45 protein-coding genes (1 of these 45 running past the window's edge) are annotated in these 57671 nt (G+C 65.7%); 15 read left to right on the top strand and 30 right to left on the bottom strand.

The features are described 5' to 3' along the window. Positions 1 to 11: 11 nt before the first annotated feature. From pelA to BCL79_RS18335, 5 genes are read right to left on the bottom strand one after another with little or no spacing between them, the layout of a single operon-like run. Positions 12 to 1169 (bottom strand): pectate lyase, encoded by a 1158-nt coding sequence (gene pelA / locus BCL79_RS18355; RefSeq protein WP_121043823.1) that lies wholly within the window; start codon positions 1167 to 1169, stop codon positions 12 to 14. Continuing rightward, a complete protein-coding gene (locus tag BCL79_RS18350) occupies positions 1142 to 2425 on the bottom strand; it encodes a TRAP transporter large permease (protein WP_121043820.1) in 1284 nt (427 codons plus the stop codon). Before BCL79_RS18350 ends, pelA begins: the two co-directional genes overlap by 28 nt. Before the next feature lie 3 nt (positions 2426 to 2428). Beyond that, on the bottom strand, positions 2429 to 2959 hold the full coding sequence (locus tag BCL79_RS18345) for a TRAP transporter small permease (protein WP_121043817.1): 531 nt from the start codon (positions 2957 to 2959) through the stop codon (positions 2429 to 2431). 12 nt (positions 2960 to 2971) lie between these two features. Further along, positions 2972 to 3976 (bottom strand): TRAP transporter substrate-binding protein, encoded by a 1005-nt coding sequence (locus tag BCL79_RS18340; RefSeq protein ID WP_121043814.1) that lies wholly within the window; start codon positions 3974 to 3976, stop codon positions 2972 to 2974. A gap of 37 nt (positions 3977 to 4013) precedes the next feature. Beyond that, positions 4014 to 4835, bottom strand: a complete 822-nt coding sequence (locus BCL79_RS18335) for a 2-keto-4-pentenoate hydratase (RefSeq protein WP_121043811.1) — start codon at positions 4833 to 4835, stop codon at positions 4014 to 4016. A gap of 150 nt (positions 4836 to 4985) precedes the next feature. On the opposite strand from BCL79_RS18335, the gene BCL79_RS18330 reads away from it, so the two are divergent. The 5 genes from BCL79_RS18330 to BCL79_RS18310 all read left to right on the top strand — a co-directional run bounded on the left by BCL79_RS18330 (position 4986) and on the right by BCL79_RS18310 (position 10084). Continuing rightward, complete coding sequence (locus tag BCL79_RS18330; protein WP_428999474.1) at positions 4986 to 5978, top strand: alpha/beta hydrolase; 993 nt, start codon at positions 4986 to 4988, stop codon at positions 5976 to 5978. Next, on the top strand, positions 5971 to 7593 hold the full coding sequence (locus BCL79_RS18325) for a carboxylesterase/lipase family protein (RefSeq protein ID WP_121043808.1): 1623 nt from the start codon (positions 5971 to 5973) through the stop codon (positions 7591 to 7593). The genes BCL79_RS18330 and BCL79_RS18325 overlap by 8 nt, the downstream gene beginning before the upstream one ends. Further along, complete coding sequence (locus BCL79_RS18320; RefSeq protein WP_121043806.1) at positions 7593 to 8456, top strand: rhamnogalacturonan acetylesterase; 864 nt, start codon at positions 7593 to 7595, stop codon at positions 8454 to 8456. Before BCL79_RS18325 ends, BCL79_RS18320 begins: the two co-directional genes overlap by 1 nt. A 116-nt stretch (positions 8457 to 8572) precedes the next feature. Next, on the top strand, positions 8573 to 9163 hold the full coding sequence (locus BCL79_RS18315) for a cysteine dioxygenase family protein (RefSeq protein WP_121043803.1): 591 nt from the start codon (positions 8573 to 8575) through the stop codon (positions 9161 to 9163). An 81-nt stretch (positions 9164 to 9244) separates the two neighbouring features. After that, the gene (locus BCL79_RS18310; protein WP_121043800.1) at positions 9245 to 10084 is read left to right on the top strand and encodes a PhzF family phenazine biosynthesis protein; all 840 of its coding nucleotides are present in this window, start codon (positions 9245 to 9247) and stop codon (positions 10082 to 10084) included. 45 nt (positions 10085 to 10129) lie between these two features. Here the strand turns inward: BCL79_RS18310 and BCL79_RS18305 are convergent, their stop codons facing one another. The 3 genes from BCL79_RS18305 to BCL79_RS18295 form a co-directional block, all read right to left on the bottom strand. Beyond that, entirely contained in the window at positions 10130 to 13948 is a 3819-nt protein-coding gene (locus BCL79_RS18305; protein WP_183073825.1) for a LamG-like jellyroll fold domain-containing protein, read from the bottom strand. Between the two features lie 151 nt (positions 13949 to 14099). Continuing rightward, the gene (locus BCL79_RS18300; RefSeq protein ID WP_121043797.1) at positions 14100 to 17279 is read right to left on the bottom strand and encodes a TonB-dependent receptor; all 3180 of its coding nucleotides are present in this window, start codon (positions 17277 to 17279) and stop codon (positions 14100 to 14102) included. Positions 17280 to 17541: 262 nt separating this feature from the next. Then, on the bottom strand, positions 17542 to 20316 hold the full coding sequence (locus BCL79_RS18295) for a TonB-dependent receptor (RefSeq protein WP_121043795.1): 2775 nt from the start codon (positions 20314 to 20316) through the stop codon (positions 17542 to 17544). A 271-nt stretch (positions 20317 to 20587) separates the two neighbouring features. Here BCL79_RS18295 and BCL79_RS18290 point away from each other — a divergent pair, with 271 nt between their 5' ends. Then, entirely contained in the window at positions 20588 to 21604 is a 1017-nt protein-coding gene (locus BCL79_RS18290) for a sugar kinase (protein WP_121043792.1), read from the top strand. Then, positions 21591 to 22229, top strand: a complete 639-nt coding sequence (eda, locus tag BCL79_RS18285; protein WP_088435287.1) for a bifunctional 4-hydroxy-2-oxoglutarate aldolase/2-dehydro-3-deoxy-phosphogluconate aldolase — start codon at positions 21591 to 21593, stop codon at positions 22227 to 22229. The genes BCL79_RS18290 and eda overlap by 14 nt, the downstream gene beginning before the upstream one ends. Before the next feature lie 19 nt (positions 22230 to 22248). Here eda and BCL79_RS18280 read toward each other — a convergent pair whose 3' ends face one another. Further along, positions 22249 to 24132, bottom strand: coding sequence for a sigma-54-dependent Fis family transcriptional regulator (locus BCL79_RS18280; RefSeq protein ID WP_121043789.1), 1884 nt, complete (start codon positions 24130 to 24132; stop codon positions 22249 to 22251). A 238-nt stretch (positions 24133 to 24370) separates the two neighbouring features. Between BCL79_RS18280 and adh the strand changes: the two genes are divergently transcribed. The 4 genes from adh (at position 24371) to BCL79_RS18260 (ending at position 27926) form a co-directional block, all read left to right on the top strand. Next, positions 24371 to 25900: an aldehyde dehydrogenase gene (gene adh / locus BCL79_RS18275; RefSeq protein WP_121043786.1), complete on the top strand. Its 1530-nt coding sequence runs from the start codon at positions 24371 to 24373 to the stop codon at positions 25898 to 25900. Between the two features lie 86 nt (positions 25901 to 25986). Further along, on the top strand, positions 25987 to 27015 hold the full coding sequence (gene adhP, locus BCL79_RS18270; protein WP_046272245.1) for an alcohol dehydrogenase AdhP: 1029 nt from the start codon (positions 25987 to 25989) through the stop codon (positions 27013 to 27015). An 81-nt stretch (positions 27016 to 27096) separates the two neighbouring features. Beyond that, positions 27097 to 27474 carry a DUF779 domain-containing protein gene (locus tag BCL79_RS18265; RefSeq protein ID WP_121043783.1) on the top strand — a complete coding sequence of 126 codons (378 nt, stop codon included), beginning with the start codon at positions 27097 to 27099 and terminating at the stop codon, positions 27472 to 27474. Positions 27475 to 27530: 56 nt separating this feature from the next. Further along, entirely contained in the window at positions 27531 to 27926 is a 396-nt protein-coding gene (locus tag BCL79_RS18260) for a hypothetical protein (RefSeq protein ID WP_121043780.1), read from the top strand. Here the strand turns inward: BCL79_RS18260 and ligD are convergent, their stop codons facing one another. The 3 genes from ligD to BCL79_RS18245 form a co-directional block, all read right to left on the bottom strand. Then, positions 27927 to 30488, bottom strand: coding sequence for a DNA ligase D (gene ligD / locus BCL79_RS18255; protein WP_121043777.1), 2562 nt, complete (start codon positions 30486 to 30488; stop codon positions 27927 to 27929). It abuts the gene before it with no gap. Between the two features lie 6 nt (positions 30489 to 30494). Further along, complete coding sequence (locus BCL79_RS18250; protein ID WP_121043774.1) at positions 30495 to 31436, bottom strand: Ku protein; 942 nt, start codon at positions 31434 to 31436, stop codon at positions 30495 to 30497. A gap of 95 nt (positions 31437 to 31531) precedes the next feature. Further along, positions 31532 to 31927, bottom strand: coding sequence for a hypothetical protein (locus tag BCL79_RS18245; protein WP_121043771.1), 396 nt, complete (start codon positions 31925 to 31927; stop codon positions 31532 to 31534). 144 nt (positions 31928 to 32071) lie between these two features. On the opposite strand from BCL79_RS18245, the gene BCL79_RS18240 reads away from it, so the two are divergent. Then, complete coding sequence (locus tag BCL79_RS18240; RefSeq protein ID WP_102788774.1) at positions 32072 to 32413, top strand: hypothetical protein; 342 nt, start codon at positions 32072 to 32074, stop codon at positions 32411 to 32413. A gap of 16 nt (positions 32414 to 32429) precedes the next feature. Here the strand turns inward: BCL79_RS18240 and BCL79_RS18235 are convergent, their stop codons facing one another. Then, a complete protein-coding gene (locus tag BCL79_RS18235; protein WP_121043768.1) occupies positions 32430 to 34556 on the bottom strand; it encodes a TonB-dependent receptor family protein in 2127 nt (708 codons plus the stop codon). Between the two features lie 176 nt (positions 34557 to 34732). On the opposite strand from BCL79_RS18235, the gene BCL79_RS18230 reads away from it, so the two are divergent. The 3 genes from BCL79_RS18230 to BCL79_RS18220 all read left to right on the top strand — a co-directional run bounded on the left by BCL79_RS18230 (position 34733) and on the right by BCL79_RS18220 (position 37903). Beyond that, positions 34733 to 35935: an aromatic amino acid transaminase gene (locus BCL79_RS18230; RefSeq protein ID WP_121043765.1), complete on the top strand. Its 1203-nt coding sequence runs from the start codon at positions 34733 to 34735 to the stop codon at positions 35933 to 35935. Positions 35936 to 36066: 131 nt separating this feature from the next. Then, on the top strand, positions 36067 to 37083 hold the full coding sequence (locus BCL79_RS18225) for a class 1 fructose-bisphosphatase (RefSeq protein WP_121043762.1): 1017 nt from the start codon (positions 36067 to 36069) through the stop codon (positions 37081 to 37083). Between the two features lie 109 nt (positions 37084 to 37192). Continuing rightward, the gene (locus BCL79_RS18220) at positions 37193 to 37903 is read left to right on the top strand and encodes a 2OG-Fe(II) oxygenase (RefSeq protein WP_121043760.1); all 711 of its coding nucleotides are present in this window, start codon (positions 37193 to 37195) and stop codon (positions 37901 to 37903) included. 94 nt (positions 37904 to 37997) lie between these two features. On the opposite strand, the gene BCL79_RS20160 is transcribed toward BCL79_RS18220, so the two are convergent. The 17 genes from BCL79_RS20160 to dnaN all read right to left on the bottom strand — a co-directional run. Beyond that, entirely contained in the window at positions 37998 to 38318 is a 321-nt protein-coding gene (locus BCL79_RS20160) for a DUF4279 domain-containing protein (RefSeq protein WP_147433926.1), read from the bottom strand. 508 nt (positions 38319 to 38826) lie between these two features. Beyond that, positions 38827 to 39789 (bottom strand): HNH endonuclease, encoded by a 963-nt coding sequence (locus BCL79_RS20155; RefSeq protein WP_147433925.1) that lies wholly within the window; start codon positions 39787 to 39789, stop codon positions 38827 to 38829. Further along, positions 39789 to 41120 carry an AAA family ATPase gene (locus BCL79_RS20345; protein WP_183073824.1) on the bottom strand — a complete coding sequence of 444 codons (1332 nt, stop codon included), beginning with the start codon at positions 41118 to 41120 and terminating at the stop codon, positions 39789 to 39791. The genes BCL79_RS20155 and BCL79_RS20345 overlap by 1 nt, the downstream gene beginning before the upstream one ends. A gap of 1255 nt (positions 41121 to 42375) precedes the next feature. Continuing rightward, positions 42376 to 43467, bottom strand: coding sequence for a PA0069 family radical SAM protein (locus tag BCL79_RS18205; protein WP_121043751.1), 1092 nt, complete (start codon positions 43465 to 43467; stop codon positions 42376 to 42378). A 286-nt stretch (positions 43468 to 43753) separates the two neighbouring features. Next, positions 43754 to 44497 (bottom strand): pyridoxine 5'-phosphate synthase, encoded by a 744-nt coding sequence (locus tag BCL79_RS18200; RefSeq protein ID WP_121043748.1) that lies wholly within the window; start codon positions 44495 to 44497, stop codon positions 43754 to 43756. A gap of 4 nt (positions 44498 to 44501) precedes the next feature. Then, on the bottom strand, positions 44502 to 44762 hold the full coding sequence (locus BCL79_RS18195; protein WP_070474188.1) for a hypothetical protein: 261 nt from the start codon (positions 44760 to 44762) through the stop codon (positions 44502 to 44504). 68 nt (positions 44763 to 44830) lie between these two features. Continuing rightward, complete coding sequence (cls, locus tag BCL79_RS18190; protein WP_121044021.1) at positions 44831 to 46291, bottom strand: cardiolipin synthase; 1461 nt, start codon at positions 46289 to 46291, stop codon at positions 44831 to 44833. A gap of 115 nt (positions 46292 to 46406) precedes the next feature. Continuing rightward, complete coding sequence (locus BCL79_RS18185; RefSeq protein ID WP_046272258.1) at positions 46407 to 46820, bottom strand: ExbD/TolR family protein; 414 nt, start codon at positions 46818 to 46820, stop codon at positions 46407 to 46409. A 3-nt stretch (positions 46821 to 46823) separates the two neighbouring features. Next, complete coding sequence (locus tag BCL79_RS18180; RefSeq protein ID WP_046272259.1) at positions 46824 to 47249, bottom strand: ExbD/TolR family protein; 426 nt, start codon at positions 47247 to 47249, stop codon at positions 46824 to 46826. A 57-nt stretch (positions 47250 to 47306) separates the two neighbouring features. Then, a complete protein-coding gene (gene exbB, locus BCL79_RS18175) occupies positions 47307 to 48065 on the bottom strand; it encodes a TonB-system energizer ExbB (RefSeq protein WP_019184055.1) in 759 nt (252 codons plus the stop codon). 86 nt (positions 48066 to 48151) lie between these two features. Next, the gene (locus BCL79_RS18170) at positions 48152 to 48820 is read right to left on the bottom strand and encodes an energy transducer TonB (protein WP_088435269.1); all 669 of its coding nucleotides are present in this window, start codon (positions 48818 to 48820) and stop codon (positions 48152 to 48154) included. Between the two features lie 146 nt (positions 48821 to 48966). Further along, a complete protein-coding gene (locus BCL79_RS18165; protein ID WP_121043745.1) occupies positions 48967 to 50163 on the bottom strand; it encodes a heme biosynthesis protein HemY in 1197 nt (398 codons plus the stop codon). Between the two features lie 142 nt (positions 50164 to 50305). Further along, positions 50306 to 51112, bottom strand: a complete 807-nt coding sequence (locus tag BCL79_RS18160; RefSeq protein ID WP_121043740.1) for a M48 family metallopeptidase — start codon at positions 51110 to 51112, stop codon at positions 50306 to 50308. A gap of 73 nt (positions 51113 to 51185) precedes the next feature. Next, entirely contained in the window at positions 51186 to 52037 is an 852-nt protein-coding gene (locus tag BCL79_RS18155; protein ID WP_121043737.1) for a CPBP family intramembrane glutamic endopeptidase, read from the bottom strand. A gap of 73 nt (positions 52038 to 52110) precedes the next feature. Next, positions 52111 to 54570, bottom strand: coding sequence for a DNA topoisomerase (ATP-hydrolyzing) subunit B (gene gyrB, locus BCL79_RS18150; protein ID WP_121043734.1), 2460 nt, complete (start codon positions 54568 to 54570; stop codon positions 52111 to 52113). A gap of 113 nt (positions 54571 to 54683) precedes the next feature. After that, positions 54684 to 55781: a DNA replication/repair protein RecF gene (gene recF / locus BCL79_RS18145; protein WP_121043731.1), complete on the bottom strand. Its 1098-nt coding sequence runs from the start codon at positions 55779 to 55781 to the stop codon at positions 54684 to 54686. A gap of 1172 nt (positions 55782 to 56953) precedes the next feature. Beyond that, positions 56954 to 57671: the 3' portion of a DNA polymerase III subunit beta gene (gene dnaN, locus BCL79_RS18140; protein ID WP_121043728.1), read on the bottom strand. The gene runs 383 nt beyond the window's last position; 718 of the gene's 1101 nt are visible here — the last part of the coding sequence; its start codon lies beyond the right edge, outside the window; it ends in the stop codon at positions 56954 to 56956.

Raw genomic sequence — 57671 nt, 5'->3', positions numbered from 1 at the left:
GCCGGCTGCGCTCAGCGCGCCCCGGTCCCGGCAAGACGCTGTTGCCAGCGTGGGTACTCGGTGGTGATCAGGGCCTGCGGCCAGGTGCCGTACCAGTGATAGCCGGTGCGGCGCTCGCGCGGGATGTCGTTGAACGTGGCGACGCGTTCGCCCTCGCGGTTGGCCAGCAGCACGCCACTGTCGTGCAGGTCGTGGAAGCGCCCCCACAGCGGCGGCGCGCCCGCATCGGCGACCAGGCGGCGGTCGACCGTGGTGCGGTGGAACGCGAACTGTTCCGGCGTCGTTTCGAAGGTCTCCAGCCGCCACCCGGTCAACGCGTGGGTCTGGAACCACGCCATCGCGGCGTTGACCGAGGCGACCACCTGCGGCGAAGGATCCGGGATCGACATCAGGTAGCGGACCACGCCGACACTCTCGTCGGTGACCAGCGCCGGCAGTTCGAATTTCCGCCCCTGCGCGGGCAGCAGGGTGGTGCGGTCGTACTGCCCGGCCCAGATCGTCGGCACGCCGTCCTGGCGCACCTGCAGGCGCAGCAGGCAGGCATCACCGGCGGTCACGGCCGCGTCCACGCGGGCACGTTGATCGGCGGTGATGAAGCCGAACGCCGGTTCACGCTGGATGCGCCGGAGCGTGGTCAGCACGCCGCTGGTGACGTCGTCAGCGAACGTGATGTGCCCGTGGTACGAGGTGCGCGAGGGCACCGAATGCGGCCAGCCGCCACAGCGGGGGACCTGCTCGGCGAGGATGAAATCCAGGCCGCGCACGGCCGCGTCGCGGTAGCGGGCATCGCCGCTGCGCGCGAAGGCCTCGGCCAGGTAGCTGACCTGGGTGTAGATGTTGCGGTTGTCGAAGCTGCCGCCCGGCGTGGCCTGGTCAGCCAGCACCTGTGCCTTGGCGGCATCGTCGAGGATCCGCTGCGGATCCTGGTTGACCGCCCAGCCGCCGCCATGGCGTTGCAGCGCCACCAGGGTGTCGGCGATCTGTCGGTACTGATCGGGGGCATAGCGCGGGTAGTCCGTGCCGTGCCCGCTCTGCCAATGGTTGATGCCGTCCTGGAAGCCGCGCAGCGGGATGTCCTGGCCCTGCGCCATGACGGCGCAGGGCAGGGCGATCCACAGCAGTACCGCGAGCCGCCGCACGCTTACGCGCGCAGCAGGGCGGGCAGCCACAGCGACATTTCCGGGAAGAAGGTGACGATCAACAGCACGCCCAGCGCAGCGAACCAGAACGGCCAGATCGAGCGCATGCTCTCACCGACGCTGATCTTGCCGATCGCGGTACCGATGAACAGCACCGAGCCCACCGGCGGTGTCACCAGGCCCAGGCCACCGGTCAGCACCAGCACCAGGCCGAAGTGGATCGGATCGATGCCGTAGGCCTTGGCCACCGGCAGGAAGATCGGCGTGCAGATCAGGATCATCGGCGCCAGGTCCATGAAGGTGCCCAGCAGCAACAGCATGACCACGATCATCAACAGCACCATGAACTGGCTGTGCGCGAACGACTGCAGGAAGTTGACCGCGGCCGACGGCACTTCCAGATACGCCAGCAGCCAACCGAACACGGCCGCCGTGGCGATCACGAACAGGATCACACCGGTGCTGCGCGCGGCATGGGTGACCGTGCCGAGGAACTCGCGCCAGTCCAGCTGGCGGTACAGCACGGTGGTCACCAGCAGCGCGTAGACCACGGCGATCGCCGCGCTCTCCACCGCGGTGAAGATGCCGGCACGGATACCGATGAAGATCAGCGCGACCAGGCCCAGGCCAGGCAGCGCCGAGACCAGGCGCAGCAGCACCGCACGCCAGCCCGGGAAGATCTCCACGCCGTAACCGCGGCGGCGTGCCACGAGATAGCCGGTGATCATCAGGACGACGGTCATCAGCAGCGCCGGCACGATACCGGCCGCGAACAGATCGGCGATCGACAGCCCACCACCGGCGGCGGCCGAGAACAGGATCAGGTTGTGCGACGGCGGTACCAGCAGCGCCACCAGCGCGGCGGTGATGCTGACGTTGACCGCGAAGTCGCGGTCGTAACCGCGCTTGACCATCTGCGGGATCATCGTGCCACCGACCGCCGAGACATCGGCGATGGCCGAGCCGGACACACCGCCGAAGAACAGCGAGGACAGGATCGACACTTGGCCCAGGCCACCGCGCATGCGCCCCACCAGCGAGGATGCCAGTGAGATCAGGCGCTCGGAGATGCCGCCGCGCATCATGATTTCACCGGCGAAGATGAACAAGGGAATGGCGATCAGTGAAGCCGAGCCGGTACCGGCGGAGATCTGCTGGACCAGCACCAGCGTCGGCAGATCCAGGTACCACAGGGTGGCCAGGGCGGCGGCGGCCAGCGCGAACGCGACCGGCACACCGAGCAGCAACAGCACCGCGAACACGGTGAAAAGAATCGTAATACCCATGACTCAGCGATCTCCCTCGGCAACGGCATCGGCCGGCCGTACAGCCAGCGCCATCTGGTTCGCGGCGAAGATCGCCATCAAGGCGCCACCGATCGACAGGGGCAGGTAGTTGATGCTCTGCGGCAGGTGGGCGCCGGCGGCCTTGATATCCAGGCCGTCCATCAGCAGCACGGCCGCCCACCAGGCGATGACCACGCCCAGCACGGCCACCACCAGCGCGGCGAACACGTCCACCGCACGGCGCAGGCCCGGGCCCATGTGCGCGGCCAGCAGGAAGAAGCCGAAGTGGCGGCGAGTATGCACGCCGGTGGCCGCACCCAGGCTCATCGCCGTGGCCAGCAGGAGCAGCGTGACCGGCTCGGTCCAGCTGGGCGAATCATTGATCACATAGCGGGCGAACACCTGCCAGCCCTGCACCACCACCAGGCCGAGCAGGGCGATGACGGCAATGTAGATCGCCACATCGGCGATCACGTTGAGCAGGCGCTGCGGCGCGGTGGGGGTGATGACGGTTTCGGAAGTCGAGTCGGACATCGCGTCGGAGCCTCAGGCGAAGTCGCGGATGCGACGGGTGAGGGCGGCCAGCTCCGGCTGCTGCAGGTAACGCTGCAGGAGCGGGTCGGCGGCCTTGCGGAAGGCCGGCATGTCGACCTCGTTGAATCTGATGCCGAAATCGGCCACGGCCTGGCGGGCGTTGTTTTCCGAGGCATCCCACTGCTCGCGCATCACCTGCACCGATTCACGTGCGGTCTCGATCACCAGGGTGCGGTCGGCCGGGCTCAGCGCATCGAAGCTCTGGCGCGACATCAGCAGCACGTCCGGTGCGTAGGAGTGATCGCTCTGCGACCAGTAGTGCGCGGCCTCGAAATGACGGCTGGAGTGGAAGCTGCGCATGTTGTTTTCCGCACCGTCGATCATGTGCGTTTCCATGCCCGAGAAGGTGTCGCCCAGCGACATCGGGGTCGGGTTGGCACCGAGCAGGCGCATCAGCTGGATGAAGATGTCCGAGGAGGCCACGCGCAGCTTGAGGCCGTGCAGGTCCTTGGGCTCCACGATGGGGTGCTTGGTGTTGTAGAAGCAGCGCGCACCGGAATCGTAGATGGCCAGGCCGACCAGATCGCGCGTTTCAAAGCCCTGCAGGACCGTATCGGCGACGCCGCCATCGAGCGCGCGGCGCATGTGCGCCACCGACTCGAACACATACGGCAGGCACAGGCCCTGGGTCAGCGGAAACGCGTTGTTGAGCGCGCCGGAGTAGACGCGGGTGATATCGATGGCGCCGAAGCGGGCCATGTCGATCGCCTCGGACTCACGGCCGAGCTGGCCGGAGTGGTACTGGCGCAGCCGCAGCCGGCCGCCGGTTTTTTCTTCCAGCGTCTTCCCGATCCATTTCACCGCGGTGACGGTGGGGTAATCGGCGACGTGGACGTCGGTGGCGGTCAACAGCTGCGCACCGGCCGGTGCGGCGTTGGATGACCGCGAACAGGCTGTCAGCGCGGGCGCGGCAAGCGCGCCCAGACTGGTAGCCAGGAAACTTCTGCGAGTGAACATCTGCGCCCTCCCAAGCGTGCTCGCCATGTCCGCGCGGTTATCCGGCGGCGATGGCCTTGCAGGTAATGTCGCCGTAGCCGACGAAACGGATCAATGCTTGCTGGCCCACGGCGATGTCGTGGATGCCGGTGGCGTTGCCACTGGCGATCAGATCGCCGGCCTTCAACGGCCGCCCACGCTGCGCCGAACGCCCCAGCGCGAACGCATAGGCGGTGCGCAGGCCACCGGGCAGCAGGGTCGCGCCACCGGTGCCGACCACCTCGCCTTCGATGCGGGTTTCCGCACGCAGGTCGGCGTCATCCAGGCGCGTCCAGTCCGCGATCTCGGTGCCCAGCACCAGGCCGTTGTTGTTGCCGAAGTCCGACACCACCACGCGCGGGCCGAGCTTGTTGATCGTCGCCAGCGGGCTGCTGGCCACTTCCACACCGATGAAAAGCCTGGCGGGCAGCGCCTCGGCCTCTTCGGGGGTCCAGTGCAGCTTGTCCGCCGGGGCGTCTTCCTGCAGCTGGATCACGTACTCGGCCTCGACCGCGCCGAACCCGCCGACGAACACCGGAATCTCGACTGTTCCACCGGTAGCATTCCAGAGCTGACGCGAGAAGATGGGGCCCAGCAGGCGATCATCGCCCGAGGCATCGCGGCGCTCGGCGGCGATGTAGCCGACCTTCCAGCCGACCACCTGGTCGTCCCACAGGCCGATGGCCTGGTCCTGTACCTGATAGGCGGTGACCAGGTCTTCCGGGATCGTTCCCGGGAAATCGGGCAGGGATTGGCCGTGTTGGCGGGCGCTGACGAAGTGCCGGGCGATCTCGCCCAACCCCTGGTCGGGCAGGTCCTGTTTGCCGTGGTCGTTGCTCAAGCGGGTCTCCCGGAAAAATTGTTGCACTGCCAATCGACAGCGGTTGGATGTGCTGTATATGGTAAACCGGTGTCATTGGCAATGTGCAGCGCATCAGAACGGCTGCCGGTCAGGCACGATGCCTGTTCCCATGCCCAAGGACGTACCCGGATGCGCCGCTTCCTCGCGTTGCCCATGCTGACTCTCCTGCTGCTGGCCGGCGGCCTGGCCCACGCGGCCGAGCGTGCCGTACCGGAAACCGAACCGGCCGCCGGCGCCCCCGATCGCATCGTGCTGTGGCCGGACGGCCAGGTGCCCGGCGAAGGCGGCCCGGCCACCGTGCCCAACGTGATCGAGCGCAGCCGCGATCCGGCGCTGACGGACCGCTACATCGACAACGTCAGTGCGCCCTACCTGGTCGTATACCGGCCGGCGCGCCCGAATGGCAGCGCCCTGCTGGTGGTGCCGGGCGGCGGCTATCAGCGCATCGTGCTCGACAAGGAAGGCACCGCGCTGGTGCCGGCGTTCGTCGAGCAGGGTGGGGTGACCCTGTTCGTGCTGCGTTACCGGCTGCCCGCCGGCCGCAGTGATCGCCAGGCCGCACTGGCCGATGCCCAGCGTGCGATGCGGGTGATCCGCGCCGATGCCGCGCGATGGCAGATTGATCCGCAGCGCATCGGGGTGATGGGTTTCTCGGCCGGCGGGCACGTTGCCGCGCGGTTGAGCAACGGCTTCGATGCACCGGCCTATCCGCATCGCGATGCCATCGATGCGCTCAGCGCGCGGCCGGATGTCGCGCTGCTGATCTACCCGGTGATCGACATGGGCACGCATGCGCATACCGGCTCGCGTACCCGTCTGCTCGGGCCGCATCCGGATGCGGCGCTGCAGCAGCAGTTTTCGATGCAGGATCAGGTCCGCGCCGATACGCCGCCGACCTTCCTGGTGCATGCGCAGGACGACAACGTGGTCTCGGTGCACAACAGCCTGGTGTATTACCAGGCGCTGCTGCGCGCCGGTGTCACCACCGAAATGCATCTGTTCCCGTTCGGCGGCCATGGCTTCGGCGTGCGCATCCCGGCCGGTTTGACCGCCGCGCAGTGGCCTGAGCTGGCGCTGCGCTGGATTCCCTCGCGCCACACGGAGCCCGCGCGCCATGACTGATTCCCCCGCCGACCTGCAGCGGCGCCGTTTCCTGCGCGACAGCGCGCGCTATGCCGTGATGCTCGGTGCGACCAGCCTGCCCCTGCTGCCCGCCTTCGCGGGCGTGCCCGGCCCGCGCCACGATGCCGCGCCGCTGGCGCGCGTGCGCAGTGGCCGCGTGCGCGGGCAGCAGGAGCAGGGCATCCACGTGTTCCGCGGCCTTCCCTACGGCGCCGATACCGCCGCCCGGCGCTTCCAGCCGGCCGTGCAGGAATCGGCCTGGCGCGGCGTGCGTGATGCGCTGGCGTACGGCAATGCCGCGCCGCAGGGCGGCAGCGAAGGGCCGGGCAGCGAAGACTGCCTCTACCTCAATGTGTGGACCCCGGCGCTGCGCGATGGCGGCAAGCGCCCGATCGTGTTCTACATCCACGGCGGCGCCTACAACAACGGCTCGGGCAGCGACCCGCTGTACGACGGCAGCGCGTTGTGCCGGCGCGGCGACGTGGTGGTGGTCACGGTCAACCATCGCCTCAATGTGTTCGGCTATCTGTACCTGGCGCAGCTGGGCGATGCGCGTTTCGCCGATTCCGGCAACGTCGGCCAGCTCGATCTGGTCCAGGCGCTGCAGTGGGTGCGCCAGCATGCGCCCGAGTTCGGCGGCGATGCGGGCAACATCACCGTGGTGGGGCAATCCGGCGGCGGCGCGAAGATCGCCACGCTGATGGCCATGCCCGCCGCGCGCGGCCTGTTCCAGCGCGCGTGGACCATGAGCGGGCAGCAGGTGACCGCGGCCGGCCCGCGTGCCGCCACCCAGCGCGCGCAGATCGCGATGCAGGCGGTGGGCGCAGCCGATGCCGACGCGTTGCGCACGATGCCGATGGAAGCGCTGCTGGCCGCCACCCGTGCGCGCGACCCTTCGCGCGTGGAGAACAGCAGTCTCTACGTCGGGCCGGTGCTCGACGGGCGTTCGTTGCCGGTGCATCCGTTCTGGCCGGAGGCGCCCGCGCAGTCCGCCGGGATTCCGATGGTGATCGGCAACACCCACGATGAAACCCGCGCTTTCCTCGGCAACGACCCGGCCAACTTCGCACTGACCTGGGAGACGCTGCCGGCCAAGCTGGAAAAAGAGCAGTACGTGGACCTGCTGCCCTCGGTGGTGATCGCCGAGTACCGCCGCCTGTATCCGCATTACACGCCTTCGGAAGTGTTCTTCGCGGCCACCACCGCCGGTCGTTCGTGGCGCGGTGCGGTGGAGGAACTGGAGGCGCGTGCGCGCCAGGGCGCACCCACCTGGGCCTATCAACTCGATTGGGGCTCGCCGCTGGACGGCGGCAAGTTTGGCGCGTTCCACACGCTGGATATCCCGCTGGTGTTCGATACCACCGATCGGCCCGGCTCGCGCACCGGTGACAGCGAAGCGGCGACCCGCGTGGCGGCCACGATGAGCGAGGCCTTGATCGCCTTCGCCCGCCATGGCGATCCAAATCACGGCGGACTGCCACGCTGGCAGACCTATTCGCTGGCCCGCCGCGAAACGATGCTGTTCGATACCCCCCCACAGCAGGCCGACGACCCGCGCGGTGGCGAGCGTCGCCTCTATCAGCAGGCCCCCTTCATTCAACGAGGTACGTTCTGATGCGGTGTACGTCCTGGCTGCTGGGCAGCGCGCTGTTCGGCCTGATGAGCGCGGCGCAGGCCGCCGTGGATCCGGCGGTGCTGGATCGCCCGGCCCCGACCCCGATCCGGGCCAGCAAGATCGTGCTGGTCGGTGATTCCACCACGGCCGTGCAGGGCGGCTGGGGCCCGGCCTTCTGCGCGCGGCACGTGACCTCGTTCCTGACCTGCACCAACCTGGCCCGTGGCGGCCGCAGTACCTACAACTACCGCGCCGAGGGCTCGTGGGCGCTGGCCGAGGCGGAGATGCGCACGCCCGGCTATGCCACCACATGGGTACTGGTCCAGTTCGGCCACAACGACCAGCCCGGCAAGCCGGGCCGCTCCACCGATCTGCAGCGCGAGTTCCCGGACAACCTGCGCCGCTATGTGCGTGAGATCCGTGCCGCCGGTGCGCAGCCGGTGCTGCTGACCCCGTTGACCCGACGCCAGTTCGCCGATGGCGTGCTGATCGATGACCTGGCCCCCTGGGCCGAGGCGGTCCGCGCCGTGGCGCGCGAGCTGGAGGTGCCCCTGGTGGACCTGCACGCGCGCAGCCGCGCGGTGGTACAGGCGCTGGGGCCGGTCGCGGCCATGCCGCTGGCGCAGGCGGCCGCCACGCCCGCCCAGGTCAGCGCAGCGCTGGAGGGCACGACTGTGGGCGCAGCGCCCGTGGCTGGCGCACCGGCCGCGCAGAACAACGCCGTCACCGAGCCCATGGGGCAGGCCAAGGTCGCGTTCGATTACACCCACCTGGGCCCGGATGGCGCGGCGCTGTTCGCCACGCTGGTCACCGAGGAACTGGCCCGGCAGGTCCCGTCGTTGCGACCGTTGCTGATTCCCTGATCGATAGGCGGACCCTTCGAATTCTTTCGAATAGATTGCTACGTCGGGGATTGTGGGTCGATTGGATGTGATTCAGGTCAAACACGCTGTTCACCGGGATCGCCTAGACTCGGGGCATGCAAGACCAATGCAACCCGTTTCCTCCGTTCCATGGCCGTGATCGATTGATCGCCGCCGTCGACCATGCCGTCCAGCACGAGCACGCGCACCAGATCGCCGCCACGCTGCGCGCGGCGTTGCGCGAGGCGATCGCCGACAGCCGCATCCAGCTGCCGGCCTGCGTGCACCACCCGATCGAGGATCACTATGCCCGCCGCGAGCTGTATCGCAGCCCGGAGCACGGCTACAGCATCGTCGCCATGAGCTGGGGGCCGGGGCAGGGCACGCCGCTGCACGACCATAGCGGGCTGTGGTGCGTGGAGGGGGTCTGGCTGGGCCAGCTGGCGATCACCCAGTACCAGCTGCTGGAGCGCGACGGCGAACGCTTCCGTTTCCGCCCGGAGCCGCCCGTGCTGGGCGACTGCGGCAGTGCCGGCAGCCTGATCCCGCCGCACGAGTACCACACCATCCGCAACACCAGCGATGACGACCTGGCGATCTCGGTACACGTGTACCAGGGCGAGATGACCCGCAGCGCCGTCTTCGAACCCGAGGCCGACGGCTGGTACCAGCGCCGCGTGCAGGTGATGGAAACCGACGCAGCCTAGGGTGCGACCGGGCGCAGCGCTCGACCCGACGCCGCGGTGCCGCGCATCATGCGCACTCCACCCGTTTCCCGACGTTCCGCCATGCCTACGCTGCCGTTCCAACAGGTCAATGTCTTCAGCCAGGATCCGCTGCGCGGCAATCCGCTGGCCGTGGTGCTCGATGCAGAAGGCGTGGACGACGCTCGCATGACCGCGTTCGCCCGCTGGACCAACCTGAGCGAGACCACCTTCCTGCTGCCGCCGACCGATCCGCAGGCGGATTATCGCGTGCGCATCTTCACCACGCTGGAAGAGCTGCCGTTCGCCGGGCATCCCACCCTGGGCAGCTGCCATGCGTGGCTGGCGCATGGTGGCGTGCCGAAGGGCGAGGAGATCGTGCAGGAGTGCGGGATCGGCCTGGTGCGGATACGGCGCAGCGCGTCCGGTCTGGCATTCCTGGCGCCGCCGCTGCTGCGCGGCGAGCCCTTGGCACCGGCACTGCGCGAACAGGTGCGCCGCGGTCTCGGCGTAGCCGCGGAGGACGTCGTGGACGCGCGCTGGGCAGACAACGGTACCGGCTGGCTGGCACTGCGCCTGCGTGATCGTGCGGCCGTACTTGCGGTCCAGCCGGACTATGCGCAGCTGGAGGGCGTGAAGGTGGGTGTGTTCGGGCCTTGGCTGCCCAGTGATGGAGACGAGGCCCAGTACGAGAGCCGCGCCTTCATTGCCGGCGACGGCGCGCCGGAAGACCCGGCCACGGGCAGCCTCAATGCCGGCATCGCGCGCTGGCTGCTGGCCACCGGCGAAGCACCGGATCGCTATGTGATCAGCCAGGGCACGGCGATCGGCCGTGCCGGGCGGCTGCGGGTGGAGCGGGTGGGCGATGCGTTGTGGATCGGTGGCGACTGTGTGACCTGCATCCAGGGGCAGGTCACGCTGTGAGCCAGACAGGGGCCGGGAGCCGGCAGCGCCATGCACCGCATGGCGTTACGGGTCCAGCGCCACCCCATTGTTGCGCTGGGTCACTTCGGCCGCACCGTCGGCCTGCATCACCCGTACGCGCAGGCCACCGCGATCCCCGGCCGGCAACGGCAGGCTGACAATCGTGGTCTTCGGCAGCAGGTCGCTCGGCGCCGCCAACCTCGGAATCTCGGCCCGGGCCAGCTCACGGCCCCTGGCATCTTCCAGCACTGCCACGCCCACACCGGTCGCGACATGGCCCAGGCTGTGCACGGTCACCTGCACCTGGCGCCCGTCCACGCGCACATCGCCGCGCCCGATGCCGAGGTCGGGCCGCTGTTCGACCGGCGTGCCGGCCTGCACCAGCTCAAATTCGAACACCTGGCTCTGGCCCGGCACGAACCGCAGCGTGGTCGAGGCACTGCGTTCCAGGGTGAGATCACGCGTGGTGGCCTTGCCGTCGATGGTGTCATCGCCGTTGCGGTCCACGCCGCTGGTCATCCGCCATTGCCCGGCGGTGACGTTCCAGGTGCTCATCTCCGCCTCCACCGCGTGCTTGCCCAGGTTGTAGGCGATCACCTTGAAGCGGTCCGGCGAGGGCGCGTGCACCAGCAGCGCGACCTGCTCGGCGGCCTGCGGCTGGGCGAAGCGCCAGCTCACGGTGTGGCCCGGCCAGCTCTCGTTGCGCTTGAGCGCGATGCCGCCCAGGCGTGCACGCTGCAGGAATTCGCTTGGCGCTTCGACACGGTCGGACCACCAGTGGCCTTCGGTGTTCATGTATTCGCGCTGCGCCTTGGCCTGGATGCCGTCGGCATGCAGCGCTTCCAGATACTTCTTGTCGCCGGTGGCCTGCCACGCCATCAGGCTGGCGAAGCCGGTGCTGCCACCCTCGGCATCGCTGATGAAGCGCGGGTTCCACTCGGCGCCGCGGCCGAGGGCCTCGACATAGTTCTCGCCCAGGTTGGACAGCGCCCCCGGCCCACCGCGCTCGACGCGATAATCCAGCGCCTTGAGGTACTTGTCATCGCCCGTCCAGCGCCATGCCGCCCAGAAGGTGTGCATGATGTCGCCGCTGCCCGAGCCGTTGTTGAGCTCACCGCCGCGGGTCTTGCCGGTTGCCCAGTTGATCTCGTTCGGCAGTGCCCAGCGGCCCTTGTCGTCGGTGTAGGCGTGGGCCAGGTAGCCATCGGCCAGGCCCGTGACCAGCTTGCGGCCGGTCGGATCAGCGTTGTACTGGCCGATCAGGAACGCCGGGTGCAGGACCGGGAAGGAATACGGCTTCTGCCATTGCCAGTTCGGTTCGCGGTAGACCTTGTTGCCGCCGAACCAGTTGCTGGAGAACAGCAGATGGCCCTGCGGGTTGGGCAGGATGATGCGTTCGTCGAACGCCTTCACCGTTTCCATCAGGCGCTCGACGGTGAGCGGATCGCCCCAGTTGAGGTAGAGCATCGCGCTGTTGGTGTTGATGCCCTCCTCGTAGGAATGCAGTTCGTCGGTCTCGATGGTGCTCAGGCCGTTGCTGAACATGCCATTGCGGTACACCGCATCGGACAGCGCGGTCAGCGAGGCATTGAGCTTGTCCGGCTGCACGCCCATCAGGGCCAGCCCCGGCCACTGCTGGGTCAGGTCGGAATCGTCGGAGATGCCGCCGCCGAAATCACCGTAGGCGATCTGGCGGTTATCGATCCACCATTCGATGAAGCGACGCACGTACTTGAGATCTTCGGTCTGCCGGAACGCCCACAGCGGCACGCCGTTGGGTGCCGCGGGCTGGGTGAACGGCGGTTTGCCCTGGCTGTTGTAGCTGATGTAGTTCCAGTACAGGCGGCCGAGCTCGTGGTCCGGGTCCACCCGCAGCAGGTCGCTGAGATCGGCGTACACGCGCGCGTACAGGCGCTGGCGCTTGGAAGTGGTGTGTTCTTCGACCAGGAAGCCCCAGTTGTCGCGCACCTGGTTGAAGCGGTCGGCGATGTGTTCTTTCTTCGCCTCGTCGCGGTCCTTGTAGACCATGCGGATTTCCGCACCGTCCAGCGAGGTGGCGTTGAACCCCGGTGCGGCCGACGCGACGGAGATCCACAGGCTGTCGGCGGTCAGGATGCGATCGCGCAGGTCCAGCCACAGCGTGCGCTTCTGGCCCGGCTTGACCGAGACCGACACGTCGATCATGTCGCGCGCCGGCCACAGCGGGTCCTTGATGCGGATGTTGAGCGGGATCAGGCCGTCATGGGTCGCGGGCAGATCCAGCTTCGGCAGATCGATCGCGATGCCGTCCAGGCCGTCATGCATGTTCTCCCAGCTGTGTGCCCAGCTGCGGATCAGCGGCTGTGCGGCCGGGGCGTCGCTCACGCCGGAAGGGATCAGCACGTGCACGATCGGCATCGGCTGCGCGGGCAGCGTATCGGCCGTGCGCTTGCGTGAGCCGGCGCCCTTGGGCAGCGCCATCACCGTGCTGCGTTCGGCAGCCGGGTAGCGGCCCTGGATGTACTCGCGCAGCGCCGCTATGTTGGTGTAGTCCGGCAGGGCCTGGCTGTCGATCAGGTAGCGCTGCTTGACCGTGCCCTCCGGCTCGGCGGCATCGCTGACCTGGTACGCCCAGATTTCCTGGATCGGGGTTTCCTGCGCGGTATTGCGGAAGTGCAGCACGCCGCCCGCCTGCGCAGGGATCTGGTTGACGCTGCGGACCACTCCCTGCGGGCGCTCGAACAGGGCCTGCGCTGGCTGGCCGTCCACACTGTGGCTCAACCCGCCGAAGGCGGCGCCGCGCACTTCGATGCGGTTGACGGTCTCACCGGCCGGCAGGGTCAGGTCGAGCTGCTGGCCACCCTCTACATAGGTATTCCAGTCCGGCAGCTGGAAGTAATCGTTGCGGCCCGGCAGCCGTGAACGGTTGTAGACACCCGGCCAGGTGGTTTCGGCGATGCCGTCGGTCGCCTTCCACATCCACTGCTTGTGGTCCTTGGTATCGGCGAATTCGATCTTGCGGATCGTGGTGGTCGGCGCGGTCAGCGCCGGCGGCGGCGCAGCGTCCCAGCCATGGCGATGGCGCCAGGCGCGCATCGGATCCGGTTCGGCCACTGCCGTGCGGGGCGCGGCATTGCGGGCCAGCGCGGCCATGCCGGCTGGGTCGAGCAGGCGGTCATAGACGCGGATCTCGTCGAAATCGCTGCCGCGCAGGAAGTTGTAGCGGCTCTGCACCTGGTAGGGGGCCATCACGCGCGCGGCCAGGCCGAGCTGATCGAGTGCGGCATCGTAGTCGGCGGTGGTCTCCTGGCGGGCGACCTCCCTGCCATCCACGTACAGCCGCACGCCGTGGTTCTCATCCCAGCCGAAGGCGATGTGCTGCCACTGTTGCGGCGAGGGGTTCTGGTCGAGCTTGAACGACACGCGCGTGCGCGCCAGGTTGGCATCGGTGACGAAGGCATCGAAGCCGTGGCCATTCCAGTCGATGCGCAGCCAGGCCATGTCCCAGCTGCTGTGGTCGGCATAGCCGACCCGGAAGATCACGAACGGCGCTTCACCCACCGCATAGCGCGAGCGCCAGAAGAAGCCGAGTGTGCCGCGCTGTGCCTGGATGTTGCCCGGTGCGTTCCACGACAACACGCCATCATCCGCCCATTCGATCGCGCTGCCATGCGCGCCGTTGGGCACCCGCTTCACCTTGTCCACGAAGTTGGGGACCGGGTCACCCACAGCGGTATCGGCCTGCAGACTCTGGTCGGCCGACACGTGGAACAGCAGCTGCGGTGCGGTCTGCGCCCAGGCGGTACCACTGCCGGCGAGCAGCAGCGCCAGCAGGCTGGCGGACAGGCGGGAGGGACGGATCAAGGGGGCGACAGGGCGATGCATGGGACCTTCCTTTCGACAGCAGAAACAGTACAGCGGAACCACCAGCGGGCGTCAGCGGCTCACGGTGGCCTCCCGCCCCCGCACCGCGCCCGCCATCCCGGAGAGAAGGACAGGGACGGGCGCGATACAGGTGGCGGCAGGCGCAGCACGGTCAGAACTTGTAGCGCAGGCCGAGGTAGTACTGCCGCCCGGTATGCGTGTAGCGGTCCGGCAGCGACAACGCCGAATCGACATAGCGCTCATCGGCGGTGTCGAGCAGGTTGATCGCTTCCAAGGTCAGCGAGAGGTTCTTGTTGACCTTGTAGGACATGTTGAAATCCACGTTCTCCACGCTGTACTTGCCCTGCACATCAGCCGTGGCGAACTGGTTGCCGTCCAGGTCCCACACGTTCTCCTGCGACAGGATGGTGCTGATGTACGCGTCGCGGTAGCTGGTGGAGACGCGGGCGCTGAAGCGGCCGTCGTCGTAGTACAGCGTGGCGTTGTACGAGTTCGGCGAGAGATTCAGCAGGTCGTTCTCGGTGTAGGTGGTGACGATCGTGCTGCCGGTGCCCGAGCTGAACATGTACTTGATCTTGGATTCGACGTGCGTGTAGTTCAGCTGCACGCCGAAGTTGCGCCAGAAGCCGGGCAGGAAGCTGAAAGGCTGCTGGTAGGACACCTCATAGCCCTTGAGCGGGCCGCCCGGGGTGTTGAAGTAGCTCTGCACGTTGAACACCGTGTCCGGGCTGAAGCCGGTCGGCAGCAGATCCAGCGAGTAGCCCATGTCCGCCCAGGTGGTGAGCAGGCGGGTGCGCTGCACATAGCTCTCGATGTCCTTGTAGAACACCGCGGCCGACAGCAGCGCGCCTTCGTCGAAGTACCACTCCGCGCTCAGGTCGTAGTTGGTCGAGCGGAACGGATCGAGCTTGGGATTGCCCAGGTTGATCGAGTAGCTGCGGTCGTCATCGAAGTAGGCGGTGGGACCACCGCTGACGCTCGGCGACAGGTTGGACAGGGTCGGGCGGGCCATGGTCTTGGCCGCGCCGAAGCGCAGCACGAAGGTATCGCTCAGGTCCCAGGCCAGGTTCAACGAGGGCAGCCAGTCGTCGTACTTGTGGCCGACCCGGGTGCCGACCTGCAGGCGCTCGCCGGGATCGGCAGTGGCGCTGGCCACGCCGAAGAACGGCTCGCACGCCGAGGACAGATCATTGGCGTTGGTGGCCGTGCACGGCGCATAGCCATCGGCGGTGATGCGGGTCTGCACGTAGCGCACGCCCAGGTTGCCGCGGAACGCGCGGCCCAGCAGGTCGGTGTTGAAGTCCAACTGCAGGTAGCTGCCGTAGCTCTTCTCGTTGACGTCGAAGTTGTTGTTGGACGCCCCGAAGTGACCGACGCTGGCCAGGCGGTAATCACCGCCGAGCGTGCCGGTGTTGCAGTTGCAGTAGATGTCCAGCAGCTTGGCGATCTGGTTGAAGTCCGGCACCAGCCACGCGTTGGGCAGGTTGCCGTCCATGCCCTTGCCGAAGCCGCTCAGCGTGTTGCTCAGGTCACCCACGCCCACACCGGCCGGCAGCGCCTGCGACAGGCGGCCGTAGCTGATGTTGCGGTACTCCTGCGTGCTCATGTCGTAGTCCTTGTAGGCCAGACCGCCGCGCAGGGTGAAGGTGGGATTGATGTTGAACGTGAGGTCGACCTTGGCCGTGTCGAAGGCGTTGTCGACGTACTGCGGGTTCAAACGCACTTCGCTGATGTTGCCGCCGCGCGCCGTGCCGTTGGCATTGACCGGCGTGCTGCCGTAGCCCAGCCACTTCCAGTTATCCACCGCGTTGAGATCGAACGGGAAGGACATCGCCGGCACCTTGCCGTTGCGCATGTCCAGCACGAAGCCATCCAGGTTGCTGTTGTCGAAGCTGACCATCGAGAAGACCGGCCGCTCGTAGTTGGATTCGGAGTGGCCGATCACCGCATCCAGGCGCACCGCATCGTTGAAGCGATGTTCCAGGTTCAGGCTGAACTGCTTGAACTCGGTGCTCTCTTCGATCGCGGTGGATTCGGTGCGGAAATCCACGTTGTCGAACACGCCGTAGGTCAGGCGGTTCTGTTCATCGGCCTGTGCTTCGCGGACCACGATCTGGGTCTTGCCGCCGTACTGCGCGGTGCGGTGCAGGTTGGCGCCGATGGAATCTTCGCGCACGTTCTTGTCGAGCTTGGAATACAGCATGTCCAGGTTGAGCTGAGTGTCGTCGCTGACCTTGAACTGCAGCGCGCCGGTGACGCCCAGGCGCTCGATCTCATGTTCGGTGCGGATATAGCGCGGGTAACGCGGGATCCAGGCGTTGGTCGCGGTCTCGTAGGCGGCGATGTTCTCGGCCGTCGCCGCGGGGCGGTCCAGGCCGGGGCCGCAGTGGGTGGCATCGATGCCGTAGCTGCCCCAGCCGTTGCTGCGCGCCTGGTTGGCGGCGCTGCCGACACCGGCGGCGGTCTCGTTGGCCAGCGGATTGCGCGGGGTCTGCGGGTCGTAGCCGGCCGGGCTGCAGAAGCCGTAGGTGCCGTTGTTGGCCGCGGTGCTCTGGTTGGAGTTGCGGTAGTTGCCGTGCTCCCAGCGGACCGGGTTGTAGCCTTCCTCGAAGATGGTGCGCTTGCTGTAGGCCACCGACATCAGCGCGCCGACGCGGCCGTCGGCCCAGGTGTTGCTGATCAGCCCGGAGATGCGCGGGTCTTTGTTCCTGGACAGCTCGTTGTAGCCGTACTGGCCACCGAGCGATGCCTGGAAGCCCTCGAAGTCGAACGGGCGCGAACCGCGAAGATCGACCGTGGCACCCAGCGAGCCCTCGTCGGTCTGCGCCGACTGGGTCTTGTTGATCTTGACCCGGCTGAAGAGTTCAGAGGCGAAGGTATTGAAGTCGAAGCCGCGGCTGCGGTTGACGCCGGTGGTGCCGCTGCCGGCGGTGGACAGCGCTTCCAGACCGTTGATGCGCACGCGGGTGAAATCCGAGCCCAGGCCGCGCACGGAGATCTGCTGGCCTTCGCCACCTTCGCGATCGATCGAGACGCCGGCGATGCGCTGCATCGACTCGGCCAGGTTCAGATCGGGGAACTTGCCGATGTCTTCGGCGTAGATCGCATCGACCTGCTCGACGCTGTAGCGCTTTTCATCCAGGGACTGCTGCAGGCTTTCGCGGTACGTCGCTTTGACCTCCACTTTGTCCAGATCCACTGCATTGAGCGAGGCGGCCGCTTCGGGCGTCTGCTGTGCCGCGGCGATGCCGGCCACGCTCTGCAGCGCGAACGCGATTGAGACTGCAAGCAAGGTAACCGGTGTCTTTTTACGGGTGTCGAGTCGATCCATCGTGTGTAACCCCCTCCCAGGGTGCGCCGCCATGCGACTTTGATGTTGATGAGTCATGACGTCCGGCCTCCCCCGGAGCGTCTGTCGCGCATTGCCGCGTGACACCGCTGGTCATCCGAAACGTAACAAACCCTTCACGGGGCGGCATCTTGCGCCGCAGCAGCGTGCGTGTGCTGGCGAGGGTCGAGGGATGGCAACGATGGCGGCGTGCGCGCAGCCGGCGGCGTGATCGCTCACGCCGCCGGTGGGTACGGCCGTTGAATCAGAACTTGTAGCGCACGCCGAGCAGGAACTGGCGGCCGGTTTCGGTGTACTGCAGCGGCAGGCGACCGGTGGCCGGCGAGTAGACCCACTCGTCGGAGGCTTCGTTGGTCAGGTTGATGCCTTCCAGGCTCAGTTCGAGCTGGTCGCTGATCGTGTAGCGGATCGAGGCATCGAGGACCGTGGTGCCGGTCATGCCGTGATAACCATCGAGGTTGAAGCCGGTTTCCGTACCCGGTGCCTGGGTCAGGTAGTCATCGCGGTTGGTCGCCGAGACACGGCCGGAGAAGACCTTGCCTTCGTAGAACAATGTGGCGTTCCAGGAGGACTTGGACAGACCGGTCAGGTCGGTCTTCATCACCGGCTGGCCCGCGGCGTTGAGGTACTGGATCTGCGATTCCACCCAGGTGTAGTTCAACTGCACGCCGAGGTTGGACCACTTGCCCGGCAGGAAGGTGAACGGCTGGGTGTAGTTGGCTTCCACGCCGTGCAGTTCACCACCCGGGGTGTTGACCGGCCGGCTGTAGGTGAAGTCATCCGTGGGCGAGGCGCCGGTGCCGATCAGCAGCGAGGCAGGCAGGCCGCTGTCAGAGTACGGACGCACTTCGCGGGTGGTCTGCACGAAGCTCTCGATGTCCTTGTAGAACAGACCGATGCCGGCCATCGCGCCTTCGGCGAAGTACCACTCGAAGCCGAGGTCGACGTTGGTCGCGCGGATCGGCTCCAGGTCCGGGTTGCCGCTGGAGATGGTGCGTGCACCACCGGCCACGGCCACCGTTGCGCCAGGCGTCAGGCTGCCCAGGCCCGGGCGGCTCATCACCTTGGCCGCGCCGAGGCGGATCAGGAAGTCCGGGCTGACTTCGGCCACCAGGTTGAACGAGGGCAGGGTGTCGTTGTAGGTGCGGTTTTCGGTAGTGGCGACCGTACCGGTGGCCAGCGTGGACAGGCCGGTGGAGCTCTGCTTGGTGCGCACGTAGCGCACGCCCACGTTACCCGACAGCGGCAGGCTGCCCAGTTCGGTGGAGAACTCGCCCATCAGGTAGGCACCGCGGTCCTTCTCTTCGACGCTGCGCACGTTGTTGGCACGCGGGGCGACGGCGAAGATGCCGCTGTTGCTGTAGATGTCGAACTGATCGGCGATGGCGTTCAGATCCGGCACCACCCAGTTGGACGGGCTGCCGTTGATACCCTTCAGGCCGGCCTGCGCGGTCATGTCCACCGGCACGATCTTGGTGCCATCGGCGAAGTTGGGCACGGCCAGCTCGCTGGCGCGGCGCAGTTCGGTGGTCTTGAAGGTGTAGTCCTTGGCCAGCACGCCACCCTTCAGGCGGAAGCCGGGGCTGATGTTCCAGTTGAAATCCAGCTGGCCGGTATCGAAGTCGTTGTCCACGTACTGCGGACGCAGGCGGATCTCGGCCAGTTCCCAGCCGGCCGGGTTGGTCGGGTCGATACCGTAGTTCAGCGTCGGGAACCGGCTGTTGCCCCGGTAGTCGTAGCTGTAGTTGTCGACGTCGTACTTGTCCATGATGACCGTGGTCTGCACCGGGTTCTCGTGCTTGGAGCGCGAGATGCCGATCTTTCCGGACAGGGTGAAGTCGTCACCGAAGCGGTGCTGGCCGTTGAGGCTGAGCTGCTTGAACTCGGTGCTCCACTCGTCGTGACGGTTCTCCGAGCGGATGTCGACGTTGTCGAACTCGCCGTAGACCAGGGCGTTGTTTTCGATCACGCCGTTCTTGACGATCATCGACGGCTTGCCGTCGCGATCGGGGCGACGCAGCGCGCCGGTGGCCGAATCGCGGTTGCGGCTGAAGGAAATCGCCTCGATGTAATGTTCATCGCGGGTGGCGTCGATCTTGGAGTAGAGCGCATCCAGCGAGAACTCGGTGGCGTCGCTCGGCTTCCACTGCAGGGTACCGGTCACGCCCAGGCGCTTCTGCTCATGTTCCATCTGCACATAGCGCGGGAAGCGCGGGTGGTAGACATCGGCCGAACGCGCCGCGGCGAACGGCGAGGTGGCGCTGAAGCCGCCGTTGCTGGGGCCATTGGCCCAGCGGCCGGTGTTGGAGCCTTCCTCCAGCGCCTGGCGCTCGGAATAGGCCACCGACAACAACGCACCGAAGGTGCCATCGGCAAAGGTGTTGGAGATCAGCGCGGCCATGCGCGGGTCGGCCTTTTCGGCCATCGCGTTGTAGCCGGCCTGGCCGCTGGCGGCGAAGGTGAAGCCGTCATAGTCGAACGGGCGCGCGGTGCGCAGGTCGACCGTGGCTCCGAGCGAGCCTTCCTCGACATCGGCCGAGGCGGTCTTGCGCACCAGCAGCTGCGAGAACAGGTCGGAGGCGAACACGTTGAAATCGAAGCCACGGCCGCGGTTGGTGCCGCCGCTCTGGTCACCGGCGCCGACGGTGGTCAGCGCTTCCATGCCGTTGATGCGCACGCGGGTGAAGTCCGGGCCCAGGCCACGCACCGAGATGTTGCGGCCTTCGCCGGCCTCACGGGTGATGACCACGCCGGGGATGCGCTGCAGCGATTCGGCCAGGTTCAGATCCGGGAACTTGCCGATATCCTCGGCGACGATGGCATCGACCACGCCGGCTTCGCCGCGCTTGATGTCCAGCGCCTTCTCGACACTGGCGCGGTAGCCGGTGACGGTGACGGTATCCAGGTCGGTGGGGTTGGTGCCCGCATCCTGGGCCAGCGCGGTACCACTCAGCGCCAGGCCGATCGACAATGCCAGCAAGGTAACCGGTGTCTTTTTCTGCGTGTTCTGGACTTGCATGTTTTCCCTCTCCCAAGGTGCTACATGAAACAGCTATCCAACGACATGTCAGTGCAATGACACCGCTGGTCAGGGCGGACGTTAACAGCCCGTTACTAATCCGGCATCTTGCACCGCAGCAGACCTTGAATGTCCCGCAGACGCTTGCAGGACAATGGTTCCGACATTCGGGACAGGTGGACGGGGCGGCGTCCATCGCTAGAATGACACCGCTAGCCATTGCTGCGGGGCGTCCTTGCGGCGTCCGCAGCCCTCACAAGGATCCAGGACCATGAGTCGTGTTGTCTGTTTCGGAGAGTTGTTGCTGCGCATGAGCGCACCCGGCCGCGAGCTGCTGCTGCAGCGCGGCCAGCTGGCGGTCCACGCCGGGGGCGCGGAGGCCAACGTCGGTGTCTCGCTGGCCCATCTTGGGCATGCGGTGGCGGCGGTCAGCACGGTGCCGGCGAACCCGTTGGGCGAGTTCGCGCTGGGCGAGTTGCGCCGGCATGGCGTGGACACCAGCGCCGTGCGCCGCACCGACGGCCGCATGGGCCTGTACTTCCTGACCACCGGCGCCGTGCAGCGCGCCAGCGAAGTGGTCTACGACCGTGCCGATTCGGCCTTCGCCAACAGCAGCGCCGCCGATTACGACTGGGACACGCTGCTGGCCGGCGCCGACTGGCTGCACCTGTCCGGGGTCAGCCCGGCGCTCAACCCGGCCATGGCCCAGGCCACGCTGGCCGCGGCCCGTGCGGCATGCGCGCGGGGCGTGAAGGTGTCCTTCGATGGCAACTTCCGCCCGTCGCTGTGGGCGCGCTGGCAGGGCGATGCGCCCGGCATCCTGCGCGAGCTGTTCGCCTGCGCCGATCTCGTCTTCGCCGACTACCGCGATATCGGCGTGGTGCTCGGCGGGGAGTTCGAGCAGGCCGATGTGCGTGAGCGCGTCGACGCGGCCGCGGCGCAGGCCTTCGCCGCGTTCCCGCGGTTGCAGTGGATGGCCTGCACGCAGCGCACGCCGCACAGCGTGGACAACCACGCACTCGGGGCGATGCTGATCGGCCGCGACGGCACCCGCGCGGTGGCGCCGACCCGCGAGATGATCGGCATCGTGGACCGCATCGGCGGTGGCGATGCCTTCGCCGCCGGCATCCTGCATGGCATGATGCGCGGCTTCGCGCCGGACGCGATCGTGCGTTTCGGCCTCGCCGCAGGCTGCCTGAAGCACTCGATCCCCGGCGACTTCAACTCTGTCAGCGAGGCTGACATCATGGCCCTCACGGGCGAGGAGCGATTCGATGTCCGGCGCTGATCCGCGCGTACGCGCAGTCCTGAAACTGGCGCCGGTGATTCCGGTGTTCACCCCGGAAAACGTCGACGATGCCGTCGAGGTCGCACGCGCACTGTTCAACGGCGGCCTGCCGGTGATCGAAGTGACGCTGCGCACGCCGATGGCGATGGACGCGATCCAGGCGATGGTGGAGGCGGTGCCCGATGCCGTGGTCGGCGCCGGCACCGTGCTGACCGCCGCGCAGATGGAGAAGGTCAAGCAGGTGGGCGGGCGCTTCGCGGTGTCGCCGGGCGCGACCCCGCGCCTGTACGCCGCCGCCCGCGATACCGATCTGCCGTTCCTGCCGGGCGTGGCGACCTCGTCGGAGCTGATGCTCGGCCTGGAGCACGGCCTGGATACCTTCAAGTTCTTCCCGGCCGTGCAGGCCGGCGGCGCGGCCATGCTGTCGGCATGGAACGGCCCCTTCGGCGATGTGCGCTTCTGCCCGACCGGCGGCATCAGCGCGCAGACCGCACGCGATTTCCTGCACCTGCCCAACGTGCTGTGCGTGGGCGGGTCCTGGCTGACCACCCGGGCGCTGCTGCAGGCCAGGGACTGGGCCGGCATCGAGCAGCTGGCGCGCGATTCGGCCGCGCTGGTCGGCTGAGCCCACACGGCCTGCCGTCTCAGTGACGGCGGGCCGTCGCCCCGACACGGCGATACAGCGTGCTGCGGCTGATGCCCAGCGCGCGCGCCGCCTGGGCGACATTGCCATGGCTCGCGCGCAGTGCCTCGCGCATCGCGGTTTCGGTCATCGCGTCCAGCCCCTCGGCCGCGGACGGCATCACCGGGGCAGGCGCGGCCTGCAGATAGGCCGGCAGCATCGCGTGCCGGATCACCTCACCCGGATCGCTCAGCGCCACCAGCGTGCGCAGGCAGGAACACAGCTGCCGCAGATTGCCCGGCCAGGCATACCCGGCCAGCGCCTCCAGCGCCGCGCTCGCCAGTTGCCGGCCCTGGCCGAGCCGTTGCCACAGCCCCTGCACCAGCGCCGCGCGTTCGGCGTGCTCGCGCAGGGCCGGCAGGCGCACGCTGTGATCGGCGATGCGGTAGTAGAGGTCGCTGCGGAAGTCACCAGCGGCCATCGCCTGATCGAGATCGCGGTGGGTAGCGCAGATCAAGGCGAAATCCAGTTGCACCGGCTTGCCGCCACCCAGCGGTGACAGCGTGCGCTCCTGCAGGACGCGCAACAGGCGCGGCTGCAGCGCCAGCGGCATATCGCCGATCTCATCGAGGAACAGCACGCCGCCCTGGGCCTGGCGCAGCAGGCCGGTATTGCCGCTCTTGCGCGCACCGGTGAAAGCACCTTCCTCGTAGCCGAACAGCTCGGCTTCGATCAGGCCTTCCGGCAGCGCCGCGCAGTTGACCGCCACGAACGGTTTGTCGGCACGCGTGCTGCGCCGATGCAGTTCACGTGCGAACACCTCCTTGCCGGTGCCGGTCTCGCCCTGCAGCAGCACGGGCAGCTGCGCATCCAGCACGCGGCAGGCGCGCTCGAGCACCTGCTGCTGGGCCGCGTCGAACAGGGGCGTGGCATCCACCCGCACGGCCGCCGCGGCGGCACGCGCGGGTGCCGCGGGGGTCGGACGCGCGGGCAGCAGCGAGCGGACCGTGGCGCCACCGGCAGGGCTTACGTGGCCGTACAGCGCGCGGCCCTGGCGATCCACCAGCGCGCCGTCATCATGCAGCCGTGAGGTTGGACCATCGAACAGCGCCTCGTAGGGCGCCCTGCCGATGTCGCCGTGGTCCAGCCCGAACAGGGCCAGCCCGGCACGGTTGGCGGCCACCAGGCGGCCATTGCGGAAGCCCAGCACGCCTTCGCGCGCGGTACCGAGCAGGCCGGCGTCGTGATGCAGGCGGACCACCTCGCAGTCGCCCAGTCCCGCCTCGAAGTAGCGGTGCTCGATATGCGCCACCGCCTGCCGTGCCAGCACGCGGGCGTGCAGGTGCTGCTGGCGCGCGTCGCCGGAGATGTCGAGCACGCCCACACGCTGCCCGTACGGATCGAAGATCGGTGTTGCCGAACAGGTCAGGATCGCGTGCGGCGCGAAGTAGTGCTCGCCGCCACGTACCTCCACCGAGCGACCTTCGACGATGGCGGTGCCGATCGCGTTGGTGCCCACCGTGGTTTCATCCCACCGCACGCCTGGCATCAACGCCACCCGCCCGGCTTTGTCGAGGAAACCCGGGTTGCCCTCCGCATCCAGGATCCAGCCGGCTTCGTCGGTCAGCAGCGCGATGCTGCCGGTCGCGGCGATGTCGGCGGCCAGGCCATCCAGCTCCGGTCGCGCCAGCCGCCACAGCGTTTCCTGGCGCTGGCGCAGCTCGCGCAGGCGGGCGTCCGGCAGCGGTTCGACCTCCGGCTGTGCATCGACCGATAGCCCGCCGCGCTGGCAGCGCTGCCACGACTGCAGGATGGTGTCGGGCACGCTGCCGACCGGCGCCGCGCCACGCTCGAAAAAGGAGCGTCGCGCATTGCCGACACGGTGCTGGAGCGGGAGCTGGGACACCTGGATTCTCCAGTGTCGCAATCTGCGACAGTTGTAGCGGGGCCTGTTCCGATAAACACCACACCCGGCGTTACCGTGCAATGACTGGCCGTGGTGCACCGCATCAGTTTCCGAGCCCCGCTCCAATCGGTACGCCGGGTGACGCCTTGCCGCACTGCACCACACGGAACCTGGCATCGTCCTTGCGCCATGGAACAGACCCTTATCGGGCCTGTCCACCGCCATCCGGAGATGCACCATGAATGCCGTCACGTCTGCCAAGCCGCACGCCACCGACCCGCAGTCCATCTTCAAGCCGCGCTACGGCAACTACATCGGCGGGGAGTGGGTGGCCCCGCGCAGCGGCCAGTATTTCGAGAACACCACGCCGGTGACGGGCAAGGTGTTCACCGAGGTCGCCCGTTCCAACGCCGAGGACATCGAAGCGGCGCTGGACGCCGCCCACGCGGCCAAGACCGCCTGGGGCCAGACCTCGACCACCGAGCGCGCCAACATCCTCAACCGGATCGCCGACCGCATCGAGCAGAACCTCGAGCTGCTCGCCCATGCCGAAACCTGGGACAACGGCAAGCCGATCCGCGAAACGCTCAACGCCGATGTGCCGCTGATGGCCGATCACTTCCGCTACTTCGCCGGCGCGGTGCGCGCGCAGGAAGGCAGCCTGTCGGAGATCGACAAGGACACCATCGCCTACCACTTCCACGAGCCGCTCGGCGTGGTCGGGCAGATCATCCCGTGGAACTTCCCGATGCTGATGGCGGCCTGGAAGCTCGCGCCCGCGCTGGCCGCCGGCAACTGCGTGGTGCTCAAGCCGGCCGAGCAGACCCCGGCGTCGATCCTGGTGCTGATGGAGGTGATCGGCGATCTGCTGCCCAAGGGTGTGCTCAACGTGGTCAACGGCTTCGGCGTGGAGGCGGGCAAGCCGCTGGCCTCCAACCCGCGCATCGCCAAGATCGCCTTCACCGGCGAGACCACCACCGGCCGCCTGATCATGCAGTACGCCAGCCAGAACCTGATCCCGGTGACGCTGGAACTGGGCGGCAAGTCGCCGAACATCTTCTTCGCCGATGTCATGGCCGAGGACGATGACTTCCTCGACAAGGCCGTGGAGGGTTTCGTGCTGTTCGCCTTCAACCAGGGCGAGGTCTGCACCTGCCCCTCGCGCGCGCTTATCCAGGAATCGATCTACGAGAAATTCATGGAACGTGCGCTCACGCGCGTGGCCGCGATCAAGCAGGGCAATCCGCTCGATCCCAACACGATGGTCGGTGCGCAGGCCTCCTCCGAGCAGCTGGAGAAGATCCTTTCCTACTTCGACATCGGCCGGCAGGAAGGGGCGCAGGTGCTGATCGGCGGTGAGCAGGCCAAGCTGGAGGGCGACCTGGCCGGCGGCTTCTACGTGAAGCCGACCGTGTTCAAGGGCCACAACAAGATGCGCGTGTTCCAGGAAGAGATCTTCGGGCCGGTGGTCTCGGTGACCACGTTCAAGACCGAGGAAGAAGCCCTGGAGCTCGCCAACGACACCCTGTACGGCCTCGGTGCCGGTGTGTGGAGCCGGGACGCCTCGCGCCTGTACCGCATGGGCCGTGGCATCCAGGCCGGGCGCGTGTGGACCAACTGCTACCACGCCTATCCGGCGCATGCTGCGTTCGGTGGTTACAAGCAGTCGGGCATCGGCCGCGAGAACCACAAGATGATGCTCGACCACTACCAGCAGACCAAGAACCTGCTGGTCAGCTACTCGCCCAAGAAGCTGGGCTTCTTCTGAGCCTGCCCCGGGCTTGATCCCGATCAAGGCGCCGGCATGCGGCCGGCGCCACAGTGCTGTCATTGGCCATCCACGGAGATCCACGCATGAACAAGACCATGAAGGCCGCTGTTGTCCGCGAGTTCGGAAAGCCGTTGCGTATCGAGGAAGTCGAGGTGCCGCGTCCGGGGCCCGGCGATATCCTGGTGAAGATCGAAGCCTGTGGCGTGTGCCACACCGACCTGCATGCGGTGGACGGGGACTGGCCGGTCAAGCCGAACCCGCCCTTCATTCCCGGCCACGAGGGCGTCGGCCACGTGGTCGCGGTCGGCGCCGGGGTCAGCCATATCCGCGAAGGCGACCGTGTCGGCATCCCGTGGCTGTATTCGGCGTGCGGCTACTGCGAGCACTGCCTGGGCGGCTGGGAAACGCTGTGCGAAGCGCAGCAGAACACGGGTTACTCGGTGAACGGTGGCTTCGCCGAGTACGCGTTGGCAAACGCTGCGTATGTCGGGCTGCTGCCCAAGGGCGTGGGCTTCATCGAGGTGGCGCCCATCCTGTGCGCCGGCGTCACGGTCTACAAGGGCCTGAAGGTCACCGATACCAAGCCCGGCCAGTGGGTGGTGATCTCCGGCATCGGCGGGCTCGGCCACATGGCCGTGCAGTACGCCAAGGCGATGGGCCTGAACGTGGCCGCGGTGGATATCGACGACGGCAAGCTCGCCCTGGCCGAGCGGCTGGGAGCGACGATCACCGTCAACGCGCGCAACACCGATCCGGCCGCGTTCCTGAAGAAGGAGATCGGCGGGGCACACGGGGCGCTGGTCACCGCGGTCTCGCCGAAGGCCTTCGAGCAGGCACTGGGCATGGTCCGTCGCGGCGGCACCGTCTCGTTGAACGGCCTGCCGCCGGGCAACTTCCCGCTGGATATCTTCGGCATGGTGCTCAACGGCATCACCGTGCGTGGCTCGATCGTCGGCACCCGTCTGGACCTGCAGGAATCGCTGGAATTCGCCGAGCAGGGCAAGGTGGCCGCGACGGTGACCAGCGATTCGCTGGAGAACATCAACGACATCTTCGCGCGCATGCAGGCCGGCAAGATCGAAGGCCGCGTGGTGCTGGACATGAGCGCGTAAGCACACGGCGCGCTGCCGAGCCATCGGCAGCGCCTGTTTCACGGTAGTGCCGGCCGCTGGCCGGCTCGGAGAGCCACGAGCATGACCGACCTCCCGCTCCAGGTGATGGCCACCCTCCCGGCGCTGCAGCTGATCGAGACCCTGCAGGCACGCCACGGCGATCTGCTGTTCCACCAGTCCGGCGGCTGCTGCGACGGCTCCTCGCCGATGTGTTTCGCCCAGGGCGATTTCATCGTGGGCGACCGTGATGTGCGCATGGGCGAGATCGGCGGGGCGCCGTTCTACATCAGCCCCGCGCAGTTCGAATACTGGAAGCACACCCAGCTGATCATCGACGTGGTGCCCGGCCGGGGCGGCATGTTCTCGCTGGAAAACGGCGAGGGTGTGCGCTTCCTGGTCCGCTCGCGCTTGTTCAGCGATGAGGAGTTCGCCCAGCTCCAAGCCGCCGGCCGGGTCTGAAATTCCCTGCGGCAACCCGTCCATAATGGCGGCTCTCCCGCCGTGACGCCCCTGCCATGCCTGTGTGGTCCGCCCTGAAGAATCCACTGCTGTCCGTGCTGGCCGTCGTGTTCGCGTTCGCGGTGATGGTGCTGGTCAACAGCCTCGGTTCGTGGCTGGTGCCATTGCTGCGCATTCCGCCGGGCGGCGAGCCCCAGCTGGCCTGGGACCTGGCCTGGACGATCCTCAGCGGCATCGCCGCGATCGCCTTTGCCAGCCGTTATGCGCCGACCTGGCCCCGTAGCCACGGCGGCGTGGTGTGGGCGGTGATCGCGGCCGCATCGATCTACACCGCCTGGGATTTCGGCAGCGATTTCCCGTTCTGGTTCGTGGTGATCCTGCTGGTCTCGCTGCCGGTGCAGGCATTCGTGGGCCTGTGGGTGGGCACACGGTTCCGGCCAGGGCGCGCCTGATCAGCTGCCGGGCAGCACCTGCTTCACCTGCTCGATGCCCGCCCACGGGTCCTGCTGCAACCGCTCCGCGCGCTGCAGCGCCTTCGCCATCGGGAAAGCATCCGGCGCCGGGATCCGCCCCAGGTCTTCCCAACGCAACGGCACCGCCACGCCCGCACCCGGCCGCGCCCGCAGCGACCACGAGCTCACACTGGTGGCGCCGCGCGCATTGCGCAGCCAATCGATGAAGATCACCCCGTCGCGCTTGGCCTTGCTCATCGTCGCCACATAGCGCTCCGGTGCCTGCGTGGCCATGGCCTGCGCGAAGGCCTCGCAGAAGTCCTTGGCGTGCGCCCAGTCGGCCTTGGGCTGCAGCGGCACCACCACGTGCACGCCCTTGCCGCCGGAGAGCCGGACGAAGCTCTCCAGTCCGGCTTCCTGCAGGCGCGCGCGCACATCGCGTGCGGCGGCCTTGATCTGGGTCCAGTTCACGCCTTCGCCGGGATCCAGATCGAACACCAGCCGGTCCGGGTGTTCGGGATCCTCGACGGTGGCTCCCCAGGGATGCAGCTCCAGGGTGTTCATCTGCACCAACTGCAGCAGCCCCTCCACATCCTCGATGTAAAGGTAGTCCTCGCGCCCGCTCTTCTGCTCCAGCGGGATCGCCTTGACCGCACCGCCCAGCCCGGTGCCATGGTGCTTCTGGAAGAAGCAGGGCTTGTCCACCCCGTCCGGGCAGCGCAGCACCGACAGCGGACGGTGCGCCACCTCGGGCAGGATCCAGCGCGCCATGCGCCGGTAGTAGTCGGCCACTTCGCCCTTGGTGATCTTCGCCTTGGCGAACACCACGCGTTCGGGATGGCTGATCGCCACGGTGCTCTCTTCCTGCGCAGCCGCGGCCTTCTTCCGGCCGCTGGTTTTCGCCGCCGGGGCGGAGGCGGACGCAGCGGCGGTAGTGACGTTGGCTGCCGCGGCCAGATCCTTCGGCTGTTTGTCTTCGCGCAGCCGCTTGAAGCTGGCCTGGCGCAGCAACCCTTCCTTGGCCCAGCCGCGGAAAGCGACCTCTGCCACCAGCACCGGCCTCACCCAGTGCACGCTGCGCGCGGTGAACGGCACATGCGCGGGAAGCTCCACCACCGCGTCCTTCACGGTCAGCGGCGTCAGTTGCTTGGTCAGCGTGCGCAGCGCGGCATCATCGAAGCCCGTGCCGACGCGGCCGACATAACGCAATCCGCCCTTGTCCGGTGTGGCCATCAGCAGCGAGCCGAAGCCGCTGCGCGATCCCTTGGGCTCGGTATAGCCGACGATGAGGAACTCATCGGTGTTCTCGTGCTTGATCTTGATCCAGTCGCGTGAGCGTGCGTTGACGTAGGGCGCATCGATCCGCTTGCTGATGATGCCTTCGAACCCGGCCTCGCCACTGGCGGCGAACACCGCCGGGCCGTGGTCGCGCACATGGTCGCTGTAGGCCAGGGTGTCCGGCTTGCTGCCCAGCAGATCCTTGAGCAGCGCCTTGCGCTCCAGCAGCGGCACCCGGCTGACATCCACACCGGCGATGCCCGGCATGTCGAACACCACATAGCGCAGTGGCTGTTTCGCGGTGCCGTCGATGACCTTCTGCAACGCGGTGAAGTCACTGCGGCCCTGCGCATCCAGCACCACCAGTTCACCGTCCAGGCGCAGATCACGCACCGGCAGCCGTTCGATCGCCTGCACCACCTCGGGGAACTCGTCGGTCCAGTTCAGCCCGCCGCGCGAGCGCAGCGCAACCACGCCTTCGCGCACGTCGGCGAGCAGGCGATAGCCATCCCATTTGATCTCGTGCAGCCACTGCTCGCCGTCCGGCGCGGTGGCGCGATGGTCGGTCAGCTGCGGCTTGAAATCGTGCGGGTAGGGCCTCTCGCGTGCGCCTTCAAGCGCCAGCGCGCGTTTGGACCAGCGCGCATCGGCCTTGCGTGCGGCGCGGGACGTCACGGCCTTGGCGGGGGCGGTCTTCTTTGCCGAGGCCGCCTTCTTCGTGTTGGCCGCGGCGGCCTTCCTGGTGCCTGCGCGCTTGGCGGCCTCCGGTGGCGCCTCCAACAGATCATCGGCCTCCATATCCCTCGCCTCATCATCATCGCGTTTGATCAGCAGCCACTGATGCTGCTTGCCCTTCATCGCGGTGCGCACCAGTTTCCAGCCGCCCTTGAGGCGCTCGCCGTGCAGCACGAAGTCCACCTTGCCGGCCGCGATCGCCTCCAGCGGGTCGCCATCGCAGGCCCAGGTGCCGTGGTCATAGACATCCACATGGCCAGCGCCGTAGTGCCCGCTGGGGATATCGCCGGCGAACGTCGCATAGGACAGGGGATGGTCTTCCACCTCCACGGCGAGCCGTTTTTCGCCGACACGCAGCGAGGGGCCCTTCGGTACCGCCCAGCTCTTGAGCACGCCGTCAGCTTCGAGCCGGACGTCGTAATGGCGCGAGCTGGCATGGTGCAGCTGCACCACGAAGATCGGCCGCCGCGCCGGCGCACCGCGGCGCTCGGCGTCCGGCTCGGGGGTGCCGTCGAAACGGCGTTTACGGCGGTATTCCTGCAGGGACACGGCGGCTTACCCGGCCTTGCGCGCAGGTGCACGCTTGGTGGTTTTCTTGGTCGCTTTGCCTGCCGTCTTGGTCGCCTTTTTGGCCGCCGTGGGTTTGGCGACCTTGGCCGTGGCCTTCTTCGCCGCTGTCTTTCTGGCGGCCGGCGTGCGCTGCTTGGCATCCAGGCTCTTCTGCAGCAGCGACATGAAGTCGACCACGTTGGTCGCATCGTCCTCGCGCGGGACCGGCTCTTCCTCCACCTTGGTGGTGCCGCCCTTGGCCTTGATCCGCTTCTTCAGCAACGTGTGCAGGCGCTCGCGGAATTCATCGTGGTACTCGTCCGGCTTCCACTCGCCGGACATCGAGGCGATCAGCTGCTCGGCCATGGCCGTTTCCTTGCTGTTGATGCGGTACTCGGACAGGCTGCCGCTGGGCAGCTTGTAGTCTTCCGGGTCCACCAGTTCCTGCGGATAGCGCAGGATCATCAGCACCAGCGCATCGCCGTGCGGCATCACCGCGCACAGGTACTCGCGGGTGCGCACCACGACCCGCGCGATGCCGACCTTGCCGGTGCTGCGCAGCGTTTCGCGCAGCAGCACGTAGCCTTTTTCGGCTTTCTTGGCGGGCACCAACAGGTAGGGCTTCTCGAAATAGCGCGGATCGATGGTGCCGGCATCGACAAACGTTTCCACCTCCACCGCCTCATGGCTTTGCGGTGCGGCCGAGCGGATGTCGTCTTCCTCCAGTACGACGTAGCTGCCCTTGTCGTACTCGTAGGCTTTGACGATCTCTTTCCACGGCACTTCCTCACCGGTATCGGCGTTGACCCGTTCGAAGCGGATCGGCTTGCGGTCGCGCGAATCGAGCATCCGGAAGTGCAGATCGACATTGCGTTCGCCGGACATCAGCGACACCGGGACATTGAGCAGCCCGAATGACAGCGTGCCGGTCCAGATCGGTCGGGCCATGGTGGCGCCACTCCAACACTACAGGGAGGGCAGCTGTACCGCGCAGCACGTGAAACGCCTGTGTCCGGGCTGTGCAGGCCGGCTGCACGCCGCAGCTACTGCAGCAGGCCATGCACCGCCGCGGCCGGCATGTGGTCCAGCGCCAGCCATGCGTCTTCGACCACGGCGCGGGCCTGGTGCCAGCCCAGTCGCGACTGCCCGCGCATCTGTTCCCAGTGCTCGGCCAGCTCGCCATCGGTGTCATCGGCACCGCGCGGCCAGTCCGCATAGTGCGTGGTCAGCGCGAAGGCGTAGGCGGGATAGAGGTCGCGCCAGCTGCGCCGGCCGTGACTGCGGCGCTGCTCGTAATCGCTGCGCATGTACTGCAGGTAGTCCTGTGCAACCGCCTGCGCGTCCTCGGCACGGTCACGGCGCGCACGGCGCCCGCTCCGTTCCGGCTGCAGGTAGGCGTTGAACAACGCGGGTGCGGCACGGCGGTCCAGGCGGGGCATGACACGACTCCGACAGCGGCGGGGCAGGCAGGAATAGACCCGCCACCGTTATCGAGCCGTGACAGATTCGTTGATGCACCGGGATTCGCGGCGACTTCACCCGCCGCGCGCTGTAGTGGGGTGCACAGCTACTGGAGAACTCCCATGCCCCGCGATCCCCTGCGCGACGCCACCGCCCCGGTCCCCGGCGAGCAGCGCGCCAAACATGACAATCAGGACGCCGAAGACCGCGGCGCCGGCATGTCCGTGCCCGACGACGCACCCGATCACCTGCCGGTGGCGGTTACGCCGGATCCCGTTCCGCGCGACCGCAAGGATTCGGCGGCCGGCGAGAAAGGCCCGGCCGGTCATCATCGCCGCGAAGATGAATACCAGCGCCGACAGCGCAAGGAGCACGCCAGCGACAACCAGGACGAGGCGCTGGAAGAGACCTTCCCGGCCAGCGACCCGACCTCACCGTTCGTGCCGGCCAAACCGCCCCGGTAGGTCCAGGTCCAGTGGATCAGGGCGCCCACTGCCACTGCAGGCCCACGTTGTAGCGGCGGTCCGGCCCCGGCTCAAAGAAGCGCTGGTTGCCGTCGTTGACGATCACCGAGCCGATGTAGCGCTGGTCCAGGGCGTTGTCGACCCGGGCGAAAGCACGCAGCGTGCCCTGCGCGGTGGTCCAGCGCCGCGATAGTTCCAGATTCAGCAGCGCGTAGCCAGGCGCGCGCTCGGTGGCCAGATCGTTGACCACGGTGTCGCTGGAGGCCACCACCTCGGCGGCCCACTGCCACGGGCCCGGGCGGTACTGCACCCGCGCGTTCCACTGCTGCCTGGGTACGCCGGGCAGGCGTGAGGCGGCGGTCACCGTGTTGCAGCCAGCGGCCGCGCACAGCGCATACGGATCACGCACGGTGGCTTCGAGCCAGGTGTAGGCCAGCGAAAGATCCGCCTGCGCCCCCAGCGGCTGCACATAGCTGGCCTCCGCGCCCTGGCGGCGCGTGCGGCCGATGTTGCGGTAGGTGCTGCGGCCGCCGCTGTTGCTCGCCACGGCCAACTCGTCATCGGTATCGGCGCGGAACAGCGCGGCCTCGACCTGCGCGCCATTCTGTCCATGCCACTTGCTGCCGACTTCCAGGTTGCGGCTGCGGGCCGCCGAGAGATCCAGCGCCAGCCCGGCCTGGCCATCGGCGCGATAGCCCAGCTCGTTGAAGGTCGGGGTCTCGAAGCCACGCCCGGCCGAGGCATACAGCCGCCAGGCATCGGTGGCGCGGAACACCACGCCGGCCACCGGGGTGGTCGCCTCGTAGCGACGCGATCCGCTGTCGTCGGGATTACCCGCGGTGATGTAGTGGTCGTTGGAGCGAAAACGGACCGTACTGTGGCGCACCCCCAGCAGCAACGACCAACGCGGCGCCCACTGCCACCACGCCTGGGCGAACTGGTCCACGTTTTCGACCCGGTCGCTCTGGTCGCGGCGCAGGCGGCCCTTGATACCTACCTGATCACCCACGAAATTCTCGTAACCGCGGCGATCCTGCTGCTGGCGGTCGGCATTGGCGCCGATCACCACATCCAGCGGGCGACCGGCCCAGTCACCGTGCCACGCCCAGCGCGCGTCGAGACCGCCATAGGCACCGTCCAGATCGATCACCCCGCCGGCATGCAGCGGGTTGGCCTGCGGCCCCGGCGGGATCGCCAGGTACTGCTCCACGCTGCGCTGGCCGGCATAGCCCATCGCGCGCCACGTCTGCGCGCCCTCCGTTCGGGTGAACACCAGCCCGGCCTGGGCCTGGCGCACGGATTTGCGGGTGTTGTACTGGGTGGCCACCGCAGTGGCCTGGCGTGGGTTCTCGCGCACCTGGGCGCGGGTCAGGCCGAGCGGATCCTGCGCGTCGGGCGCATCGAAGTAGTTCAGGACCAGATCCAGCTGGCCGCCGCCGACATCCGTGCCGAGACGGGCGTTGACCGATTCGCGCCGGGCCTGGCTGTGGTCACGCCAGCCGTCCGTGCGGAAGTGGTTGGCGGCCACGTTGTACCGGATCGGTCCCTCCACGCCACGCAGCTGGGCGCCGGCGCTGAGGGTGTTGTCGCTGCCGGTGTCCAGCCGCAGGCGCCACGGGTCGCCCTCGGCGCCGTCCGCACTCCACACCTGCACCACGCCCCCGGAGGAGTTGCCGTACAACGCCGAGAACGGCCCACGCAGCACCTCCAAGCGCTGCGCCGAGAGCAGGCTGGCGTGGGAGAGCTGGCCCTGGCCATCGGGCATGGTGGCCGGCACACCGTCCACCAGCACCCGCACGCCGCGCACGCCGAAGGTCGAGCGCGCGCCGAAGCCGCGGATCGACAGCTGGGTGTCCTGCGCGTAATTCTGGCGATCACGGGCGACCACCCCGGGAATGCCGTTGAGTGCCTCGGAGAGCTGGGCCAGCGGCCCGGTACGGTCTTCGTCCACCCAGACCGTGGTCAGCGAGGCCGGCAGATCGATATCGGCCACCTGGGCCACGCGCGCGGCCTGGACCTGGACGGTCGGCAGGCGCTCGATCGGGGCGGGCGGGGTGGGGGTGTTCTGGGCCTGCGCCAGCGACGGCAGCAACACGGCCGAGGCCAGCGCACAGTGGCGGGCCAGCGGGGTAAGACGGAGCATGCGGGGCGGGATCCTCGGTGAATGGGCGTGCCGCACGCCATGGTACGGAAGGTGACGTGACGACGGCCTCGGCGCCCTCGGCAGGGCTTTGTTACGATGGGTCGGTTTTGGCTGATTCTGCCGCCATCTCCTCTTCGCGCCACCCTCCCCCTTCCGTCATCCGAATGAGTACCGCCGTGTCCTTCTTTGCAAATGTGGAACTGGTCCCAGGCGACCCGATCCTGGGCCTGACCGAGGCTTACAACGCCGACAGCCGCCCGATCAAGGTCAACCTGGGCGTGGGCATCTATTACGACGAGAGCGGCCGCATTCCGCTGCTCCGCGCCGTGAACACGATCGAACAGCAGCTGGCCAATGACGCCAAACCGCGCGGCTACCTGCCGATCGACGGTCTGCCGGCCTACACCCAGGCCACCCGCGAGCTGGTCTTCGGCAAGGACTCGCCGCTGCTGGCTGCTGGCCGCGTGGCCACCTCGCAGACCATCGGCGGCAGCGGTGCGCTGCGCGTCGGCGCGGACCTGCTGCACAAGCTGCTGCCGCACGCCACCATCGCCATCAGCAACCCGAGCTGGGAAAACCATCGCGCGGTGTTCGGCGCGGCCGGCTTCGACGTGGTCGATTACACCTACTTCGATGCCGCCACCCATGGCGTGGACTTCGACGGCATGCTGGCCGACCTGGGCAAGCTGCAGCCGGGCACCGTGGTGCTGCTGCACGCGTGCTGCCACAACCCGACCGGTGCCGACCTCACCGTCGCGCAGTGGAAGCAGGTGGCCGAGCTGCTGAAGGACCGCCAGCTGTTCCCGTTCATCGACATGGCTTACCAGGGCTTCGACAAGGGCATCAGCGAAGATGGCGCCGCCGTGCGCATCATCGCCGAGGCCGGCATCGACAGCTTCGTGGTCGCCAACTCGTACTCCAAGTCGTTCTCGCTGTATGGCGAGCGCATTGGCGCGCTGTCGGTGGTCGCCCCGGACGCGAACGCGGCCAAGGCCGTGCAGTCGCAGGTCAAGCGCATCATCCGCACGATCTACTCCAGCCCGTCCAACCACGGCGCCGCGCTGGTGGCCGGCGTGCTCAACAGCGTTGAGCTGCGCCAGGTGTGGGAAGCGGAACTGACCGAGATGCGTGAGCGCATCCACGCCCTGCGTCATGGCCTGGTGGAGAACCTGGTTGCCGCCGGCGCACCGGAATACGCCTTCATCAACGACCAGGCCGGCATGTTCTCCTACTCGGGCCTGAGCCGCGCCCAGGTGGACCGCCTGCGCGACGAGTTCGCGATCTACGCCGTCGGTACCGGCCGCATCTGCGTGGCCGCACTCAACCAGGGCAACCTGGCATACGTGGCCAAGGCCGTGGCGACCGTCAGCAAGGGCTGAGCAGTATTGCCCCTGTGACGCAGAACGGCCGCCCTGCGCGGCCGTTCTGCCATGCGGTGCCGCCCGCGCCTCGTAATGGCTCCGGCGAAGGGCGACAATAGGCGCTTCCCCTCTGAAGGCCGCCTGATTCCATGTCCCAGACGTCGCTGACCCGCTATCTGATCGAAGAGCAACATGCCGGCCGCATCAACGCCGATCTGCGCCAGCTGATCGCTGTTGTCGCCCGCGCCTGCACCAGCATCTCCATCGCGGTCAGCAAGGGCGCGCTGGGCGGTGTGCTCGGCGAAGCCGGTACCGGCAACGTGCAGGGCGAAGCGCAGAAGAAGCTGGACGTGATCAGCAACGAGATCCTGCTGGAAGCCAACGCCTGGGGCGGCCACCTCGCCGCCTGCGCCTCGGAAGAAATGGATCACTGCCAGCCGGTGCCCGACACCTACCCGCGCGGTGACTTCCTGCTGCTGTTCGATCCCCTCGATGGCAGCTCGAACATCGACGTCAACGTGTCGGTCGGCACCATCTTCTCTGTGCTGCGCTGCCCGCCGGGCACCGAGCAGCCCAACGATGCCAGCTTCCTGCAGCCGGGCACCGCGCAGGTCGCCGCCGGCTACTGCATCTACGGGCCGAGCACGCAGATGGTGCTCACCGTCGGCCACGGCACCCACGCGTTCACCCTGGACCGCGAGAAGGGCGAGTTCGTGCTGACCACGCCGGACATGCAGATCCCGGCGGACACCCAGGAATTTGCGATCAACATGTCCAACCAGCGGCATTGGGAAGCCCCGATGCAGGGCTACGTGCAGGACCTGCTGGCCGGCAAGGAAGGCGCGCGCGGCAAGAACTTCAACATGCGCTGGATCGCCAGCATGGTCGCCGACGTGCATCGCATCCTGACCCGCGGCGGCATCTTCATCTACCCGTGGGACACGAAGGATCCGTCCAAGGCCGGCAAGCTGCGCCTGATGTACGAAGCCAACCCGATGGGCCTGCTGGTCGAACAGGCCGGCGGCGCCGCCACCACGGGCCGCGAGCGCATTCTCGACATCCAGCCAGATCAGCTGCACCAGCGCGTGCCGGTGTTCCTCGGCTCGCGCAACGAGGTGGAGCAAGCCACCCGTTACCACCGCGAACACGACAGCGCGGTGGGTTGATTTCCTACACAGGGCTGGCCGTCCGGTCAGCCCTGTTGTGACGTGGCAACGGCGTGACATCGGCCACGGCAGCGGTCACCATCGGCCATTCGTGCCCACGGATGACCCCATGACTGCCGACGCACCGCTCGATTTCATCGAAGTAATCCACAACGCCGTCCCCAACGAGGTCTGCGCGGCCCTGCAGGCCCAGATGCGATCCAGTGCGCAGTTGCAGCCGGGCGAAGTGGGCAGCGGTGTGTTCCCGGAACTCAAGCACAGCAAGGATCTTCGCATCAGCGGGCGGCCCGAGTGGCGGCAGGCGGAAGCAGTGCTGCAGCAGGCGGTTTTCAAGGGTTTGCTGACTTATCTACGCCGTTATCCACAGGCCCTGATCTCGCCGTTGATGTTGCAGATCCAGGACAGCGACGGCCAACCGCGCCGGTTGGCAGCCGAGGATTTCCCCGACATGGACGACGCCACGCTGTCCGACCTGGCCCGCACCTGCCTGCGGCCCGGCGCCATCAATCTGCAATGGTATGCGGCGGGCGAGGGCGGCTATCCATACTGGCACTGCGAGCTGTACCCACGCGATCCGGCCGGCGAAACGCTGCACCGCCATCTGCTGTGGACGCTCTACCTCAACGACGACTTCGACGCCGGCGAAACCGAGTTCCTGTTCCAGGGCCGCAAGGTCGCGCCGCGCACGGGCAGCCTGTTGATCGCACCGACCGCGTTTACCCACACGCACCGGGGCAACCGGCCGCAGGGTGGGGACAAGTTCATTGCGACGAGCTGGGTTCTTTTCCAGAGTGCGCAGAAGTTGTTCGGTGGGAATTGAGCGCCCTGCCTGGTGATCGCCTCTTGCCGCGTTCAATCATCACGTGAGCGGACACAACCTGTGCGAAAGGGCGAGCCGCGCGTAGTTGTCGGTATCAGTAGATATCGACAGACAGCTCCAACGAAAGACTGGCCAACTCGATCATCACGTGCGGCTCAAGGGTGAACCCGACCGAATCCTCTTTGAAGACACCGACAAAGAGTTCCGTGCGGCCACCGTCGAGCACGGTCTGCGCGAAGAATCCGCGATACCGCTCAATGCGCCTCAGCAGCTCACTCAGCACATCCGTAAAGACACCCGGTGTCTTCTCGACGAGCGGAAAGCCGCGGTAGGTGCAGCGGGTAGGGCCTTCAAGGCGATCGCCAAATGGAGTCCTCTCTTGCGTTCCAATGCTGTGACTGACCTCTGGTTTCAAGCATAGCGTCTCGCTGGCTACCTATAGCTTGGTGTAGATGAAGAAGTTGCCACCACCCTAAATCGCTTGTTCGGACTCCATTTACTACGCAACGAGCAGGCTCGCACTTGTGGCGTGCACCTTTCAGAGCAGATTGCCTCAGCTCTCTTTCGGGCTCTCCATCAATATAGCGTCAAGCGCTCTCCCCAATGGCTGCTGTTAGACTGAATACGAAGCATCATCCAATGACTTTACCGCTCTGAACACTCGTAAGCCGCCAGCTATCTGATTGCCGATTTGGCTTTGCGTCAATCGTACAATTTTAGTTGAATACAGTCTCAACCGCTTTTCGTTTATCTCTTCAGATGAAGCAAGAGCGACGCACTTAAGCCAAGGTCAGGCCCAAAGCGCATTCGCGCTACTATGCGCCGATTGCTCCGCCTTAGATGCAGTATCGCCGTAGCTTTTCCGAGAAAGGCAGACAGAGTTTCAAGCCGCGTTGCTGCACCGCGATCTTGGGATACGCTCACTAAGCTCCTAGGCGTCTTGAGAAGTCAGCGATCCACGTTTTCGCCATCTCCGAGTAAGGCGATGTTGGCTGAGCCATCTCCCGTATACGGCCAAACAATGTGTCCTGCACCAGTCGCAAACGACCTGGAATGTCAGAGACGGACGAGCCGCGCGGTCCAACCGACACGTGCCCCGACTCCAGATCCTCGATGATGCATCCGAGTTCCAACACTAGTGCCCCCATGAACTCCAGTTGGCGTAGCGAACGCGTTCGCTCTTGCACAAGGCCAAGCCTGTTCAAGCCATACACTTCGATCGACGTTTTTCCCCTTAGGCTTCCTCCGGGCGCTGGCCCAACCAATGCGAGCTGGCCCGCAGCAGCCACATGAAAGCACAAGTGTTGAGCTGGATCGTCGACAGATGGATCTAAAAGTAGAGGGTTTTCAGTGGAAAGAACCCCGGTCTCCGTACTAATGTGAAGGCTTCCGTCTTCTATCGGAAAATGATCCTGCTTACCTGACTGCACCCAGCTCCACCCGACTGACGCTGGTACAGTCGCTTTGATCAAAGTAATCGCGCAGGACGGATTCCACTGGCCGCGTCGCCGGTTGCAGTCGATGCAACTCGGCAGAAGATTCTCCCAACGCATAGCTAGCCACCAGTACCCGGGGTGATCTTTGACCCCATCGACGGATCCCTTCGGTCGATAGTGCTCAACATCCACTGGCGATGAAGCTGAATAGAACGTCTCGCAGTAAGCACATTTGCCATGGAAGAGGGTTGCAAGCGCGCGCTTCACCTCACCCTTTTTGTACGCAGAGTACTCAAAGGAAGGCTTGGGCTTCTGAGGCGTCTTGGCATTCTTGGCCCTCTTAGCGGCAGCTTGATGCGCCTTTGCACGCTGATATTCCGTTTTTCCCTTTTTGTCCTTCGCCACAAGACAAAGCGGGGCAGGCACGCTGCTGCGATTAACCTTGCGCATCAGCTTCCTCCGCGGAGAGCATCGATTATTCGCTTCTTAACGCTTTCCCTCAGCTGCGACATCTGGTTCGCCTGCTCTTGCGTACGCTGTTGCAAGTACTCCGCTACAGCTTCCTGCACAATGCGTTGAGCCTCCGACGTACCGACTGGCATTGCGGCTGAGACGTCATTCTTGAATGCATCAATAGTCTGTTGTTGAGCATCAGTGACATCCGTAGACGCCAGCAGACTGGAAATCTCTGACATCCTTGCTTCAACCGCAGGATCATCTGTGGAGTTAAGTTGGAATAGATCAGAGGTAAGAAGTTGCTCGATTCGAAAGCAGCTTACTGCAGGTACATCTTTGAGTATCTCTACGCGGCTACGCATACCTCTGGCGGTACGGCCACTTTTCAAGCGGGCACGGCGCAGGACGATTACTTCATTGTCATCCATACCGCGCAGACACAGCGGATCGTGCGTTGTCACAATGAAGGTCACGTTGGGAAGCGCTTGGCGAAGCGCACTTACAATCGCGATCTTCCATCGCGGATGCAGATGTGACTCTATCTCATCGATTAGCACTACCCCGCGTGACGTGTGCAAGCTTTCGAATTTCGGATTGAAGCGGCGATTCATCATTCCCTGCATGACATCGCAGGTCATCGCGAGCACGGAGCGAAAGCCCGAAGACGCCGTCTGAAGTGGCGTAGCGGACAAAGGGCGTCCTTGCTCATCAACGTCGCTCACAAGCAGGCATCGACGCTCACTTTGATCGCGGAGAATCACGTCGAATTCTCCTTCAATTGAGAAAACTGTGCGAAGCGCACGCGTCACCATTGCGAAACGCTCTTCGCTCAGGTCCAGCAACCATTTCTCAGGGTTCGGAAGATCACTGGCATCGAACAAATTGCGAATGTGTTTAGACGCTGAGCCTACCGGCGACCTCATTCCATATTTTCTGAAAGCGCCGTAGGCGAAAACAGGGATGGCATCTTCAGACTTGGCTGTTCTTTGATTGCTAAATGAGATGCCAAGTTCCATGTTCCGCGTGAGTAGTTTGCCCTCCTCTAGGAGTTGAAGTGAGATACTCGCGGAGGGAGGGGGGGATACATCGAATTCACCAAAGTGATCTGGTGACAGAATGAGCTGGCGATCGGGAATCCCTAGTGCGAGGTTCGCTTCTGAGCTGGCCAACGCCATCGTGATCGCTTCGAGGATAGAACTCTTGCCCGTTGCATTCTCGCCCAGGATTACAAGTGCAGGTGTTCTCTTGCCACCCTCTGCCGGATCGGAAGGAGCAGGAATCTCGAACCGGAGATGCTCGATCGATCGAAAGTTCTCGATTTCCACGGCTACCAATTGGGCTTGGCTTGGTCTACGCGCTGGAATTCGGGGTTCGGCTGGCGGGGGACTGAGGACTCGTTCTAGCCTCAGCTCACACTTATTAAATAGGTGAAAACCATCGGATCTACTGCAAAGACGAAGGAAGGTTTTTTTAATGTCTCTGCGCGAGAGAGATAAGTGGACACCGGTCTCTGCTGCCATTATAGCCGCCAATCTTCGGAGCAATAAGTACCATGTCCCGCCAAACTCCAACCCTTCAAACTTGAATAAATCCTCGGGCATTTCATTCACGCTTTTATACTGGAGCGTATTGCGTATTCTACCTAAGTGATGCATGTTTGCTTTTCGACGTGCCTCGACCAGGACGGGCCTATTTAGATTAAAGTGATTGATGGTTATGCTACCGCGCCGAGAGGCACCTTGGAGATCACCTTCCAATCCAATCCAGATATGCCTTTGGAAGTCCCGATCTTCGCATGGATCAAGCAATAGAGGAGATTCTCGTGGAGGGTACGAATCCGGAGGCCAAAGGCCGTTGTCTTGCTCCGAGTACCTGAAAAATAAGTCGTGATGCGGAACCTCCGCACGACCGCCATTCACCGGAAAGTACGCTGCTTCCGAGGGGCGACAGGAGCCGCATACTGCGTAGAAATTCTGCCAAGCCAGTTCCAGCCAGCAATAATATAGGTGGGCGTACTCGGATTTCTTGTATGGCTGTGCTTCTCCGATGGGACGGAACTGATAGTATTCCGTCTGACCAGCGGACTCACAGAAGGCGCAGCGACCGTTGAATAGCCTTTCGAGCGACTGTTGCATTCCTCCCTGCGTGAAGTTCAAAGAGCCTGTGGGCGGACTCGACTGGGCACGACGTTCGTCGCGCTGCTCCATGAAGTCACAGAGCGTCTTGCGCAGCAGTTTTGGAACACTTCCGAGAAGAGTCTGGGGGGGCGGCTCCGTACCGCGGTCAACGTACTGCATTCGCTCATCTTCCTTAAAGTGCAGGCCCGTTCAGCCCGGCCGGATAATGCCTTCCTTCGTCTCCTCTACGCAATCCCCGCTAGGAGTCCGAAGGGCTGGCTGTTGTCAGTGCAACAGAGTGCTTATATGGTTTGCACGCAATTTAAACAAGAATCAATCATCAGGGACGTCATTTACAGCGCTCTCCAGAGTCACTTCCCCTAACCGCTAGACGAGTAGCACTTTTAATCGAGAAGGAATTTTCATTGTGCTGACAGCGGCAAGTCAGGCTTTGTCTTAAACCTCAGAACAACGAGCCCTGCGGTGACTCCGCCCGCGGCGGCAACGGGCGCAGGAAGCGGGTGCAGTCCAGCTTCGGCCAATGGCTGTGCTGCGCGTCGAAGCCCAGGCGCTTGCGGGCCAGCTTGAAACGGTTGGACAGCAGATCGGCGTAGACCCCTTCGCCGCGCATGCGCGTGCCGAACTGGCTGTTGTAATCCTTGCCACCGCGCAGCTGGTTGATGGTGCTCATCACGTGCGTGGCGCGGTCCGGATGGTGGGTGTCGAGCCAATCGCGGAACAGCGGCGCCACTTCCAGCGGCAGGCGCAGCAGCACGTAGCCGGCGGTGGTGGCACCGGCATCGTGTGCGGCCTCGAGCACAGCTTCCAGTTCGGCATCGTTGATCCACGGGATCACCGGCGCGACCATCACCCCGACCGGGATGCCGGCATCGCTCAGGCGACGCATCGCGCGCAGCCGTGCATGCGGGGCCGAGGCGCGCGGTTCCAGTTTGGCCGACAGGTGGGGGTCCAGCGAGGTCACCGAGAAGTGCACGCTGACCAGGTGCTTTTCGGCCAGCGGCGCAAGCAGGTCGATGTCGCGCTCGACCAGCGCATTCTTGGTGATCAACGAGAACGGGTGCTGGGTTTCCAGCATCACCTCGATCAGCTGGCGGGTGAGTTTGAGCTTGCGCTCGATCGGCTGGTAGGCGTCGGTATTGATGCCCAGCGCGATCGGCTGCGGCACGTAGCCGGGGCGCGAGAACTCCTTGCGCAGCAGCTGCGGCGCATTGGTCTTGGCGAACAGCTTGGTCTCGAAGTCCAGACCGGGCGAGAGATTGAGATAGGCGTGCGAGGGCCGGGCGAAGCAATAGGAGCACCCGTGCTCGCAGCCGCGGTACGGATTGACCGACTGGCTGAAGCCGACGTCCGGCGACTTGTTGCGGCTGATGATGCTGCGCGCGGTCTCGGCGCGCACTTCGGTACGCAGCCGCGGCGCGGCGAACTCCTCGCTCTCGTCCGGCGCCCAGCCGTCGTCCATCGCTTCGCTGACGGTGACCTCGAAGCGGCCCGCCAGGTGCGTGCGGGAGCCCCGGCCTTTGATCGCAATACCCATCGTCAAAGGCTATCGCCGGGACGTCTCAGGGAATGAGACGTTGTGGCATCGGAACGGCGGGGATGGGAGATATCCATGGTTAGTAGTATTACTAACCACAGAGGTGATTGGAAGTGAAACCCGCGCCGGATAAGGTTCGCCGGAGGTGGGGACCGATTTGATCCCCCAGATTATCCACAGGGTCAGGGTGCGTGCCTGGCGTGCCATGTCACCCGGCGGCTGAGCCGACCAGCGCTCGGCTCCTACCGGATGCGGGGTACCTTGCGCGGCAGGGATATGCGCCGCATCACAGCAGCCGCAGATACCCCTTCACCGTGGCATCCAGCCCGGCGTACAGCGCCTCGCTGATCAGGGCGTGGCCGATCGAGACTTCCAGCACGTCCGGCACCGCCTGCAGGAACGCCGCCAGGTTGTCCTGCGACAGGTCGTGCCCGGCGTTGACGCCCAGGCCGGCCGCCTGGGCGCGGCGCGCTGCATCGCCGAACAGCGCCAGCATGGCGGTGGCGTCGCCGGCGGCATGCGCCTCGGCGTAGGGGCCGGTGTAGAGCTCTACGCGGTCGGCACCGATGGCCGCGGCTTGGGCGATGTCGGGGTTGCCTGCGTCCACGAACAGGCTGATCCGGCAGCCGTACGTCTTCAACGCGGCGATCAGCGGGCGCAGGCGCTGCGCGTCGCGGCCAAAATCGAAGCCGTGGTCGGAGGTCAGTTGACCGTCGCCATCGGGTACCAGGGTGGCCTGGGCGGGACGGGTCTGCGCGCACAGCGGCAGCAGCCCGGGGTAGCCCTCGCGCGGGGGCGCGAACGGATTGCCTTCGATGTTGAATTCCACGCCACGCTCGGCCGTCAGCGCGGACAGCGCCAGCACGTCCTCGGCGCGGATGTGGCGGCGGTCCGGGCGCGGGTGCACGGTGATCCCATGCGCGCCGGCCTCCAGGCAGGCACGGGCGGCCTGCAGCACGTCCGGGTCGGTGCCACCGCGCGAGTTGCGCAGGACGGCGATCTTGTTCACGTTGACGCTGAGTTGGGTCATGGCACTACGAGGGGTCGGATTCACCCTGAGCGGCCGGGGTACGCGCCTGAAGGGCGAGCTCCCGCAGCCGACGGAGTTCGTTGGGATCGGTGATGGCCGCGCGGGTGGGCTGCACATCGCCGAAGCGGGCCACGTAGAGGCCGCGGACCCACGCCAGCAGGAACACCAGGGTGCCCAGCAGCGACAGCGCCATCAGCCCCATGTGGGGGGTCTTGAGCGCCATGCCGAAACAGGCCAGCGCGAACAGCAGAAACAGCCAGTACATGTCGTTCTCCCCGATTGACCGGGCCAGTGTAGCGCTGGCGCCGGGTGCGGTTCCACGGGGAGCAGTGGCTACAGCAGCGGCGAGGCCAGGCGGGCGAACGCCTCGGGCACACGGTGCCGCCACAGCGAACGCTGGCGGTCGTTGTAGACCGGTGAGGCGCTGCTGTATTCGGCGAGCAGGATCTCGGCCAGCGCGGCAACGCGGCCGGTATCGCTGATCATCATCGAGAGCTCGAAGTTGAGCCGGAAGCTGCGGTGATCGAAGTTGGCACTGCCAACGATGCACACGTCATCATCGGCGATGAAGGCCTTGGTATGCAGCATGCGCGGGCCATACTCGTAGATCTTGACCCCGGCCTGCAGCAGCTCGTCGAAGTAGGAGCGCGCGGCCTGGGTGACGAACCAGGAGTCGCTCATCTTGGGCACCAGCAGGCGCACGTCCAGGCCGCCGAGTGCGGCCGAGGTCAGTGCCATGCGCGCGGCTTCGCCGGGCACGAAGTAGGGCGTCACCAGCCAGACGCGCTCCTTGGCTTCGTGGATCGCCGCCACGTGCAGGCGGTGGATGGTCTCCCACGACGAATCCGGCCCGGAGACCAGCACCTGCGCATTGATGCTGCCCTCGCTGCGGCTGGGCATGGTCTCCGGCCACAACTGCGCGATGTTGAAGCGCGCCGGCTCCTGGCCCGTGGCGTAGATCCAATCCTCGATGAAGACCAGCTGCAGGCTGCGCACCACGTGGCCACGCAGGCGCATGTGCAGGTCGCGATACGCATCCGGGCGGACGCTCTCGTCTTCCTCATCGGTGATGTTGATGCCACCGGTGAACGCCTGCAGGCCATCGATGATGACCAGCTTGCGGTGCGTGCGCAGGTTCAACCACGGCCGCTTGAACGGCTTGAGCAGCTGCCGGGGATGGAACCACACCACTTCGGCACCGGCATCCTGCAGCGGCTGCAGGAAGCGCTTGCGGATGGAGGAGGAGCCGACCGCGTCGAGCAGCAGGCGCACCCGTACCCCCGCCGCGGCCCGCTCGGTCAGCGCATCTCGCAGCGCGGTGCCGGCGTGGTCCGGATTGAAGATGTAGTACTCCAGGTGCAGGTGATCCTGCGCCTTGGCCACGGCGGCCAGCAGCGCGCTGTAGGTGGCCGCACCGTCGACCAGCCACTCCACTTCGGTCGCCGAGCTTGGCGACAGACCGGTCGTGGCCTGGGCGATCTTGGCCAGCTCGGTACAGTCCGCGTCCGGTGGACAGACGCTGCTGTAGTGCTCCATGCCCGAACGCGAACGGCCACGGCGAAGGCGCTGCCGCTTCACCTTCTGCGGGCCGAGCAGGTAGTAGATGAAGAGCCCAAGGTAGGGCAGGGCGGCCAGCGACAGGATCCAGCTCAGCGTGGCGACCGGCTCGCGCTTCTGCAGCATGATCCAGCCGGTCAGCCACAGCAGATAGAGAATGTAGGCCGCCACCATCAGGGGGCGCAGGTGCGGGATGGCATCGAGCCAGTCCCCGAAGACGTCGAAGGTTGCAAGCATGGCCGGATGATAGCGGGCGGCGTGGCGCTGGCGCGTATCCACGGCCGGCGGCACAAAAAAAACGCCCCTGTTTCCAGGGGCGTTTTCCAGTCGCGTCATGACTGCGTATTGCGTATTACTGCTGTACGAAGCCGATCTTCTTCATCTGAGCATTCTTCGCGGCAGCCAACACCTTGGCCATCACGTCGTACTCGGAGTCCGGGCTGGCATCGATGCGCAGTTCCGGCTGGTTGGTCGGATCGCGCTGCACTTCCTGTTCCATACGCTGCTGCAGTTCGCCCACAGCCACGGGGCTGTTGTTCCACGACACCTGGTTGCTGGCGTCCACCTTCAGCTCGATCGGCGGCGGCGGTTCGACCGTCACCGGCGGTGGGTTGAGCACGCGCTGCGGCAGGTCAACGGCGATCGGGTACGTCATGATCGGCGCGGTGACGATGAAGATGATCAGCAGCACCAGCATCACGTCCACCAGGGGCGTGACGTTGATGTCGGCCATGGGGCCTTTGTTACCACCAGTACTGAACGCCATGGCTTACTGCCCCTTTACTTTGGTGGCGACGAAGCCCACGTCGAGCATGCCCTGTTCCTGCGCGACCTTCGTCATCTCATTGATGACGCGCATCTTGGTGGTGCGATCACCACGCAGGTTGAGGGGCGGCTGCGGGGTCTGCTGGGCGGCGGTCGCCAAGCGCGACTCAAGAGTCTGCTTGTCGATTTCCTCGTCGTTCCAGTAGATCGAGCCGTCTTCCTTGACTGCCAAGGTGATCGGGCTCGCCCGCTTTTCAGCGTCTTCCGGATTCTGCACCAGGTTGGCCTCAGGCAGATCCACCTTGACCTTGTGGGACATCAGGGGCGCCGTGATGATGAAGATGATCAGCAGCACCAGCATCACGTCCACGAGGGGCGTAACGTTGATGTCGGCCATGGGGCCGCCGCTGTTACCACTACTGAAAGCCATAACGGGCTCCGTCTAGATCGTGTTGACTACGTTCTCGCTGGGTGACGCGCGTCGCTATTAGCGAACGCGCGAACCGGTGGCGAAGAAGTCGTGCAGGTCGTGAGCGAACGTATCGAACTTGCTGATCGTGGCGCTGTTGATCTTGCTGAAGAAGTTGAAGGCGAACACGGCCGGGATAGCCACGAACAGACCGATGGCGGTCATGATCAGTGCTTCACCCACCGGGCCGGCAACGGCGTCGATCGAGGCGGAACCGGTGGCACCGATCTTGATCAGCGCGCCGTAGATGCCCCACACGGTACCCAGCAGACCCACGAACGGAGCGGTCGCGCCGACGGTGGCCAGCAGGGTCATGCCCGACTGCAGGTTGTTGCTTTCGCGGGTCACGGCCTGACGCAGGGCGCGATCGACGAACTCCGAACGGCTCAGGTTTTCACCCAGGCCACCCGAGGTGCCGCCTTCCGAACGCTGGTGGTGCGCAGCAGCCTGTGCAGCGTCCAGAGCGATCTTGGAGAAGGGCTCCGAAGCCGGCTGTTCTTCCATCGCACGGATGGCGTCCTGGGCGTTCGGGGTATCCCAGAACAGGCTCACGACCTTGTCGGCAGCAGCCTTCAGACGGGTGGCGCGGAAGATGTTGATGACGGTCCAGTACCAGGACATGGCCGACATGATGATCAGGGTCAGCAGCACGACCCAGGAGACGGCGAAGTCACCCGGCTGGGTGGTCATCTCGTGGATCAGGTGCTCGAAGCCCATCTGCGACAGGGCGTTGGAGTTGCCCCCGGCAGCAGCGGCGATGAAAAGTTCCTGCAGCATGACGCTTACCTTTGTTGTGTGTGGTGATAAAGGGTATTGCTAGAAATAACCGCTAGGGTCGGTGGCCGGCGGGCCACCGGCCACTATCAGTTCAGCGCAAAGTTGACCGGGACGCGAACGCGACCTGCGACCTTCTTCCCGCCCGATTCCGCGGAACGGAAGCTCCACTTGCGAGCTGCGTCCATGGCGGCGCGATCGAGGTCACGGTTACGGCTGGACTTCTCGACCGACACATTGGTGACGTTGCCATTGGCATCGACGTCAATGATCAGGATGACTTCACCCTGGATACCAGCACGGAACGCGGCCGGCGGGTAACGCGGGGGGTTCATGTTCTTCGACGAGATGTCGACGCTTGCCTCAATGGTGCTCGGCGGCTGCGGCGGCGACGGCGGCGAAGGCGGCGTGACGATGTCGGTCGGACGCGGGTCCGGGATATCGACCACAGGAGCCTGCGGCGGCGGCGGAACCGGGGACGGCTTCGGCGGCGACAGGTTCTTGACCGGCGGCGGCGGGGTGTCATCCGGCGGCGGCGGCGGCGGCGGCGGTGGTGGCGGCGGCGGAGCGTCGACCAGGGTCACCATGATGTTGCGTTCTTTCTCCGCGACGGCCTTGGGAGCCACGGCGGGGATCAGAAGCATCATGAAGGCGGCGAGATGCAGTGCGATTACAAAAGCGATACCCACGATACGCGGCCAGGAGAGGCCGGTGTCATCGCGTTGTTCGTACCTGTGAACGACTAGTTGTTCCGTCATGCGCCAAGAGCTCATTAGTGGGGCCGGGATACCCGGGGACAGGTAGCCCATGATCAGCGGTGCATGACACCGCAGGAACCTCCAAGCTTATACCAATCCTGAGCGCCTGCGCATCACTTATGCAGGCGTTCAGGCGTTATTCCTACTTACTTCAGGTTGATGATTTTCTTGGCATCCGCCTGGTTCTTCACACCCTTCGCCAGCGCTTGCTGGGCGGCCTGCTTGGCCTCCGGAATGCGACCTTCCGAATGCAGCACGCGTGCCAGATTCAGGTAGGTCTCGCCGTCCTTGGAAAGCGGGGCAGCCTTCTGCCACGCCTCGATCGCCTTGTCCGTCTGCTGCGGGTCGGAGTAGTAGTACGCCTGAGCCAATGCCAGGTATACCTGATAATCCGGCTTCAGGATGTTTTTCTGCAGGCCATCATTGATAACGGCAATGACGTCCTTTTCTTTGTTCTCGCTGTTGGCGTAGATCGAGTACAGCTGCTTGTACTCGCGCTCGTCCGTCAGCTGGCCGGCAGCGTACAGCTTGGCCATGACAGCGCCGGCCTGGTCCATCTGGTCGGCCTGCATGTACATGCTGGCCAGATTCAACTGCACCTTCTTGTCGTTCGGGTTCTTGGCGGCCAGCGCTTCGGCCTGCTTGACCGCTTCACCGGTCTGGCCGGCTTCGGCCATGGCAGCCATCAGCAGCTGGTTCCAGTTGTCCTTCGGCTCGGGCGAGCCGGCGATGGCCTGCTGCAGCACCGGGATGGCCTCGGCATAGCGCTCGGCCTGGTACAGCGCCTGGCCCTTGGCGATCAGCTCTTCGGGCTTGTTCGACTTGGTCTCGGCGAAGTACTTGTCCAGCGTGGCCAGGCCTTCGTTGATCTGATCGTCCTGCAGCTGCAGCTGCCCGAGCATCAGCATCGACTGATAGTGGCCGTTGTTGTCCAGGCCGCCGAGCTGCAGCGCCTGCTCGAGGTACTTCTTGGCCGAGGCGACGTCGTCCAGCTGGTAGGCCGCCTGCGAGGCGAGCTGCGCGGCGAGCGACTTGTCGTAGGTGTTGGCGGCCGGGTTCGCCAGGATTTCGTCAGCCTGCGCGCGCGTCTCCGGGAACTTCTGGTCGTTGTAGCTGTCAATCATTTTCTGCAGCTTCGGGCCGACCTTGGCCGAGGACTTCTGCTCCGGCTCCTGGCGGGTCGCGTTCGGGTAGAGCACTTCGGCCTTGGCCTGCTTCTGCCCACCCCGCGCGCCACGCTCCGCCGAGCGGGCCTGGGCGAATGCATCGGTGATCATGGCGCCACTTACAGCGGTCGCGATGAGGACGGAAAGGACGGCTTGCTTGTGGTTGCTGAAAATCATCTTTCACCTCGATCGAACCGCCGCAGCGGCATCAAAACGGACTGTCAGAAAAATCTGAGCCGCCAAACGTATCAGAAACTGATGGCGTGAGAAATCGTTTCCGATGCTGCAATACAGCATCTTTGGGCCATCTCCGGGCGCGTCAACCGCACTTCGGCCTGCGCCCGGCCGCCTGGGCTTGTTGGTATACACCACTCAGGGACGGCGCGTCTCGCTGAAGTTCGCGGATACGGTTGGCCGGATCGGGGTGAGTGGACAGCCATTGGGGCGAGCGACCACCACTGGCGGCCATCATGTTCTGCCACAGATCCACTGCCTGGGCGGGGTTGAAACCGGCCTCGGCCATCAGCCGCTGGCCGACGATATCGGCTTCGCTTTCCTGGGTCCGCGAGCCGGGCAGCAGGAACGCGGCCTGCGCACCGGCGCCGCCAAGCTGGCTGACGGTACTGGCCGCGCCCTCACCGTACGCGGCGCCCGCCAGCGCGCCCAGAACCGACAAGCCGGTCTGCGCCCCCATCTGGCGGGTGATGCGTTCTTCGTGGTGGCGGGAGATGACGTGCCCGATCTCGTGGCCGATCACAGCGGCCAGCTGATCCTGGTTCCTGGCGACCGTGAAGATGCCGGTATTGACCCCGACTTTGCCGCCGGGCAGGGCGAACGCGTTGGGCTCCTTGTCGACCATCAACGCCGTCTCCCACCGTACGCCACGGTACTGAGGCGGCAACTGGGCGACCAGCGCATTGACCACGCACTGCACGTACGCGGTCTGCTTCGGGTCCTTGCTGAGGGTTCCCTTGGACTTGGTCTCGGTGAACGCCTGCGCGCCCAGCTGGTCCAGCTCGGCCTGCGAAACACCGCCGACCATCTGGCGGCGGCCGGTAGGTGAGGTCGTGGTGGCGCATGCGCTCACCAGCATGGCGATGGCAATTCCCAACAGCACTGGTTTCATGTGCGATCCCCCCGTGTTCATGTGCGCAGTGTGGAACGCGGCGACGTAAATTTTCGTCAAGCCGCGTGATCGATCAATGGATGCCCAGGAACATCAGCGCGACCAGGGCGATGCCGTTGTTCAAGCCATGCGCGGCGATCGGCGCCCACAAGGTTCCGGTGCGTTGGTAGAGCCAGGCGAAGGCCGCACCCATGCCGCCATAGACGAGCCATAGCTGGGCGATTTCCCACGGGCCATTGGCACTGGTGCCGGGGATTTCATGTACCAGAGCGAAGGCCAGGCTGCTCAGGACGATGCCCAACACCGGGCGACCGGCCTGCCACAGGCGACCGAACAGGACACGGCGGAACAACAGCTCTTCATAGGCCGGCGCGAGCACGACGGCAAACAGGGCAAGGAACCAGGGGAAACGCGTGATTGCCTGTTCCATCAGCGCCAGATTGGTCGGCACCGGTTCGATGCCCCCCTGCTTGGCCAACCATGCGATCAGGTTGCTGCCGATGATCACACCGGTGGCCACCAGCAATGTCCACCCCCATGTCGAGGGGCGACGTGCCGCCTGGAAGGACAGCACACGTTCGGCGGGCGTGGCCCGGCGACGGAAGAAATACAGCACCAGCGCGGCACCACCGGTAGCAACGAGCGCCATCAGGATCTGGGCGAGCGCCCCGGGTTGGCCCAGCTGCTGGGCAAGACCGGCAACGGCCGAAGCATCCGCACCGTCGCGAGCGGCCTGGTAGCCAACGATCGCACCGCGGTACAGCCCCCAGACCAAGCCGCTGATCAGGCTCAGCGACAGCAGCACCAGCACGCCAATGCCCAGGTCGATGAAGAAGCCCGCGAGCGGGGAACCCGGCTTGCGCGGCGATGACGGGACGGCAGGGGGCAGCGGAGGCGTCATGGACGCCGGGGGGGTAGCGGACATCGGATTCCTGGCATCGGGGGGCGATGGCCGGCCAGGGTGCAGGTCGCACCCGGCCGGCCCGTCCCCGATTGTGTCAGATATCCAGGTTGGCGACCTTCAGGGCGTTGTCTTCGATGAAGTCGCGGCGCGGCTCGACCACGTCGCCCATCAGGGTGCTGAAGATCTGGTCGGCCGCCACGGCATCCTCGATCCGCACCTGGAGCAGGCGACGGGTGTCGGGATTGACCGTGGTGTCCCAGAGCTGCTCGGGATTCATTTCACCCAGACCCTTGAATCGCTGGATCTGGCGGCCCTTCTTGGCTTCGTCCAGCAGCCAGTTGCGTGCTTCGGCGAAGCTGGCCACCTCGGCCGACTTCGCACCACGGCTGATCTTCGCACCGGCACGGACCAGGCCGTGCAGCAGGAGGGAAGACTGGTGCAGGGCACGCAGTTCACCGGTTTCAAACGCACCCAGCGGCAGCACCTGGATCAGCTGTTCGCCCATATGACGACGCGTGACCAGCACCGCGGCCGGACGCTCCTCGGTGGGTTCCTGCAGTTCCAGCGTGTAGCGCGGCGAACCCAGGCTGCCCTGGTTGAGGCGGGTCGCCAGTGCGGCGAGGCCTTCGTCGGCGCCGGCCTTGCGCAGGTGCTCCAGATCCATCGGGGTGAAATCGATCAGTGCTTCGAGCACCTGGCGATCATAGCGATGGCCGTTGCGCGCAATGGTTTCCTGCGCTGACGCATAGGAGAGCAACAGCTTCTCCAGCGCGACGCCTTCGATGCCCGGCTCGCTTTCGGCCGGGATCAACGACGCGTTCTCCACCGCACTACTGGCCAGGTACGCGTCCAGCGCCGGGTCGTCCTTCAGGTACAGCTCCTGCTTGCCCTGCTTGATCTTGTACAGCGGCGGCAGGCCGATGTAGATGTGGCCACGCTCGATCAGTTCCGGCATCTGACGGTAGAAGAAGGTCAACAGCAGCGTACGGATGTGCGCGCCGTCGACGTCGGCATCGGTCATGATGATGATGCGGTGGTAGCGCAGCTTGTCCGGGTTGTACTCGTCCCGGCCGATGCCGGTGCCCAGCGCGGTGATCAGCGTACCGACCTGATCCGAGGCGAGCATGCGGTCGAAGCGGGCACGTTCCACGTTGAGGATCTTGCCGCGCAGCGGCAGCACCGCCTGGTTCTTGCGGTTGCGGCCCTGCTTGGCCGAGCCACCTGCCGAGTCACCCTCGACGATGAACAGCTCGGACAGCGCCGGATCCTTTTCCTGGCAGTCGGCCAGCTTGCCCGGCAGGCCGGCGATATCCAGCGCCCCCTTGCGGCGGGTCAGATCGCGCGCCTTGCGCGCCGCTTCACGTGCACGCGCCGCGTCCACGATCTTACCGGCGATCGCCTTGGCTTCGTTCGGGTTTTCCTGCAGGAATTCTTCCAGGCGCTGGCCGAAGGCACTTTCCACCGCCGGGCGCACATCCGAACTGACCAGCTTTTCCTTGGTCTGGCTGGAGAAGCTCGGGTCCGGCACCTTCACCGACAGCACCGCGATCATGCCTTCGCGCATGTCATCGCCGGTCAGGTTGATCTTGGCCTGCTTGGCGATGCCGTTCTGCTCGATGTAGTTGTTGAGCACACGGGTCAGCGCGCCGCGGAAGCCGGCCAGATGGGTACCGCCGTCCTTCTGCGGAATGTTGTTGGTGAAGCAGTACATCGTTTCCTGGTAGGAATCGGTCCACTGCAGCGCCACGTCCACCACGATGCCGTTGGATTCGCCGGTGACCGAGATCACGTTCGGGTGCAGCGGCGTCTTCAACTGCGCCAGATGCTCCACGAAGCTGCGGATGCCGCCTTCGTAATGGAAGTCGTCGCGGCGGCCATCGCCGCGCTCGTCGACCAGCGCGATCTTGACGCCGGAATTGAGGAAGGACAGCTCGCGCAGGCGGCGGGCCAGGATGTCGTAGTGGAACTCCACGTTGTCGTGGAAGGCCTTCACCGAGGGCCAGAAGCGCAGGGTAGTGCCGCGCTTGGTGCTGGCTTCGACCTGCTTGAGCGAGTTGACCGCAGCACCGTCAGCGAATTCCTGCTGGTAGTGGAAGCCGCCCTGGTAGATATCCAGCAGCAGCTTCTGCGACAGCGCGTTGACCACGCTGACACCCACGCCGTGCAGACCACCGGACACCTTGTAGCTGTTGTCATCGAACTTGCCGCCGGCATGCAGCACCGTCATCACGACTTCGGCTGCAGAGACTTCGCGATCGAGCTTCTTGCTCATCTGCTCGTGCTTGCCGGTGGGAATGCCGCGCCCGTTGTCCGACACCGAAACCGAGCCATCGGCGTGGATCATGACCGAGACATTGTCGGCGTGGCCGGCCAAGGCTTCGTCGATGGAGTTGTCGACGACCTCGAACACCATGTGGTGCAGACCGGTGCCGTCATGGACGTCGCCGATGTACATACCAGGACGCTTGCGGACAGCCTCGAGGCCTTCCAGGGCGGTGATGCTGTTGGCGTCGTAGTTGCCGCTGTTTGCGGGGATGTTCTGTTCTTCAGTCATTGCGCTTGCCGTAGGCTCCGCAGGTCGGGCCGCCGCGGTGAGGCGGGGCGCCGAGTAATAAGGGGTTGCAACAGCAATTATACCAGCCGGGCACCGTGACCCCTGGGGGACCACTATGGCACAGCCAGGACCTGTCCATGTTCCACGTGGAACCGGGTGATATCTGTCGCGTCGACCAGCGCCGCCGGTACCTCGGTGGCGGTGATGAATATCTGCGCCGGGCCGGCCTTGAGCCGTTCCAGCACCCGCGCCTGGTGATGGCGATCCAGCTCTGACGAAAGATCGTCCAGCGCGATCACCGGCCATTCGCCGCGCTGCTCAGCATAGTCCTCGGCCTGCGCCAACAGGCAGGTGAGGGCGGTCAGTTTGGCCTGGCCGCGCGAAAGTGCATCCCGACCCGGGATGGTCTCGAATCCGACGCTCCAGTCGGCCCGATGCGGGCCGACCGAGGTATAGCCGGCCATCCGGTCACGTTCCCGTGCCAGCAGCAGCGCGTCGGAGAGCGATACCTCCTGCTTGCGCCACCCTGGACTCAAACTCAGCGACTGGATCCCCAGATTGGGCGCCAGTACGGTGGCCAGTTCCACGGTCCGTTCCTGCAGCCGTTCGAGGTAGTGCTGACGGCGGGTGGTCAGCGGCTCACCTGCCTCGGCGAGCTCCCGGTCCCACGCATCCAGCGCATGGGGGTGTCCACCTTGCTTGAGCAGGGCATTGCGCTGTTTGAGAGCCCGCGAGTACCGGCGCCACAGACCCATGAAGTCTGGTTCCACGTGGAACAAACCCCAATCGAGGAACCGCCGACGGGGCTCACCACCGCCACTCACCAGCGCGTGGCTGCCTGGCTCGAAGGTGACGACCGCCAGTGCGGCGCACAGCGTGCCCAGCTGAGCGACATCTTCCCCGTCCAGTCGGCCTTTCCATTCCTGGCCGCTGTGGCGAAGCCCGGCCTTGCGACGGGTCGGGGTATCGGCACCATCGCGCTGCTCATCCCATTCCACGAACACATCCAACGCCTCCCGGCCCTGGCGTACCAAGCCATCCCGGACACGGCCGCGAAAACTGCGTCCATACGCCATGACGTGCAGCGCCTCCAGGACACTGGTCTTGCCGGCGCCATTGTCACCGGTGATCAGGTTGATGCCCGGTTGTGGTGCCAGTTCGACGGTATCGAAGCGACGGACCTGGTGCAGGGACAAACGGCGGATGCGCATGCGGACGATCAACACCGCACGGGGCGGCAGACGGGTAGGGGGAATCGATCAGCTTACTGCATTGCCCGGGTTCCACGTGGCCGGATGCGCCGCGCGCCGCGGGTGGGTACCTGACCCGTCGCCGAGGGCGGAAGGAGCCGATCGGTCTGTCCCGGTGTTCAGCGCGGTGGCGGCTCGGTCTGCCATGCGTCCATTTCGGGTGACGCCAACGGTCATTGGGACAGACAAGCGCAATGTCGGCCGCCGACGTCAGCGCCGCGGCCAGGACCGCCACGTGAAACCTCCGTTTACCGCCGCATGGCCCGCCGGAGGGGGCTGAATTTCTTCAAATCTGCGACCTACGCAGCACTGAGGTGCTGCAGATTTCAACGAATTTGCACCGCTTTTTGCCCGCCTTGCGAGCCAGGGACGCGGCCGGTGCCCTGTTTTTTTTAAATCTGGACGTGAGGTTCAATCGCCCCAGGGTAGAACCCAAGCAACGCGCGCAGACCCAAACGAGACTGTCCACACCCGCTCTGTATGGCTTATGCACAGCCTATGGGCAATCTGTGGATAAAAAAGGCCTCTTGCACCACCTCGAAAGATATCCACAGGATCACCCCCAGGCTTAGACCCTGTTTTACCGGGGGTTTCGAGCCTATATTTCTCTTTAAAAGCAAACACTTAACCTACTTTTCAACCAAATCTGGCCCTACCACCACCACCAAGCTTTAGATTTATATACAGTTTTTAAAAGCATAGAGCTGTGATCCAGCGGTCTGAAAGCCGGGCGCAACAGCGCTTCGGAGCAGACGAGCAATTTGCGCAGTTCGCTAGGTTGACGCAGGCAGAATCGACAAGCGCGACAGCAGTCGATCGCCATTTTTCGCTGACCCCGTCTGGTGCCGCACCGAAGGAACGGGAGCCGAACGTAGTCACCGTCTCGTCGGATGGAAGGCGTGAAGGCTCGTTGCCAACGTGTCGGCTTTGCTACTTGGCGTCTGTCCACGTGAGTTGGGCTGCGTCGGCAAACGATCAAACCAACAGTACGGCGACGGCGACGGCGACGGCGAAAGCCCAAGCCCCCAGACAAATGCTCCACGTGGAACATCGTTTTCCCGCCCAAAAAGAAACCCGGCAATGCCGGGCTTCTCAGAACCACTCGGTTCCACGTGGAACTTGCGCGTTTCAGGTCACAGGCGCAGCGGCATCACGACGTGACGCGACTTCTCGCTGCTGGCCTCACGGACCAGGGCAGAGGAGTTCGAATCGCGCAGCTGGATGACGACGTGCTCGTCGCGCAGTGCGGACAACGCGTCCAGCAGGTAGTTCACGTTGAAGCCGATCGCCAGATCGCTGACCGTGGTATCGGCCTCGATCTCTTCCTGGGCTTCTTCCTGCTCCGGGTTGTGCGCGCTGATCTTCAGGTTGCCCGGCGAGACTTCCACGCGGATGCCGCGGTACTTTTCGTTGGACAGAATCGCAGCGCGCTGCAGCGAGGCACGCAGGGCTTCGCGATCAACCTTCACTTCACGGTCGGCACCGATCGGAATCACAGCCTCGTAATCCGGGAACCGGCCGTCGATCAGCTTCGAGGTGAAGGTTACGTCGTCGCGTTTGACGCGAACGTGGCTGCGGCCGACTTCCAGCTCGATCTCACGATCGCCGCTTTCCAGCAGACGCTGCAGCTCGGTCACGCCCTTGCGCGGCACGATGATCTGACGCTTGGCGCCGCTGGCTTTTTCCAGCTCGGTTTCGCACAGCGCCAGGCGGTGACCGTCGGTCGCCACGGTACGCAGGGCATCGCCACGCAGGTCGAACAGCAGGCCGTTGAGGTAGTAGCGCACGTCCTGCTGGGCCATCGCGAACGCGGTGCGTTCGATCAGTTCCTTCAGGGTCGCTTCGCCGATG

The organism is Stenotrophomonas rhizophila, from assembly GCF_003651185.1.
Classification (GTDB): domain Bacteria; phylum Pseudomonadota; class Gammaproteobacteria; order Xanthomonadales; family Xanthomonadaceae; genus Stenotrophomonas; species Stenotrophomonas maltophilia_Z.
The sequence above is the reverse complement of the archived record's forward strand: the minus strand, read 5'-3'. Positions and strand labels throughout refer to the sequence as shown.

Coding starts and splice junctions, on each gene's coding strand:
- BCL79_RS18350 (WP_121043820.1), bottom strand. CDS start 2,425: ATGGGTATTACGATTCTTTTCACCGTGTTCGCGGTGCTGTTGCTGCTC.
- BCL79_RS18345 (WP_121043817.1), bottom strand. CDS start 2,959: ATGTCCGACTCGACTTCCGAAACCGTCATCACCCCCACCGCGCCGCAG.
- BCL79_RS18340 (WP_121043814.1), bottom strand. CDS start 3,976: ATGTTCACTCGCAGAAGTTTCCTGGCTACCAGTCTGGGCGCGCTTGCC.
- BCL79_RS18330 (WP_428999474.1), top strand. CDS start 4,986: ATGCGCCGCTTCCTCGCGTTGCCCATGCTGACTCTCCTGCTGCTGGCC.
- BCL79_RS18325 (WP_121043808.1), top strand. CDS start 5,971: ATGACTGATTCCCCCGCCGACCTGCAGCGGCGCCGTTTCCTGCGCGAC.
- BCL79_RS18320 (WP_121043806.1), top strand. CDS start 7,593: ATGCGGTGTACGTCCTGGCTGCTGGGCAGCGCGCTGTTCGGCCTGATG.
- BCL79_RS18315 (WP_121043803.1), top strand. CDS start 8,573: ATGCAAGACCAATGCAACCCGTTTCCTCCGTTCCATGGCCGTGATCGA.
- BCL79_RS18310 (WP_121043800.1), top strand. CDS start 9,245: ATGCCTACGCTGCCGTTCCAACAGGTCAATGTCTTCAGCCAGGATCCG.
- BCL79_RS18305 (WP_183073825.1), bottom strand. CDS start 13,948: ATGCATCGCCCTGTCGCCCCCTTGATCCGTCCCTCCCGCCTGTCCGCC.
- BCL79_RS18300 (WP_121043797.1), bottom strand. CDS start 17,279: ATGGATCGACTCGACACCCGTAAAAAGACACCGGTTACCTTGCTTGCA.
- BCL79_RS18295 (WP_121043795.1), bottom strand. CDS start 20,316: ATGCAAGTCCAGAACACGCAGAAAAAGACACCGGTTACCTTGCTGGCA.
- BCL79_RS18290 (WP_121043792.1), top strand. CDS start 20,588: ATGAGTCGTGTTGTCTGTTTCGGAGAGTTGTTGCTGCGCATGAGCGCA.
- eda (WP_088435287.1), top strand. CDS start 21,591: ATGTCCGGCGCTGATCCGCGCGTACGCGCAGTCCTGAAACTGGCGCCG.
- adh (WP_121043786.1), top strand. CDS start 24,371: ATGAATGCCGTCACGTCTGCCAAGCCGCACGCCACCGACCCGCAGTCC.
- adhP (WP_046272245.1), top strand. CDS start 25,987: ATGAACAAGACCATGAAGGCCGCTGTTGTCCGCGAGTTCGGAAAGCCG.
- BCL79_RS18265 (WP_121043783.1), top strand. CDS start 27,097: ATGACCGACCTCCCGCTCCAGGTGATGGCCACCCTCCCGGCGCTGCAG.
- BCL79_RS18260 (WP_121043780.1), top strand. CDS start 27,531: ATGCCTGTGTGGTCCGCCCTGAAGAATCCACTGCTGTCCGTGCTGGCC.
- BCL79_RS18250 (WP_121043774.1), bottom strand. CDS start 31,436: ATGGCCCGACCGATCTGGACCGGCACGCTGTCATTCGGGCTGCTCAAT.
- BCL79_RS18245 (WP_121043771.1), bottom strand. CDS start 31,927: ATGCCCCGCCTGGACCGCCGTGCCGCACCCGCGTTGTTCAACGCCTAC.
- BCL79_RS18240 (WP_102788774.1), top strand. CDS start 32,072: ATGCCCCGCGATCCCCTGCGCGACGCCACCGCCCCGGTCCCCGGCGAG.
- BCL79_RS18235 (WP_121043768.1), bottom strand. CDS start 34,556: ATGCTCCGTCTTACCCCGCTGGCCCGCCACTGTGCGCTGGCCTCGGCC.
- BCL79_RS18225 (WP_121043762.1), top strand. CDS start 36,067: ATGTCCCAGACGTCGCTGACCCGCTATCTGATCGAAGAGCAACATGCC.
- BCL79_RS18220 (WP_121043760.1), top strand. CDS start 37,193: ATGACTGCCGACGCACCGCTCGATTTCATCGAAGTAATCCACAACGCC.
- BCL79_RS20155 (WP_147433925.1), bottom strand. CDS start 39,789: ATGCGCAAGGTTAATCGCAGCAGCGTGCCTGCCCCGCTTTGTCTTGTG.
- BCL79_RS18205 (WP_121043751.1), bottom strand. CDS start 43,467: ATGGGTATTGCGATCAAAGGCCGGGGCTCCCGCACGCACCTGGCGGGC.
- BCL79_RS18200 (WP_121043748.1), bottom strand. CDS start 44,497: ATGACCCAACTCAGCGTCAACGTGAACAAGATCGCCGTCCTGCGCAAC.
- BCL79_RS18195 (WP_070474188.1), bottom strand. CDS start 44,762: ATGTACTGGCTGTTTCTGCTGTTCGCGCTGGCCTGTTTCGGCATGGCG.
- cls (WP_121044021.1), bottom strand. CDS start 46,291: ATGCTTGCAACCTTCGACGTCTTCGGGGACTGGCTCGATGCCATCCCG.
- BCL79_RS18185 (WP_046272258.1), bottom strand. CDS start 46,820: ATGGCGTTCAGTACTGGTGGTAACAAAGGCCCCATGGCCGACATCAAC.
- BCL79_RS18180 (WP_046272259.1), bottom strand. CDS start 47,249: ATGGCTTTCAGTAGTGGTAACAGCGGCGGCCCCATGGCCGACATCAAC.
- exbB (WP_019184055.1), bottom strand. CDS start 48,065: ATGCTGCAGGAACTTTTCATCGCCGCTGCTGCCGGGGGCAACTCCAAC.
- BCL79_RS18170 (WP_088435269.1), bottom strand. CDS start 48,820: ATGACGGAACAACTAGTCGTTCACAGGTACGAACAACGCGATGACACC.
- BCL79_RS18165 (WP_121043745.1), bottom strand. CDS start 50,163: ATGATTTTCAGCAACCACAAGCAAGCCGTCCTTTCCGTCCTCATCGCG.
- BCL79_RS18160 (WP_121043740.1), bottom strand. CDS start 51,112: ATGAAACCAGTGCTGTTGGGAATTGCCATCGCCATGCTGGTGAGCGCA.
- BCL79_RS18155 (WP_121043737.1), bottom strand. CDS start 52,037: ATGTCCGCTACCCCCCCGGCGTCCATGACGCCTCCGCTGCCCCCTGCC.
- gyrB (WP_121043734.1), bottom strand. CDS start 54,570: ATGACTGAAGAACAGAACATCCCCGCAAACAGCGGCAACTACGACGCC.
- recF (WP_121043731.1), bottom strand. CDS start 55,781: ATGCGCATCCGCCGTTTGTCCCTGCACCAGGTCCGTCGCTTCGATACC.